48 protein-coding genes and 4 pseudogenes (1 of these 52 only partly in view) are annotated in these 50,734 nt (G+C 71.8%); 26 read left to right on the top strand and 26 right to left on the bottom strand.

The features are described 5' to 3' along the window. A partial coding sequence (locus H305_RS0132935) for a cytochrome c oxidase subunit I (protein ID WP_028804207.1) occupies positions 1 to 632 on the bottom strand: 632 nt, incomplete at its 3' end. A 105-nt stretch (positions 633 to 737) separates the two neighbouring features. Here H305_RS0132935 and H305_RS47705 point away from each other — a divergent pair. Both H305_RS47705 and H305_RS0132925 read left to right on the top strand, forming a co-directional pair. After that, entirely contained in the window at positions 738 to 1,304 is a 567-nt protein-coding gene (locus H305_RS47705; protein ID WP_051371201.1) for an RNA polymerase sigma factor, read from the top strand. Beyond that, entirely contained in the window at positions 1,297 to 2,316 is a 1,020-nt protein-coding gene (locus H305_RS0132925) for a CU044_5270 family protein (RefSeq protein WP_028804206.1), read from the top strand. Before H305_RS47705 ends, H305_RS0132925 begins: the two co-directional genes overlap by 8 nt. A gap of 584 nt (positions 2,317 to 2,900) precedes the next feature. On the opposite strand, the gene H305_RS0132920 is transcribed toward H305_RS0132925, so the two are convergent. Next, complete coding sequence (locus H305_RS0132920; protein WP_028804205.1) at positions 2,901 to 3,266, bottom strand: nuclear transport factor 2 family protein; 366 nt, start codon at positions 3,264 to 3,266, stop codon at positions 2,901 to 2,903. A gap of 171 nt (positions 3,267 to 3,437) precedes the next feature. Between H305_RS0132920 and H305_RS0132915 the strand changes: the two genes are divergently transcribed. Further along, a complete protein-coding gene (locus tag H305_RS0132915) occupies positions 3,438 to 3,734 on the top strand; it encodes a hypothetical protein (RefSeq protein ID WP_028804204.1) in 297 nt (98 codons plus the stop codon). Positions 3,735 to 3,904: 170 nt separating this feature from the next. On the opposite strand, the gene H305_RS0132910 is transcribed toward H305_RS0132915, so the two are convergent. Further along, positions 3,905 to 5,659 (bottom strand): ABC transporter ATP-binding protein, encoded by a 1,755-nt coding sequence (locus H305_RS0132910; protein WP_028804203.1) that lies wholly within the window; start codon positions 5,657 to 5,659, stop codon positions 3,905 to 3,907. 94 nt (positions 5,660 to 5,753) lie between these two features. Continuing rightward, positions 5,754 to 6,320, bottom strand: coding sequence for a rhodanese-like domain-containing protein (locus tag H305_RS0132905; RefSeq protein WP_028804202.1), 567 nt, complete (start codon positions 6,318 to 6,320; stop codon positions 5,754 to 5,756). 83 nt (positions 6,321 to 6,403) lie between these two features. Between H305_RS0132905 and H305_RS0132900 the strand changes: the two genes are divergently transcribed. After that, a complete protein-coding gene (locus H305_RS0132900) occupies positions 6,404 to 6,691 on the top strand; it encodes a metal-sensitive transcriptional regulator (protein ID WP_028804201.1) in 288 nt (95 codons plus the stop codon). Here H305_RS0132900 and H305_RS56480 read toward each other — a convergent pair. Then, positions 6,657 to 7,018 (bottom strand): annotated as a pseudogene (locus H305_RS56480) (TSUP family transporter); the annotation flags it as partial. The gene H305_RS0132900 and the pseudogene H305_RS56480 sit on opposite strands and share 35 nt — an antisense overlap. A gap of 15 nt (positions 7,019 to 7,033) precedes the next feature. Beyond that, positions 7,034 to 7,483, bottom strand: a complete 450-nt coding sequence (locus tag H305_RS0132890) for a rhodanese-like domain-containing protein (RefSeq protein WP_234021342.1) — start codon at positions 7,481 to 7,483, stop codon at positions 7,034 to 7,036. 123 nt (positions 7,484 to 7,606) lie between these two features. Between H305_RS0132890 and H305_RS0132885 the strand changes: the two genes are divergently transcribed. The 3 genes from H305_RS0132885 to H305_RS0132875 all read left to right on the top strand — a co-directional run bounded on the left by H305_RS0132885 (position 7,607) and on the right by H305_RS0132875 (position 10,413). Next, the gene (locus H305_RS0132885) at positions 7,607 to 8,692 is read left to right on the top strand and encodes an S-(hydroxymethyl)mycothiol dehydrogenase (protein ID WP_028804198.1); all 1,086 of its coding nucleotides are present in this window, start codon (positions 7,607 to 7,609) and stop codon (positions 8,690 to 8,692) included. Further along, positions 8,692 to 9,321 carry an MBL fold metallo-hydrolase gene (locus H305_RS0132880; protein ID WP_028804197.1) on the top strand — a complete coding sequence of 210 codons (630 nt, stop codon included), beginning with the start codon at positions 8,692 to 8,694 and terminating at the stop codon, positions 9,319 to 9,321. The genes H305_RS0132885 and H305_RS0132880 overlap by 1 nt, the downstream gene beginning before the upstream one ends. A gap of 165 nt (positions 9,322 to 9,486) precedes the next feature. Next, a complete protein-coding gene (locus H305_RS0132875; RefSeq protein ID WP_028804196.1) occupies positions 9,487 to 10,413 on the top strand; it encodes an SDR family oxidoreductase in 927 nt (308 codons plus the stop codon). Between the two features lie 66 nt (positions 10,414 to 10,479). Here H305_RS0132875 and H305_RS0132870 read toward each other — a convergent pair whose 3' ends face one another. Next, complete coding sequence (locus H305_RS0132870; protein WP_028804195.1) at positions 10,480 to 11,019, bottom strand: hypothetical protein; 540 nt, start codon at positions 11,017 to 11,019, stop codon at positions 10,480 to 10,482. Positions 11,020 to 11,069: 50 nt separating this feature from the next. On the opposite strand from H305_RS0132870, the gene H305_RS0132865 reads away from it, so the two are divergent. Continuing rightward, the gene (locus H305_RS0132865) at positions 11,070 to 11,870 is read left to right on the top strand and encodes an SDR family NAD(P)-dependent oxidoreductase (protein ID WP_028804194.1); all 801 of its coding nucleotides are present in this window, start codon (positions 11,070 to 11,072) and stop codon (positions 11,868 to 11,870) included. A 14-nt stretch (positions 11,871 to 11,884) separates the two neighbouring features. On the opposite strand, the gene H305_RS0132860 is transcribed toward H305_RS0132865, so the two are convergent. Then, positions 11,885 to 13,294 (bottom strand): pyridoxal phosphate-dependent decarboxylase family protein, encoded by a 1,410-nt coding sequence (locus tag H305_RS0132860; RefSeq protein ID WP_028804193.1) that lies wholly within the window; start codon positions 13,292 to 13,294, stop codon positions 11,885 to 11,887. Between the two features lie 465 nt (positions 13,295 to 13,759). Between H305_RS0132860 and H305_RS0132855 the strand changes: the two genes are divergently transcribed. After that, the gene (locus H305_RS0132855; RefSeq protein ID WP_028804192.1) at positions 13,760 to 14,455 is read left to right on the top strand and encodes a L,D-transpeptidase family protein; all 696 of its coding nucleotides are present in this window, start codon (positions 13,760 to 13,762) and stop codon (positions 14,453 to 14,455) included. Positions 14,456 to 14,526: 71 nt separating this feature from the next. Beyond that, positions 14,527 to 14,715, top strand: a complete 189-nt coding sequence (locus H305_RS0132850; protein ID WP_028804191.1) for a hypothetical protein — start codon at positions 14,527 to 14,529, stop codon at positions 14,713 to 14,715. A gap of 58 nt (positions 14,716 to 14,773) precedes the next feature. On the opposite strand, the gene H305_RS0132845 is transcribed toward H305_RS0132850, so the two are convergent. Then, a complete protein-coding gene (locus tag H305_RS0132845; RefSeq protein ID WP_028804190.1) occupies positions 14,774 to 16,168 on the bottom strand; it encodes a S1 family peptidase in 1,395 nt (464 codons plus the stop codon). Between the two features lie 206 nt (positions 16,169 to 16,374). Here H305_RS0132845 and H305_RS0132840 point away from each other — a divergent pair, with 206 nt between their 5' ends. Further along, a complete protein-coding gene (locus tag H305_RS0132840) occupies positions 16,375 to 17,133 on the top strand; it encodes a type 1 glutamine amidotransferase domain-containing protein (protein ID WP_028804189.1) in 759 nt (252 codons plus the stop codon). Here H305_RS0132840 and H305_RS0132835 read toward each other — a convergent pair. Next, entirely contained in the window at positions 17,130 to 18,476 is a 1,347-nt protein-coding gene (locus H305_RS0132835; protein WP_028804188.1) for an NAD(P)/FAD-dependent oxidoreductase, read from the bottom strand. The two genes, H305_RS0132840 and H305_RS0132835, sit on opposite strands and share 4 nt — an antisense overlap. 371 nt (positions 18,477 to 18,847) lie before the next feature. Here H305_RS0132835 and H305_RS0132830 point away from each other — a divergent pair, with 371 nt between their 5' ends. The 3 genes and pseudogenes from H305_RS0132830 to H305_RS55190 all read left to right on the top strand — a co-directional run. Further along, positions 18,848 to 19,489, top strand: coding sequence for an HAD family acid phosphatase (locus tag H305_RS0132830; protein WP_028804187.1), 642 nt, complete (start codon positions 18,848 to 18,850; stop codon positions 19,487 to 19,489). Positions 19,490 to 19,575: 86 nt separating this feature from the next. After that, entirely contained in the window at positions 19,576 to 19,962 is a 387-nt protein-coding gene (locus tag H305_RS0132825; RefSeq protein WP_028804186.1) for a PPOX class F420-dependent oxidoreductase, read from the top strand. Positions 19,963 to 20,090: 128 nt separating this feature from the next. Beyond that, positions 20,091 to 20,225 (top strand): annotated as a pseudogene (locus tag H305_RS55190) (pectate lyase); the annotation flags it as partial. 53 nt (positions 20,226 to 20,278) lie between these two features. Here H305_RS55190 and H305_RS0132815 read toward each other — a convergent pair. Continuing rightward, positions 20,279 to 20,644 carry a Zn-ribbon domain-containing OB-fold protein gene (locus H305_RS0132815; protein ID WP_028804184.1) on the bottom strand — a complete coding sequence of 122 codons (366 nt, stop codon included), beginning with the start codon at positions 20,642 to 20,644 and terminating at the stop codon, positions 20,279 to 20,281. 190 nt (positions 20,645 to 20,834) lie between these two features. Beyond that, the gene (locus tag H305_RS0132810; RefSeq protein WP_199791490.1) at positions 20,835 to 21,518 is read right to left on the bottom strand and encodes a TetR family transcriptional regulator; all 684 of its coding nucleotides are present in this window, start codon (positions 21,516 to 21,518) and stop codon (positions 20,835 to 20,837) included. A gap of 403 nt (positions 21,519 to 21,921) precedes the next feature. Between H305_RS0132810 and H305_RS0132805 the strand changes: the two genes are divergently transcribed. Further along, complete coding sequence (locus H305_RS0132805) at positions 21,922 to 22,827, top strand: hypothetical protein (protein WP_028804182.1); 906 nt, start codon at positions 21,922 to 21,924, stop codon at positions 22,825 to 22,827. Positions 22,828 to 23,030: 203 nt separating this feature from the next. Here the strand turns inward: H305_RS0132805 and H305_RS0132800 are convergent, their stop codons facing one another. Together H305_RS0132800 and H305_RS0132795 are read right to left on the bottom strand one after the other, a co-directional pair. After that, complete coding sequence (locus H305_RS0132800; protein ID WP_028804181.1) at positions 23,031 to 23,711, bottom strand: DUF6445 family protein; 681 nt, start codon at positions 23,709 to 23,711, stop codon at positions 23,031 to 23,033. Positions 23,712 to 23,804: 93 nt separating this feature from the next. Further along, the gene (locus H305_RS0132795) at positions 23,805 to 26,267 is read right to left on the bottom strand and encodes a SpoIIE family protein phosphatase (RefSeq protein ID WP_028804180.1); all 2,463 of its coding nucleotides are present in this window, start codon (positions 26,265 to 26,267) and stop codon (positions 23,805 to 23,807) included. A gap of 205 nt (positions 26,268 to 26,472) precedes the next feature. On the opposite strand from H305_RS0132795, the gene H305_RS0132790 reads away from it, so the two are divergent. From H305_RS0132790 to H305_RS51335, 6 genes and pseudogenes are all read left to right on the top strand, one after another. Further along, positions 26,473 to 27,564, top strand: a complete 1,092-nt coding sequence (locus H305_RS0132790) for a substrate-binding domain-containing protein (protein WP_028804179.1) — start codon at positions 26,473 to 26,475, stop codon at positions 27,562 to 27,564. 115 nt (positions 27,565 to 27,679) lie between these two features. After that, entirely contained in the window at positions 27,680 to 28,987 is a 1,308-nt protein-coding gene (locus H305_RS0132785; protein ID WP_028804178.1) for an ABC transporter substrate-binding protein, read from the top strand. 80 nt (positions 28,988 to 29,067) lie between these two features. Next, positions 29,068 to 30,030, top strand: coding sequence for a carbohydrate ABC transporter permease (locus H305_RS0132780; RefSeq protein WP_234021315.1), 963 nt, complete (start codon positions 29,068 to 29,070; stop codon positions 30,028 to 30,030). After that, positions 30,027 to 30,950: a carbohydrate ABC transporter permease gene (locus H305_RS0132775; RefSeq protein WP_028804176.1), complete on the top strand. Its 924-nt coding sequence runs from the start codon at positions 30,027 to 30,029 to the stop codon at positions 30,948 to 30,950. Before H305_RS0132780 ends, H305_RS0132775 begins: the two co-directional genes overlap by 4 nt. A gap of 2 nt (positions 30,951 to 30,952) precedes the next feature. Continuing rightward, positions 30,953 to 32,008 (top strand): hydroxyacid dehydrogenase, encoded by a 1,056-nt coding sequence (locus H305_RS0132770; RefSeq protein ID WP_107440147.1) that lies wholly within the window; start codon positions 30,953 to 30,955, stop codon positions 32,006 to 32,008. 43 nt (positions 32,009 to 32,051) lie between these two features. Continuing rightward, positions 32,052 to 32,450 (top strand): annotated as a pseudogene (locus tag H305_RS51335) (alkaline phosphatase family protein); the annotation flags it as partial. On the opposite strand, the pseudogene H305_RS47700 reads toward H305_RS51335, so the two are convergent. Then, positions 32,401 to 33,567, bottom strand: a pseudogene (locus tag H305_RS47700) (lyase); the annotation flags it as partial. The pseudogenes H305_RS51335 and H305_RS47700 overlap by 50 nt on opposite strands. A gap of 162 nt (positions 33,568 to 33,729) precedes the next feature. On the opposite strand from H305_RS47700, the gene H305_RS0132760 reads away from it, so the two are divergent. Continuing rightward, positions 33,730 to 34,440, top strand: coding sequence for a peptidoglycan-binding domain-containing protein (locus tag H305_RS0132760; RefSeq protein WP_028804174.1), 711 nt, complete (start codon positions 33,730 to 33,732; stop codon positions 34,438 to 34,440). Here the strand turns inward: H305_RS0132760 and H305_RS0132755 are convergent. The 4 genes from H305_RS0132755 to H305_RS0132740 all read right to left on the bottom strand — a co-directional run bounded on the left by H305_RS0132755 (position 34,437) and on the right by H305_RS0132740 (position 37,644). Next, a complete protein-coding gene (locus H305_RS0132755) occupies positions 34,437 to 35,135 on the bottom strand; it encodes an alpha/beta fold hydrolase (protein ID WP_028804173.1) in 699 nt (232 codons plus the stop codon). The two genes, H305_RS0132760 and H305_RS0132755, sit on opposite strands and share 4 nt — an antisense overlap. A gap of 34 nt (positions 35,136 to 35,169) precedes the next feature. Then, complete coding sequence (locus H305_RS0132750) at positions 35,170 to 36,021, bottom strand: alpha/beta fold hydrolase (protein ID WP_028804172.1); 852 nt, start codon at positions 36,019 to 36,021, stop codon at positions 35,170 to 35,172. Positions 36,022 to 36,106: 85 nt separating this feature from the next. Continuing rightward, the gene (locus H305_RS0132745) at positions 36,107 to 36,607 is read right to left on the bottom strand and encodes a methylated-DNA--[protein]-cysteine S-methyltransferase (protein ID WP_028804171.1); all 501 of its coding nucleotides are present in this window, start codon (positions 36,605 to 36,607) and stop codon (positions 36,107 to 36,109) included. 353 nt (positions 36,608 to 36,960) lie between these two features. After that, positions 36,961 to 37,644: a nucleoside/nucleotide kinase family protein gene (locus tag H305_RS0132740; protein ID WP_028804170.1), complete on the bottom strand. Its 684-nt coding sequence runs from the start codon at positions 37,642 to 37,644 to the stop codon at positions 36,961 to 36,963. Between the two features lie 241 nt (positions 37,645 to 37,885). Between H305_RS0132740 and H305_RS0132735 the strand changes: the two genes are divergently transcribed. Continuing rightward, positions 37,886 to 38,626 carry an HAD family hydrolase gene (locus H305_RS0132735; protein ID WP_028804169.1) on the top strand — a complete coding sequence of 247 codons (741 nt, stop codon included), beginning with the start codon at positions 37,886 to 37,888 and terminating at the stop codon, positions 38,624 to 38,626. After that, positions 38,623 to 40,968 carry a glycoside hydrolase family 65 protein gene (locus H305_RS0132730; RefSeq protein WP_028804168.1) on the top strand — a complete coding sequence of 782 codons (2,346 nt, stop codon included), beginning with the start codon at positions 38,623 to 38,625 and terminating at the stop codon, positions 40,966 to 40,968. The genes H305_RS0132735 and H305_RS0132730 overlap by 4 nt, the downstream gene beginning before the upstream one ends. Positions 40,969 to 40,984: 16 nt before the next feature. Here H305_RS0132730 and H305_RS0132725 read toward each other — a convergent pair whose 3' ends face one another. From H305_RS0132725 to H305_RS0132705, 5 genes are all read right to left on the bottom strand, one after another. Further along, positions 40,985 to 42,232: a serine hydrolase domain-containing protein gene (locus H305_RS0132725; RefSeq protein ID WP_028804167.1), complete on the bottom strand. Its 1,248-nt coding sequence runs from the start codon at positions 42,230 to 42,232 to the stop codon at positions 40,985 to 40,987. A 230-nt stretch (positions 42,233 to 42,462) separates the two neighbouring features. Continuing rightward, positions 42,463 to 43,863, bottom strand: a complete 1,401-nt coding sequence (locus H305_RS0132720; protein ID WP_028804166.1) for a CAP domain-containing protein — start codon at positions 43,861 to 43,863, stop codon at positions 42,463 to 42,465. 71 nt (positions 43,864 to 43,934) lie between these two features. Then, positions 43,935 to 44,249, bottom strand: coding sequence for a DUF1232 domain-containing protein (locus H305_RS0132715; RefSeq protein WP_028804165.1), 315 nt, complete (start codon positions 44,247 to 44,249; stop codon positions 43,935 to 43,937). A gap of 105 nt (positions 44,250 to 44,354) precedes the next feature. Further along, positions 44,355 to 44,735 (bottom strand): hypothetical protein, encoded by a 381-nt coding sequence (locus tag H305_RS0132710; RefSeq protein ID WP_028804164.1) that lies wholly within the window; start codon positions 44,733 to 44,735, stop codon positions 44,355 to 44,357. A 513-nt stretch (positions 44,736 to 45,248) separates the two neighbouring features. After that, a complete protein-coding gene (locus H305_RS0132705; protein WP_028804163.1) occupies positions 45,249 to 46,172 on the bottom strand; it encodes a MurR/RpiR family transcriptional regulator in 924 nt (307 codons plus the stop codon). 202 nt (positions 46,173 to 46,374) lie between these two features. Between H305_RS0132705 and H305_RS0132700 the strand changes: the two genes are divergently transcribed. Continuing rightward, positions 46,375 to 46,773: a hypothetical protein gene (locus H305_RS0132700; RefSeq protein ID WP_028804162.1), complete on the top strand. Its 399-nt coding sequence runs from the start codon at positions 46,375 to 46,377 to the stop codon at positions 46,771 to 46,773. Further along, positions 46,770 to 47,603, top strand: a complete 834-nt coding sequence (locus H305_RS0132695) for a DUF1206 domain-containing protein (protein ID WP_028804161.1) — start codon at positions 46,770 to 46,772, stop codon at positions 47,601 to 47,603. Before H305_RS0132700 ends, H305_RS0132695 begins: the two co-directional genes overlap by 4 nt. Positions 47,604 to 47,845: 242 nt before the next feature. Here the strand turns inward: H305_RS0132695 and H305_RS0132690 are convergent, their stop codons facing one another. Further along, positions 47,846 to 49,138: a ThuA domain-containing protein gene (locus H305_RS0132690; RefSeq protein ID WP_028804160.1), complete on the bottom strand. Its 1,293-nt coding sequence runs from the start codon at positions 49,136 to 49,138 to the stop codon at positions 47,846 to 47,848. Positions 49,139 to 49,160: 22 nt separating this feature from the next. Beyond that, on the bottom strand, positions 49,161 to 50,734 hold the 3' portion of the coding sequence (locus H305_RS0132685) for an RICIN domain-containing protein (RefSeq protein WP_028804159.1). 577 nt of this gene lie beyond the right edge of the window; the window shows 1,574 of its 2,151 coding nt (coding positions 578-2,151); the start codon falls outside the window, past its right edge; its stop codon occupies positions 49,161 to 49,163.

Genomic DNA, 50,734 nt, shown 5'->3' with positions numbered 1-50,734 from the left:
AGCAGCACGTTCCACACGAAGATCGGCATGCGGAACATCGTCATGCCCGGAGCGCGCATGCAGATGATCGTGGTGATGAAGTTGACCGCGCCGAGGATGGTGCCGAAGCCGGAGAAGGCCAGACCCATGATCCACATGTCGGCGCCGACGCCCGGCGAGCGGACCGCGTCCGACAGCGGGGAGTAGGCGAACCAGCCGAAGTCCGCGGCACCCTGCGGGGTGAGGAAACCGCCCACCGCGATCAGCGACCCGAAGAGGTACAGCCAGTACGCGAACATGTTCAGCCGCGGGAACGCCACGTCGGGCGCGCCGATCTGCAGCGGCATGATCCAGTTGGTGAAGCCGGCGAACAGCGGCGTCGCGAACATCAGCAGCATGATCGTGCCGTGCATCGTGAACGCCTGGTTGAACTGCTCGTTCGACATGATCTGCAGACCGGGCCGGGCCAGCTCCGCACGCATCAGCAGCGCCATGACGCCGGCGACGCAGAACAGCGCGAACGACGTCACCAGATACAGCGTGCCGATCGTCTTGTGGTCCGTGGACGTCAGCCACTTCACCGCGGCCCGTCCCGGACGCCGTGCGCGCGGGCCCGCGGATGCGGGCGGCGCCGTCACCGTGTTGATCTCCATGCCCCGCCTGTGTCCGGCCCTCGCCGCACCGTCACAATGGAGCGACGCGACGAGCGTCACACCGAAGGGTGTGACGCTCGCCCACCTGCCGGACACAGACGGATCATGAGCAACGACGAGACCTTCGCCGCTGCCTATCGCGAGCACTACTGGGCGGTCAGCCGCTACGTGGCGAGGCGACTGGACGGCCGTGGCAGTGATGTCGAGGAGGTGGTGGCGGAGGTCTTCACCGTCGCCTGGCGGCGCCGGTCCGACCTGCCGCCGACTCCTCTTCCCTGGTTGTACGGGGTGGCGCGCCGCTGCCTGGCCAACGCGGTACGCGGATACGGACGCCGCCGCAGGCTGCTCGACCGGCTCGGCAACGACGAGAGCGCGCACGGCACACAGGTGGTGGCCGGCCCCGGCTCCGACACGCCGGGCGACTGGGTACACGAGGCCCTGGCCCGGCTCTCCCCGGCCGACCAGGAAGTACTGCGCCTGACGGCCTGGGAGGAACTCGCCGTCGACGAGGTCGCCGTCGTCCTCGGCTGCGGCGGCCGCGCCGCCGCGATGCGCCTGCACCGCGCCCGCCGCCGGCTCAGAGCCGAGATCGACCGTCTGCAGATCACCCCCGTGGCCACCGGCACCGCAACGCCCCGCCGCGACACCTCGAAGGAGCCCGGCCATGGCTGACGAACTCGAACTCCTGCGCCGCGCCAACCCGGTCCCGTCGGCCGGCCCCCGCTTCGGCGACCGCCCGCTCGACGAGCACGCCGAACGCCGGCTCGACCTGCTCCTGCGCGGCGACGAACGCGGGCTCGACCGCCTCCCGCACGGCGAGGAACGCCGGCCGCGCCCCCGGCACCTGCGCCGCTGGACCTGGGGCCTCGGATCCGTGGCGGCGGCCTGCGTGGCCGTCCTCACCCTCATGTTCTCGGGCACGGCCACCGCGCCCGCCGTGGCCGCACCGCGCCCGCTGGTCGTCGAGGCCGGCTCCGCTCCCGTGCCGCTCGACCGGATCGCCGGCCGCGCGGCGGCCGCCGGTGACACCCTCCGGCTGATCGAGGGCACCCATCTCCAGGCATGGAGCCTCGCCATGACGTCCGGCCCCGGCGCCCGGCCGCCCGTCACCCTGCCCGAGGAACGCCTCGTCCGCTGGAAGGCCGACGGCAGCCACACGGAACTCGTCGTGGCCACCGACCCGCGCCGCCCGGGAAAGCCGGTCGTCACGGACGCCGACCCCGTGCCCCGCACCGTCGAGGACGGGCACGTCCTCAGCAGGCGGACCTATCCGCCGAGTTGGAGCGACGCCCCGCCCGTCGCCCGGCCGCCGCACGACGCCGTACGGCTGCGCGCCTACCTGGAGGAGATCGACCGCACCGGCCCCCTGGACACCCCGGGACTCCTCGACGCCGTCGCCGGGCTGCTGGACAACTGGACGCTCGGCACCCGGGAGAACGCCGCGGTGGTCCGGATCCTCGCCGACGCGGAGGGCCTGCGCCCGGCCGGTGCGGTCACCGACCGGCTGGGTCGCGGGGGACAGGCGTACGTGTACGACGACCGGGCGCACTCCGTCCGGCGGATGCTGGTGCTCGACCCGTCCACCGGCGCCGTCCTCGGCCTGGAGGAGACCGTCACCCGGGACGACCCCGAGTTCGGGGTGAAGTCCGGGGACGTGCTCTCCTACCGCGCGTGGATGCGCTGACCGTGCCGCTCAGACACCCGATCGGCGTTCGGCCGCCGCCGGTCCGCGCGGGTGGCCGGCGAGGGACCGCGGGGATACCCGGGATGCCCGGATACCCGGGATACCCGGGATGCCCGGATACCCGGGATACCTCGAATTCGGGACATCCGGGACATTCGGAAGCCCGGGCGCCCGGGCACCCGGGATACCAGGACATTCGGGATGTCCGGGGCGCCCGGGATGTCCGGGTCATCCAGGTCACCCGGGACGCCCGGGACACGGATGCTCTCCGGCGCGGACAGGCCGAGGGAGGTTCGGCCCGCTCGAGCGGCGGTCTCGTCACCCGTACCCGCGAGGCGGGCGGCCGGCACCGGGTACGGGTGCGGCTCACCGGAACCGGAGGGGCAGCCTTCGAACGGCACGCGGTGCCGGAGGACGAGCGCGGGACCGGGCCGCGCGCAGCACTGAGCCGAGCAGCCGCAGACCAGCCGCGGAGACGGGTCGTGGCAGCCGAGCGGGGCGCGGGCGCGACCGGCCCATCCCCACACGCGCCGAGAAGGTCCAGGTCAGACGCGACGTGATCTGGACCTTCGGCCAGTGCCTTTCTACTCGTCCCATGCCTGGAGCAGCGTCTGGTCGACGATCTTGCCGTCACGCAGCGACATCATCGACGTGCTCAGCACCTTCACGCCGTCCGCGTACTCGCAGGACTCGGAGAAGGCGACGTGGTCGCCCTGGACCACGCACTGCTCCAGTTTGTGGGTCATGTCCCGGCTGTAGACGTCGTCGAGCATCTCGGCGATCTCGCCGCGACCGTGTTTCACCATCGGGTGGCTGGGCTGCGTGTTGCGGTCGACGATGCGCAGTTCCGCGTCGTCCGCGTAGAGCGACAGCAGATCCGTCGCACTGTGTCCTTCAATGGCTCGGCGCAGCGCTTCGGTGTCGAAGGCGGGGCCTAGCGAGGTGCCCATGATGACCTCCTTGAAGGCCGCGGCCCGTCGAGGAGCGGGTCGCGAAGGGCCTCATCTCCGAGACTCCTCCGCCGCACGGTCCTCGGCAAGCGCAGCCGCTCCGATGAGCCTCTCGGGTGAGCGGAGCGTGACGGCCGTGTCCGCGGGGGGACCGGCGCCGTTGCAGAAAGCATGATCTCAACACGACGTATGGTCGCCGCCATTGGTCTCGCCGTCGGAGTCGCCGGACTCGCCGCGCCGATGGCGAGCGCGGCGGGCTCCGAGACAGCGGACGCGGGGAAGCTGAACCCCGTCGCCGAACTCGACTCCCTCGCCCTGAGCACCGTCCCCGCCGAGCAGCGGGCCGCCATGCCGCTGCCGTCCCGCCAGCTCGCGGGCCTCAACCGGCTGAACGACCTGAACCAGCTGCACCAGCTGACCGACCTCGCCGCGCCCGTCATGGGTGTCGTTCCGGCCGTCGGGGGCTAGTCCGGCGGAGGGCCTGCCCTTGCGAGCACCGAGGGCCTTGTCCGTACGTGCATCGAGGGTCGGCCCGTACGTGCATCGAGGGCCGGTTCGGTGGGCGAAGGCCACTTCGCCCATCGAACCGGCCCTCTTTCCATTGCCAGGGCCGCCGCCCGGTGCCAGGGCCCGCCGCCCTACCCGGCGGTGGCGAGGAACTGCGTGGCGGCGAGTTCGGCGTACAGCGGGTCCGCGGCCACCAGTTCGCGATGCGTTCCCACGGCGCGGACACGGCCCGCGTCCATCACGACGATGCGGTCGGCCATCGTGACGGTGGACAGCCGGTGCGCGACCACGAGGACCGTCGTGGTCCGGGCCACGTCGGAAACCGTGTCGCGCAGCGCCGCCTCGTTGACCGCGTCGAGCTGGGACGTGGCCTCGTCGAGGAGCAGCAGTCGCGGACGGCGCAGCAGCGCGCGGGCGATGGCGACCCGTTGGCGCTCGCCGCCGGACAGCTTGGTGCCGCGGTGGCCGACCAGCGTGTCCATACCGCGGGGCAGCCGGGCGACCAGCCCGTCGAGACGTGTCGTCTTGAGCACGCGGACGATTTCGGGCTCGTCGGCCTGCGGATTGCCGAGCAGCAGGTTGTCGCGCAGCGAGCCCGACAGCACCGGGGCGTCCTGCTCCACGTAGCCGATGGCGGACCGCAGCCGCGGCAGGTCCCATTGGTCCAGCTCCCGGCCGTCCAAGGTGATGACCCCGGTCTCGGGGTCGTAGAACCGCTCGATCAGCGAGAACACGGTCGTCTTCCCCGCTCCGGACGGCCCCACGAACGCGGTCATGCCGCGCGCCGGGACGGCGAACGTCACACCGTGGTGGACGTACGCTAGGTCGTCGGCGTACCGGAAGCGGACGTCGTCGAAGGCGAGTGACGCGGGCTCGGCGCCGGGGGAGGGCAGCGGCGCGGGCAGCGCCACGGGTTCGGCGGGCAGCCGCATCGCCTCCTGGATCCGGGCGAGCGCGGCGGCACCGGTCTGGTACTGGGTGACGGCGCCGACCACCTGCTGGATCGGCGACATCAGATAGAACACGTACAGCAGGAACGCCACCAGGGTGCCCACGTCCACGGCTCCCGTCGCGACGCGGGCCCCGCCCACCGCCAGCACCGTGATGAAGGCGATCTGCATCGCCAGTCCGGCCGTGTTGCCCGCGGCGGCCGACCACTTGGCGGCCCGGACGCTCTGCCGCCACGACTCCTCGGCCGCCGCGTGGACGACCGCCTCCTCGTGGTGCTCGGCACCGGACGCCTTCACGGTGCGCAGCGCGCCGAGAATCCGCTCCAGCGCGGCGCCCATCAGCCCGACGGCGTCCTGGGCCTGCTTGCTGGCCCGGTGGATGCGCGGCACGATCACCCCGAGCACCGTGCCCGCGCACAGGATCACGGCGAGGGTGACCCCGAGCAGCACCACGTCGACCAGGCCCATCATGACCACCGTCGCGACGAGGGTGAGCCCGCCCGTGCCGATGCCGACCAGGGAGTCGGTCGTCACCTCGCGCAGCAGGGTCGTGTCGGAGGTGATGCGGGCCATCAGATCGCCCGGCTCGCTGCGGTCCACGGCAGGTATGCGCAGCCGCAGCAGATACGAGGACAGGGTGCGCCGTGCGCCCAGCACCACCGACTCCGCGGTGCGCCGCAGGACGTACGAACCCGTCGCCCCCACCACCGCGTTGGTGACCACCAGCGCCGCCATCCCGAGCAGCGCCCGCCCGATGGGCCGGTCGTGCGACAGGTCGTCGATGAGACCCCGCGCCACCAGCGGCAGCACCAGCCCTGTGGCGCCGGTCGCGAGCGCCAGCAGCGCGCCGGCCAGCAGGGCCCATCGATGCGGTCGTACGTAGCCGAGCAGCAGGCGCCACGTGGGCACGTCGGGCTGGGCGTCGGTGAGGCTCACGGCGCTCCTTGGCGTGAGTCGGTGCGGAGCACTCAGGCTACGTCCGAGCCCGCCGGGACCGGGAGCAGGTCAACTCCCTTACGGCAGACCGCGGTCAGCGTGCCCCCAGGGCGGCGAGGGTCGCTTCGAGATCGGCGGGCCGGGGCCGGTTGTGCGGCAGCCTCGCCAGCACGGCCGCCATGCCGCAGGTGTCGGTCAGGGCGGAGAAGACCAGGCCGCCGGCGATGCCCGCCGCGAGCAACTGCCAGGCGGGGTGCAGCAGTCCGAGGCCGAGCCCGGCCGGCACCACACTGCCCGCGGTGAACCGGACCTGGCGCTCCATGGACCAGGTGGTGCGGGACCCGGTCGCGGGACGGTCCAGCTCGTGGCCGCGCGCGGTCCAGGCGCTGGTCCCGCCGGTGAGGGTCGCGGCCGTCACACCGTGTTCGGCGAGGGTCCTTCGGGCGCTGTCGGAGCGCGCGCCGGAGGCGCAGACGACCAGCAGGCCGGACGTGATCTCCTTGAGGGCGGGCAGGGCGCGGTGCAGCCGGTCGAGTGGGACGTTCAGGGCGCCGGGCAGATGCCCGGAGGCGTACTCGCCGGGCGTGCGGACGTCGAGGACGGTGAGCTCGGACAGGGGGGTGCGGGCCTGATCGGCGTCGAGGGTCGGGGGAATTTTCATGTCGAGTGTCATCCTTGCTCTTCTAGGGTGCCCCGGCGGACGGAGTACGATACCCCTAGGGGTATCGGTGGAGGAGTGTTGTCGTGGACTTGGATCTCGCGGGTGCCGAGCTGAAGTCGGTGCTGAACCGACTGCGTCGTGCACAGGGGCAGATTTCCGGTGTGATCAAGATGATCGAGGAGGGGCGCGACTGCGAGGACGTGGTCACCCAGCTCGCCGCGGCCTCCCGGGCTCTCGACCGGGCCGGATTCGCGATCATCGCCACCGGTCTCCAGCAGTGCCTGACCGATGTCGAGGACGGCGCGAAGAACGGCGAGGACAGGGACGCGATGCGTGGCCGGCTGGAGAAGCTCTTCCTCTCACTGGCGTGAGGCGGTCCGCCGCCCGGCGTGCGGCCCCTGCGTTACCCGCGGGCCCCGCGGCGACGCCGGCGGTGGACGGCAGCTGTCCGGCGACGGCTCCGCCCGCCGCGGCGGGCAGCAGCCCCGCCGCCGCGAACAGCGCGCCGCCCCGCCAGTGGACCGTGCCCTGCCGGGCGTGGGCGGCGAGCGCGGTCGCCGACGTCACCGTGACGATGACCAGGCCCGCGGTGGTGGCCGCGGAGGGCGTGAAGCCCAGCGGATAGATCAGGGCAGGGACGGCGAGGACACCGCCTCCGCGGCCCCGAGTGCCGGCCCGATCACGCCACCGGCGGCCAGGGAGGATCAGCCCGCTCACCCCGTCGGGCCGCCGTTCCCGTGCTCCCGGACCGAGGGCAGGCCTTCCCGCGTCCAGGCGCACATGCCCCCGACGACATCGACCGCGTCGAGGCCGCGGGCCGTGAGCAGCGCGACGGCGTCACGGGAACGCACCCCACAGCGGCACACCACGACGAGGGGACGGTGCCGCGCGGCCACGGGCAGGTCGCCTCCGGCGGTGAGCGCGGACAGCGGGAAGCTGACCGAGCCCGGCGCGTGCCCCTGCGCCCACTCGTCCGGTTCGCGCACGTCCAGCAGGACGGCCTCGGCCCCAGGACCGGTGCGCTCGTCGGCCTTCGCCGGGGTGATCCGTGCCATGGGCAGACCGGCCGGGCCCGCGGCGGCGAAGGAGTCGTCCACGGCGACCACGTCACGGTCGGCGGCGTCGAGGACGGATGCGGCGATGGCGGCCCATGCCTCCGGCACAGTGCACCGTAGGCGCCGGCCCGGCCCCGGTACGAGGCGGCCGTGCGTCACCTGGCCTTCTACCGGTCGGTCACCCCGTAGGGTCGGTTGACGGAACGTCGACCTACGGAAGGGCTCAATCACATGGCGCAGGAAGTGCGGGGCGTGATCGCACCGGGCAAGAACGAGCCGGTGCGCGTCGAGACCGTCGTCGTACCGGACCCCGGACCCGGCGAGGCCGTGGTGAAGATCCAGGCCTGCGGGGTGTGCCACACCGATCTCCACTACAAGCAGGGCGGCATCAACGACGACTTCCCGTTCCTGCTCGGTCACGAGGCGGCCGGGATCGTGGAGTCGGTGGGCGACGGGGTCACGGACGTCGCGCCCGGCGACTTCGTCATCCTCAACTGGCGTGCGGTGTGCGGGCAGTGCCGGGCGTGTCTGCGCGGCCGGCCCTGGTACTGCTTCGACACGCACAACGCGAAGCAGCGGATGACGCTCACGGACGGCACCGAACTCTCGCCCGCCCTGGGCATCGGCGCCTTCGCGGAGAAGACCCTGGTCGCCGCAGGGCAGTGCACGAAGGTCAGCTCCGCGGTGTCCCCGGCGGTCGCCGGCCTGCTCGGCTGCGGCGTGATGGCCGGGATCGGCGCGGCCATCAACACCGGGAACGTCGGCCGCGGCGACAGTGTCGCGGTCATCGGCTGCGGAGGTGTCGGCGACGCGGCGATCGCCGGGTCCCGCCTCGCCGGCGCCGCGAAGATCATCGCCGTGGACATCGACGACCGGAAGCTGACGACCGCCCGCGAGATCGGCGCCACGCACACCGTCAACTCCCGCGAGACCGACCCAGTCGAGGCGATCCGCGAACTCACCGGCGGCTTCGGCGCCGACGTCGTCATCGAGGCCGTCGGCCGCCCGGAGACCTACCAGCAGGCCTTCTACGCCCGCGACCTCGCGGGCACCGTCGTCCTCGTCGGAGTGCCCACCCCGGACATGAAGCTGGACCTGCCGCTGATCGACGTCTTCGGACGCGGCGGCGCCCTCAAGTCGTCCTGGTACGGCGACTGCCTGCCCTCACGCGACTTCCCCATGCTGATCGACCTGCACCTGCAAGGGCGCCTGGACCTCGGCGCGTTCGTGAGCGAGACGATCGCGCTGGACGAGGTGGAAGCGGCGTTCGAGCGGATGCACCACGGCGACGTGCTGCGCTCGGTGGTGGTGCTGTGATGACCACCCGCATCGAACACCTCGTCACCTCGGGCACCTTCTCCCTCGACGGCGGCACCTGGGACGTCGACAACAACGTGTGGATCGTGGCCGACGACCACGAGGCGGTCGTCATCGACGCCGCCCACGACGCCGACGCCATCGCCGAGGCCGTCGGCGACCGGCGGCTCACCGCGATCGTGTGCACCCACGCCCACAACGACCACATCGACGCCGCCCCCGCCCTCGCCGACCGCACCGGCGCCACCATCTGGCTGCACCCGGACGACCTGCCGCTGTGGAGGCTGACCCATCCCGACCGCCTCCCCGACGCCTGGCTCCAGGACGGCCAGGTGATCGAGGCGGCCGGCGCCGATCTGACGGTCCTGCACACCCCGGGCCACGCTCCGGGCGCGGTCTGCCTGTACGACCCGGGTCTGGGCACCGTCTTCACCGGCGACACCCTCTTCCAGGGAGGACCGGGCGCCACCGGCCGCTCCTACTCCCACTTCCCGACCATCGTCGAGTCCATCCGCGAACGGCTCCTGTGTCTCCCGGCCGACACCGTGGTGCGTACCGGGCACGGCGACTCCACCACGATCGGGGCGGAGGCCCCGCACCTGAAGGAATGGATCGCTCGCGGCCACTGACGCCGGTGTCCGGACCGAGGCCGGTGACCCGCCGCTGACGCCTCCACACGGGGATCGGCCAAAGGGCCCGGCGAATCCAGACAGAAGATGTCCGGCTTCCGGGAGACGCTCGGAGCAGCACCGGCGCGAAAGGCGGCGCCGGAACCACGCGTACGGAGGCCGGACATGTCAAAGCCGCTGCGGGACACGCTGCGAGGCAGGGTCGCCCTGGTCGCCGGGGCGACCCGGGGCGCGGGACGGGGGATCGCGGTGCAGCTGGGCGCGGCCGGCGCGACCGTCTACGTGACCGGGCGCAGCACCCGGGAGCGGCGCTCGGAGTACGACCGCCCGGAGACCCTGGAGGACACCGCGGACCTGGTGACGGCGGCGGGCGGTCGGGGCATCGCCGTCCCCACCGACCACCTCGTGCCCTCCGAGGTCCAGACCCTGGTCGCCCGCATCGCGGACGAGCAGGCCCGCCTCGACGTCCTCGTCAACGACATCTGGGGCGGCGAGCACCTTTTCCAGTGGGACACCCCGGTCTGGGAGCACGACCTCGACAAGGGCCTGCGGCTGCTGCGCCTGGCCGTCGAGACGCACGCCGTCACCAGCCACTTCGCGATGCCCCTGCTGCTGCGCCGCCCCGGCGGCCTCGTCGTCGAGATGACCGACGGCACCGCCGAGTACAACCGGGACAGGTACCGGGTGTCCTTCTTCTACGACCTCGCCAAGTCCTCCGTGCTGCGCATGGCGTTCGCCCTCGGGCAGGAGCTGGGGCCGCGCGGTGCCACCGCGGTGGCACTCACGCCCGGGTGGCTGCGCTCGGAGATCATGCTCGACACCTTCGGTGTGACCGAGGAGAACTGGCGCGACGCGCTGGAGCGCGTCCCGCACTTCGGCATCTCCGAGACACCGTCCTACGTGGGCCGCGCGGTCGCCGCCCTGGCCGCCGACCCGGACGTGGCGCGCTGGAACGGTGCGTCCCTCTCCAGCGGGCAACTGGCCCAGGTGTACGCCTTCACCGACCGCGACGGCAGCCGCCCCGACGCGTGGCGCTACCTCGTCGAGGTCCAGGACGAGGACAAGCCGGCCGACACCACGGGCTATCGGTGATCCGGGCCCTCCCGCCCGGCGGCGAGTCGTCCGGGCGGGTGAGCCGAAGCCACCCGTGCGGCGGGGTCAGGGGCGCCCGTGGAGCGGCGGGACCTGCCACCCGGCCGGACGGCCCGTCGTGAGTGCCAGGTCGGCGCGGACCGCCACGTAGTACGCCTCGCGCACGGTGCGCTGGCGTTCGAGCAGGGCCTGCCAGGCGTCCCGATCACGTGTCCCTTCGTTCAGGAACCGCTCCATCCCCATCACCACGACGGCCCATGCCCGGGCCTTCTCCACCACCTCCGGGCTGCCCAGGAGCAGCAGCGCCTCACCGGCCGGGTCGCCGGCCTGCGCGGCCTCGGCCAGCAGGGGAGCCGCTTCGCCGGGCGACAGCGGATGAGGATGCGGATCGTTGCCGAGATGGGCCGCGACCCGGTACGTCAGGGTGACCGACTTCTTCAGGCAGCGCGCGTAGTCCGCGTACACCGTCAGCCGCCGCTCCTCCCACCGCGCCGTCTGCTCGCGGAGGAAGCGGGCCCGGTCTCCCCGGACGATCGCCAGGTACGAACCGAGCGCGCCGATCACCACGCCGATCAGCGCCGGGAGTTGTTGTATGAAGGCGGACATGCGCGCACGGTATCTGTCGTCGTGACGATCATGGCAGTACCTTCCCTGCCATGACTGCGACGATGCGATTCGAGGGACACGGAGTTCTGATCACGGGCGCGGCGCGCGGCATCGGGGCCGCCACCGCCCGCCGCTTCGTCGAGGAGGGCGCCCGGGTGCTCGTCACCGACGTGGACGTCGCCGAGGCGGAGAAGACCGCTGCCGCACTGCGCGAACGGGGCGGTGAGGCCGAGGCGTACCGCTGCGACGTGGGGGAGCGGGCATCGGTCGAGGCGGCCGTCGCGCACGCCGTGGACGCCTTCGGCTCGCTCGACGTCCTCGTCAACAACGCCTACCGCTGCACCCCCGACGCCCCGCTCTTCGAGGACGAGACGGACGACGTCTGGGCCCGCGACCTCGACATCACCCTGTCCGGCGCCTACCGCTGCTCCCGGGCGGCACTCCCGCACCTCGTGGCCTCCGGCCGGGGCGCCATCGTCACCATCGGCTCCGTCAACGGCATCCAGGACTTCGGCAACCACGCCTACAGCGCCGCCAAGGCGGGCCTCATGTCGCTGACCCGCACGCTCGCCGGGCATGCCGCGCCGAGGGGCGTACGTGTCAACCTGGTGGCACCGGGCACCGTGCACACCACGGCCTGGGAGGGCCGGGAGGACCACCTCGCCGCGCTGGCACGGCTGTATCCGCTGGAGCGGGTCGGCAGGCCGGAGGACATCGCCGCCGCCGTCGCGTTCCTCGCCTCCCGCGACGCGGCCTGGATCACCGGCATCACGCTGCCCGTGGACGGAGGCCTGCTGGCGGTCAACACCGGCTTCCGGCATGCCCTCACCCTGCTCGACGGCACCCCCTAGGCCCGGCCCGGGCGTCAGGCGCCCCGCGGCCCGAGGTCCGCGCCGTGGCGGCGCAGGGCGGCGAGCACCCGGTCGACGTCTCCGGCGGTGGTGCGCCAGTTGCTGAACGCCGCGCGCAGCGCGGGCGTTCCGCCGTACGACGTCGGAGTCACGAAGGCCTCGCCGGAGGCGGCGACCGCCTTCGCAAGCGCGCCGACCCGCTCCTCGGAGGGATCGCCGGCCGGCGTGAAGCAGACGACGTTGAGCCGGACCGGAGCCAGGAGCCGCAGCTGGGGGATCTGCGCGATCCCCTCGCCCAGCCGCCCGGCGAGCGCGACGTTGCGTTCGACGATCTCGCGATGACCCTCGCGTCCGTACGCCGTGAGCGAGAACCAGGCGGGCAGGGCGCGCAGCCGACGGGAGTTCTCCGGTGTGAGGTGCAGGAAGTCCGGGTCGTCGGTGGGCGGTCCGAGGTACGGCGACGCGTTGTGGAAGACCCGGACCTGGAGGTCCTGCCGGCGCGTGAACTGGACGGCCGCGTCGTAGGGGACGTTCAGCCACTTGTGCAGGTCGACGCAGACGGAGTCGGCCGCGTCGAGCCCGTCGACCAGGGAGGCGTACGACGGCGACAGGGCGGCGAAACCGCCGAACGCCGCGTCCACGTGCAGCCAGAAGTCGTACCGCTCCCTGAGCGCGGCGATCGCCCGCAGGTCGTCGAAGTCGACGGTGTTGACGGTCCCCGCGTTCGCCACCACGACGGCGGGGCGCCCGCCGAGCGCGTCGAGAGCGTCGGCGAGCCGGTCGACGTCGACGGCCTCGCGGTTGCCGGGCAGCACCGGCACGGTACGCAGCCGGTCCCGTCCGACGCCCAGCACGGAGAGCGCCTTGCCGATGCTGGAGTGCGGGCTGCCCGACAGCACCTCGACCGGACCGAGTGCGCCGACACCCTCGCGCGAGACGGACACCCCGAGACGTTCGCCGAGCCATTCCCGCGCGATGGCCAGCCCGACCGTGTTGGAGGCCGTCGCCCCGCTCACAAAGGCTCCGGTGTGGTCCTCGCCCAGCCCGAACAGCTCGCGCAGCCAGCTCAGCGTCTCGCGTTCCAGCGCGGTCGCCGACGAGTCACCGCCGCCCGACACGTTCTGGTCGTAGGCGGCCGTCAGCCAGTCCCCGGTCAGGGCGGCGGGAGTGGCGCCGCCGGTCACGAAGCCGAGGTAACGAGGGCCCGCTGAAGCGGAGAAGCCCACGGACCAGCGGTCCGCGAACCGGGTCAGGGCCCCATCGGCACCCACTCCCGCCTCGGGAAGCGGCGCACGTGCGGGTGCGGCGTCGGGGCGGGCGACAGGACGTTCGGCGAGCCCGCCCACTTCCCGCGCGGCGAAGTCGCGGGCCAACTGGAGAAGATCGGGAAGCCGCTGGAGATCGTCGGCGAGAGTGCGGTGCATGCCGGCAGCGTAGGCATGACCCGGGCGGCGGGTCCTGGTCCACTCGGGGAAAACTGGACCGATCGACACGAGGTTCGAGGCGACGCTCGGCAGCCGGCGTGACAGGCGGGGCCCGCTCGGGTCGCTGTCCGCGGCCGTCCGCGAGGCGGTGATCGACGGCCGGCTGCCCGCAGATGCCCGACTGCCCTCCGAGCGGCGGCCGGCCCACACGCCGGACGTCAGCCGGGGCACCGTCGTCGCCGCCCTCACCCTGCTGGGGGGCGACGGCCGTCCGCACACCCGTCGTCGCCGCAGCCCCTGGAGACGTGTGACGTTCCGCACGTGCACACCGCCCCCGGCGCGCGGGGGCGGCGACGAGGAATGTCACCGTTTGGTCCCAGTCCGGCCGGCCGCACAACGTATGCCCCGCGACGACGGTCTAGCAGGCGGACGACACGAGAGAGAACAGGAAAGGGAAGGCCCGCCATGGGGGACATACGCAGACGGGGCGCCGTCGCGCTCGGGATCACCGGACTGGTCGCGCCGCTGACGCTGGCGCTGGGCGCCGCGCCCGCGCAGGCCGCGAGCTGCACCACGCAGACCGGCCCGTACCAGAAGCAGGTGGAGAAGTTCCTCGGGCGGCCCGTCGACGGCCGGCAGTCGACCACCGACTGCAAGGCCATCCAGGCCTTCCAGAACAAGCACGGCATCACCCCGAACATCGGCTACGCAGGTCCGGTCACCTGGGGCGTGATGGACCTCATGAACAAGCAGAAGGCCGTGGGGAGCAACCCCAACAAGGACGGCAAGTGCCCGGTCAACAAGGGGCGCATCGCCTGTGTGAACCTGACGCTCCAGCTCAGCTGGATCCAGGACGGCGACCGACTCGTCTACGGGCCGGTGCCGGTGCGCACCGGCCGCGACGGGTACGAGACCCGCACCGGCCTGAAGAAGATCTACTGGCGGGACATCGACCACGTCTCCAGCATCTACAACGTGCCGATGCCGTACAGCCAGTTCTTCGACGGCGGGCAGGCCTTCCACTCGGTCGGCCTGAGCATGTGGAACCCGCCGGGCTCGCACGGTTGCGTCAACATGACCACGACCACGGCCAAGAAGTACTGGTCGCTGCTGAAGAACGGCGACGACGTGTTCGTGTACGGCCGCAAGCCCGGCACCTGAGTGATGAGCTTCACGGTCCGTAATGTCGTTCGCTGTACCTTTACTCACAACGTCTTCACGTCGAGGACCGTATGCTTCACACCATGTCCACCACTCCTGATGCCGACACTCGGCGCTCCGCCGCCGAGGTCAACGAGGAGATCCGGGCCCTGTGGTTCCGGGCGGGCGGGACGTTGAGCATGGAGGAGCGGCGGGAGTACCAGCGGCTCGTCCTCGAATGGGCGCAAGCCGCCCCGCCGTCGCCCACCCGGGCGGCCTGACGGTTCGCGTCCCGGCACGGGGCTCCCCGAAGTCAGCGGGGAGCCACCGCCTCAAGCCTCATCCCCAACTCTGCGCGTACTGCCGCCGATAGGCCTTGCGGTCCTGTTCCGTGCGGATGAACCGCGTCGCCACCAGCGCGACGAGACTGCCCGCGATGACCAGCAGCCCCGGCCCCACGTTCTTCGGGTCGGTCAGACGCGACACCAGCGTCTCGGCGTTCTCGGCGGCACCGCCCACCGGCTCCACGGCGCCCGGTGCGGCCGACCCCGGCGAGGCCCCCGCGCCCTGCGCGCCGGAAGCCGCGGTCGAGCCCGCCGGCGAAGGAGACGCGGGGGCGCCCGACGACGCCTGGGGCTGTCCCGCGAGCCGCACCCCCAGCGCCGTCAGCGCCTTGGTGACCGGCTGGAAGAACGTCGTACCGCCGGTCCGGCAGTCCCCGTTGCCGCCCGAGGTCACACCGAGCGCGATGCCCTCGGAGAACAACGGGCCTCCGCTGTCGCCCGGCTCGGCGCACACCGTCGTCTCGACCAGCCCGGTGACCGTGCCCTCGGGGTAGTTGACGGTCGCGTTGAGCGCGGTCACCTTCCCGTCGTGCAGCCCGCTGGTGCTGCCGCTGCGGAACACCCGCTGCCCGACCGCCGGATCGGCGGTACCCGTGATGCGAACGCCGTTGCCCCCGCCGATGGCGACGACGTTGGCCCCCGCCGAGGTCTGTTGTCCGTCGTCGTACTGCACGAGCGAGAAGTCGCTCCCGGGGAACGCGGTGGTGACGGTACGTCCGAGCTGTTGCCGGCCCGAGTTGTCGGCGAACCAGACGGACCCGGCCGGTCCGCAGTGCCCCGCCGTCAGGATGAACTCGCTGCGCCCGTTGGTCACGTTGAAACCGGCCGAACAGCGTCCGCCGGTCGAGAACATGGGCTGCGCGCCGTTGAGCCGGGTCGTGAACGCGCCCTGGGTGCGCTGCATGCGGACGGCGTCCCCGATCCTGTCGGCCACCTTGGTCATGCGTGACCAGTCGGAGGAGGAGACCGTGGTGTCGGCCCGCACCACCACCTCGTTCGTCGTGTAGTCCACGGCCCACGCCGTGCCCACCACTCGCGGCGCCGAACTCAGCGCCCGGGTGGCCGACTTGAGGTCCTGCATGCTGTGCCGTACGAGCTTCGCGCGGGCGCCCGCCTCCGTGACCTCGGCGGCGGCCCCCGGGTCGGTCACCGCGACGACGGGCCGGCCGTCGGAGCCGATCCAGTTGCCCGCGGTGCGCGAGGTGCCGAGCCGTGCCACCAGTGCGGTGCCCGTGTCCACGGCCGCCTGGGCCCGGCTTCCCGCGGCACGCGACGTGTCGGAGGGTTCGCTCGCCATCGCTTGCGTCACCATCAGCCCCCCGCAGAGCAGCCCGCCGACGGCCGCGAGTCGCGCCCCCCGTCGGACGATCCGTCGTCGTGCGTGCCTCATCCATGGGCTCCCGAAGCCGAACGGCACGGCGTCATCGCCGCCGAGGGCCCCGGTCGAGAGCCCTCCCCTCATACGTGCGGCCACGCCCGCGTGTTCACCAGGACGCGCGCCCCGGGCCGGACACCGCCCTGGCCCGCCCTCACCACCCCGGCCCCTCGCACCGCCACCGCCCTTCGCGACCGGTGCCGCGCTGCCATGATGGACCCGTGCGCGTGCTGATACCGGTCCCCGACCAAGACTTCGACGTCACCGAAGTCGCCGTGCCCTGGCGCCTGTTGACCGAGGCGGGACACGAGGTCGTCCTCGCGACGGAGCACGCGGGCACCCGTCCCGCGGCCGACCCGCGACTGCTCACCGGCGTGCTTTTCGGGCAGCTCGGCGCCGAACCGGAACCCCGGACGTACTACCGGCAGCTCACCGAGGCGCCCGAGTTCCGCCGCACCGTCTCCTGGGCGGACCTGGACGTGGCGGAGTACGACGGTCTGATCCTGCCCGGCGGACACGCGCCCGGCATGCGCCAGTACCTGGGCTCGGCCGTACTCCAGCGGCGGATCGCCGACTTCTGGGCGCTGCGGCGCCCCGTCGGCGCGATCTGCCACGGCGTCCTCGTGCTCGCCCGCGCCCAGGATCCCGCCACCGGACGCAGCGTCCTGGCCGGCCGCCGCACGACCTGTCTGCCCAAGTACATGGAACGGACTGCCTACTTCACCACCGCCTGGCGGCTCGGCCGCTACTACCGCACCTACCCCGCCTACGTGGAGGACGAGGTCAGGTCGGCGCTCACCGACCCCGGCACCCAGTTCGAGCGCGGCCCGCGCACGCTGACACGGCGCGGTACCGCCGGCGACGACACGCACGCCTTCGTCGTCCGGGACGGCCACTACCTCTCGGCCCGCTGGCCGGGGGACGCCTACCTCTTCGGCCGGCAGTTCCTCGCCCTCCTCCAGGACACGGACGGGCGCTAGCCGCGGACGCGGGCGGTCACTTCCGTCCGCGTCAGATACATGTCCGTGTGCTCGAAGTCCCGCAGGGTGCCCTCACGGTCGTCGAGGAACCCGGTGCGCACGAAGTCGTCGCCCGCGATCGCGTTGAGCAGCCAGTTCACCCCGGTCCGGAACCGGGCGGTGCCGGTGCGCAGGGCGTACAGGTGGTACCCGCGGGCGACGACCTGCGCGGGCACGCCCTTCAGGTCGATGCCGAGCGGCTTGGACACCGCGTCGTGCCCGCCGAGGTCGACGACGAGTCCGAGGTCCTTGTGCCGGTACGGCGTCGTCGGCTGTCCGCGCAGCAGCGCCGTGACGTTCTTCGCCGCGTGCCGGCCCTGCCGTGCCGCGTGCTGGGCGGTCGGCACGCAGTAGGTACCGTCGCCCTTGGCGAGGTCGGGCACTGCCGCCGCGTCGCCCAGCGCGAGCACCCCCTCCAGCCCCGGCACCTCGAAGTCGGGTCCGGCGAGGATCCGGCCGTGCACGGTCTCCGCGCCCAGCGAGTCGACCAGGGGGCTCGCCGCGACACCGGCCGTCCACACCAGTGTGCGCGAGGGCAGCACCCGGCCGTCGGTCAGGGTGACCTTGTCCTCGGTGACGGAGGCGACGGACGTCTCCAGCGAGATGTGCACCCCGCGTTCGTTCAGCATCCGCAGGGCGCTTGCGCCCAGCCGGTCGCCGAGCTCGGGCAGCAGATGGGGGGCGACGTCGACCAGGTGCCACCGGATGAGACCCGGGTCGAGACGCGGGTGGTAGCGCTTGGCCGCGGCGGTGGTGAGGCGTTGCAGACAGGCCGCGGTCTCGGTGCCCGCGTAACCGCCCCCGACCACCACGAACTGAAGCCGCGCCGTCCGCTCCGCCTCGTCCGAGGTGGCCGCCGCCAGGTCGAGTTGGCCGATGACGTGGTCGCGCAGGCACACGGCCTGGGCGAGTGTCTTCATCCCGCGCGCCTCCTCCAGCAGGCCCGGGATGTCGAAGGTGCGCGTCACACTGCCGGGGGTGAGGAGCAGGTAGTCGTACGACACGTCGACCAGCTCGCCGGTGATCTTGCGGACGACGCACACCGTGGCCTCGGGGTCGACGCCGATCACGGTGCCCGGCAGGAGCGCGGTGCGGCGCAGGATCCGGCGCAGCGAGGGCGCGACGGACTGCGGGGTGACGACACCGGCGGCGACATGCGGGAGCAGGGGCAGATAGAGCTGGTAGTCGGTCGGGCTGACGAGCGTGATCCGGGCCTCGCCGGGAGCGAGCGACCGCTCCAGTCCCCGCGCGGCCTCGACACCGGCGAAACCCCCGCCGACGACGACGATGTTCGGTGCGTTCATCCGAGCGCCTCTCTCCCTGTGGGGTCACCGCGAGCCCAGGCTCACACGGGGCGGCGGCACCTGCCACCTCGCACCGCACGGGACCGGTGGGGCAGCCGGGACGACCAGCGGGGGCGGGGGGAGACGATCCGTGGGGGTGAGTCGGCGGTCCTCCTGGGGAGGAAGAGACGCACGCGATTCTCTACCGATCAGTAACTGACACTTCCCCCTTCGTACATCCTCAGGCACGATCATCACTGCCGCGGCGACGGGGCAATGACTCCGCCGCCGTGGCACCAGCGGCGGGCGACAGCGGTCCCCCGCCGTTCCGACATGAGCAGCTGCGAGGGTCCCGGTACCCCCGCAGCTCCGACACGAGTCAGGGGACGGGCATGGCAGGACGTGGCGTGGGGCGCAGGACGGTCGCGGTCTCGGCGGTCGTGGCACTGGGCATCGGCGGAACCGTCACCGCGGCCGGAACCGCCACCGCGGCGCCGGCCCGGACGACGGCGAGCACGGCGGCGGCCACGACAGCATCGGTCGACTACGCCACCTGGCAGCGGGACGTCCGCTCCGTCATGGACCAGGCCGTGCCGTACGTCGAACAGCGCACCGCGCACGCCGACGGGCAGAAGCTCGCGATCGTCTTCGACATCGACAACACCACGCTGGAGACCGACTTCCACCCCTGGTACCAGTTGCCCACCCCGGCGGTCGCGCCCTCGCTGGAACTGGCCCGCTACGCGCGCTCACGGGGTGTCGACATCTTCTTCGTCACCGCGCGCCCCGGCATCATCGCGAGCGAGACGAAGTGGAACCTGAAGGCCGTCGGCTACCCCGTCTCCGGCCTGTACGTCCGCGATCTGCCGGACCTCTTCGACGAGGTCAGCGCCTACAAGACCGGCAAGCGGGCGCAGATCGAGGCCCTCGGATACACGATCATCGCCAACGTCGGCAACAACACCACCGACCTCGTCGGCGGGCACGCCGAGCGCACGTTCAAGCTCCCCGACTACGACGGTCAGTTGTCCTGACCTCGCGGCCGGAGGGACGGCCGCCGGGGCCGGGCGGTTCGCGCGCGGGGCGGGCTGCCCGGGGGCGGCGGCATAGACTGCCGCCCATGGACGAGGCCTCGCTGGACAAGCTCGGTTCGGGCAAGTACCTGCTGATCACCAGCTACCGCAAGAACGGGACCGGTGTCGCGACGCCCGTATGGGTGGTGCGCGACGGCACGGCACTCGGTGCGTGGACCGCCGCGGACTCCTGGAAGGTGAAGCGGATCCGCAACCGGGGCGACGTCCTGGTCGGCCCCTGCGACGCGCGCGGCAGGCCGACCGGTGACCAGGTGCCGGCCACGGCCGAGATCGTCGACGCCGAGGCGACCGCCCGTTACCGGCAGCTCATCGCCCGCAAGTACGGTGTCCTCGGCCGTCTCACCCTCTTCGGCAGCAGGCTGCGCCGCGGCGAGACCGGCACGATCGGCATTCGCATCACACCGGCGTCCTGACCTTCACAGGCGCGGGGGGTCCGGCACTCGCCGGACCCCCCGCGCCTGCTGCCGTTCACACGAAGCCCCCGCCACCTCCACGGCGAGCGTCGCCCCGACCGAGACTGGCAGGGGCATGGAATACATGAGACTTCGGCGAGCTGGTGCGTAGTTGCGGCAACTGCTCGACGCAGTACAAGCGCACCATCGTGGTCAGCGACGTGGATGTCACGTCGCCCGGCAAGTCGATCGTCGGCATCAACACCAACTACGCCGGCGGGGCCCATCGCACTCTCGGACCGGTCCGGCCGGCAAGGACGGCCGGACCGACCGGCCCTCAGCCCCAGCCGCCGTAGGGGCCGTCCACGAGCTGGAAGACCGGCTGCCTGCGTACCGGGTCCTGGGCGGTGGAGAGTTGCACGCGGTCGCCGCTGTGGATGGCGGCGGGCGACCCCATGACCCGTCCCCGGACGGTGAACCCCTCCGTCATCTCGATGAGGGAGACGTTGCGGGCGGCGGGGGTGTTGCGGTGGATCACGGTGGAATGACGCACGATGCCCGATCCCGTGCTCGACTCCGTCCGCAGGTCGCTGCCCTGGCAGACCGGGCAGAGGAGGCGTTGGTACATCGCCGTGCCGCACCAATGGCAGCGCTGGAAGAGGAGGACGTCCCCGGGCTGCTCGTCGCGGGCGGTCCCGAGCACGTCCGTCGCGGGAACGGGCCCCGGATGAAGGGCGATTCCTGGCTGGTACACGATGTCATCTCCCTGCGCTCGGCCGGAATCTGAGGTGCCCGGATCACCGTGCACGACCACAGAGTATGGCACTGAGTGTCACAGGTAAAGGCACTCAGTACCCTCAATGTGGCCGGACCGGAGTCCGGCCCCGCGACGGTCAGTCCCGTCCGAGCGTGGACTCGATCTCCTGGACCACACGCCACAACGGGGCGTCGCGCCGGGAGACCACGACCACCACGTCGTCGTACTCCTCCGTCCTCGGGCCGCCCCGAGGGGACTCCTGCGGGTCGCCGAACGTCGCTCGTACGTACCCGAGGGCGTGGTCGACCGCCGCGGTCGCGTCGCCCTGTCCGTCCGAACGCAGCCAGGACCGCAGGCCGTTGTTGTGCGCGGCGACCACGGCCGCGGCGATGACCTCGGCCCGCAGGGTGCCGTCGCGCCGGGCGGCCAGGCGCCCGCGCAGGTACTCGGCCAGGGCCCGCTCGTAACGCCGGACGACCGACAGCTCGTACGCGCGCAGGCCCGGGACCTCTTTGGTGAGGCGGTAGCGCTGGACGGAGAACGTCGGATTCTCGGCGTACATGCGCAGGACCAGCCGGGCCGCGTCGCACACCCGCTGCACCGGGTCGTCGTCCGCGTCGGCGGTGTCGTCGAGGAACGCCCTCATGTCCGCCAGGCAGCGTTCGTGGTCCGGGAAGACCACGTCCTCCTTGGAGGGGAAGTAGCGGAAGAACGAGCGGCGGCCGACGCCGGCGAGTGTCACGATGTCGTCGATCGTGGTCTGTTCGTAGCCGCGCTCCAGGAAGAGCTGGAAGGCCGCCGCGACCAGGGCGTCCCGCATGGGCGGCTTCGCGGGCGTCGCGTCGGAGGGCTCACGGCGCCGGGGTCCGTCGTTCATGAACGGAAACTAACACCGAACCGGGCGATGTGGCACTCAGTGCACTCCATCGAGGGAACTGAGTTCCATGGTGCGGAGCTGCGGCCAGAGGTGCCCTGAGAGCCTTCGAAATCGGGGCGGACCCGGTGATTCCTCATGTGGCTGAAATGCGATCACGCATGAAGTGCTTGTCCGTTCAACGAGGTTGACAGCCTCCCCCCGGTGATCGAATATGTGGTCGCGCCGTGGCCCATGTGACCGATGAGCCCGGTGTTTCTTCGACCACTCACCCCCGGCGCGGCCCCCGGCTGTCTCGTGCTGCCCGCTGCCGCCGACCGGGGCACCGCACCATCGAGACGGGATCCGCATGTCCACAGCGAGACGTGTCACCCTGCGCCGCCTGCTGGGAACGGGCGCGGCGGCGCTTGCCCTCTCCGCGGCCACCACCACCGCCTGGGCGACCGGCGAGCCGGGCGGGGACGGCTGGGACAAGACCGCGGGCGGTTACGCCCCGGGTCAGGGCGCCGGCACGGCGACCGCGAGCGACCGCTGCCAGTTCTCCCTGGACGGGACGAACTTCTACGACTCGGTCCGCGTCGACGACGAGAGCCTCAGGCCCACCGACGACGGCAAGGTCCACATCAAGGTCCGCACGGCCGACGGCGCCGGCACCTGCACCGCCTCGCTCGCCGCCTACCGGACCCACGGCGCCACCTTCAAGACCTCCGGTGCGCAGGTCTTCCACGACTTCGACTCCGTGACGGTGGAGCCGGGTGCCACCGACTCCCTCGACATCTCGGTGCCCGACGCCGGCTGCTTCGCGCAGATCGACCTCTACCGGGGCGCCGTCAAGTTCGACGGCAAGCACGACGCCGAGGACGGCTTCGAGCACGGTGACCTGCCCGCGGGACCGGACCACGCGGTCATCAAGGACAAGCTGATCACGGCGTGGAACGGCGGCAAGAAGGACTGCACGGCGCAGCCGACCACCCCCGGGACGCCGGCCACCCCCTCGCCGTCGGCACCCGCGACATCGGCCGGCCCCAAGACGCCCTCGGCGCCCGAGACGTCCTCGACCCCCACCGCCCCCGAGTCCGCCACTCCGCCGGCCGCCACCCCGAACGGCGGTGCGTCGCCGAAGCAGGGCGACCTCGCCGAGACCGGCGGCGGCAACACCCTGACGATCGCGGCCGGGGCCGCGGCCGTCCTCGCGGCCGGTGCCGCGATCACCGTCGCCACCCGGCGTCGCCGTTCCACGGGCGCCCGCTCATGACGCTCGTCGTCAGCGCCCCTCGATGACGGGGCGCCGGCGTCCGGTCCGCGGTGACCGGTCATCAACTCCCCCGAGATGACCGGTCACCGCCCCGTCGAGACCGGCCGTCGGCGTCCTGTCCACGAGCCCCGGCACCCGTCATCCGTACCGAGGTGCCGGGGCTCGTCCCCGTCTTCGCACGGGATCCGTGAGGTCCCGGCGGCTCACGCCATCCAGAAGAAGACCGCGGTCATCCGCTTGTCCTCCACCGTGCTGCCGCAGTAGTCCGTGGCGCTGTGCATCAGGTTGGCGTGGTACAGGAGCAGCCGGTTGTACCGGTGCGGTACGCGGACGTCCTCCACGAAGGAGTCCGGCGGGACGAAGCGCGTGCCCAGGGCCTCGACCAGGTTGTCGTGCGGCGCGGCGACCGTGTTCCCGCCCAGCCGGCCGCCGGGCAGGTTCTGCCGGAAGAAGCTGGTCCCGCAGTCCTTGGCCACGTTCGGATTGAGATAGAGGACGGCGGCGTAACGGCACAGCGCACGGGAGTCCGTGTGCGGACGCGGCTCGCCCTCGTGCTTGCCGACCACCTGGATGCAGTTGTGGTTGAGGGTGGCCCCCGTCGGCGTCGACTGCTGCCACAGTTCCCGCGCGCCGGTCGCCTTCCTCACCAGGCCTTCTATGCACGCCAGTTCGCCGGGTTCGAGTCCGGGCATGGTGCGCAGGCCGGGCCAGCTCTCCGAGGTGTACGGATGACCTTCGACCCAGTCGTCCCTCGCGACGCACCGGGCCCGGACCGCGTCCACGTCGGGCAGCACGTCGTCGAAGACCCAGTAGTCCCGGTCGCGGGTGGGTCTGCGATAGGGCAGAACCGGGAGCGCCGGCGTCCTCGGCGGGTGTGGGGGCATGCGTCCGACGATATAGACGAGTGATTCAGCGATCTCCAGAGAATTGGTCAACGTTCCACCAACACGGCCTGCGCGCACAGCCGTCGGGCGGTGCTACACCAGCGGGGCCCGGAGGGGCTGCTCGGCCCAGATGATCTTTCCCTCGTCCGTGTAGCGGGTGCCCCAGCGCTGGGTGAACTGGGAGATCAGGAACAGCCCTCGGCCGCCCTCGTCGGTCGTCTTCGGGTGGCGCAGGTGCGGAGCGGTGGCGCCACCGTCGGACACCTCGCAGATCAGGGCCTGTTCGGAGATGAGCCGCAGCCTGAGGGGGCCGGCCGCGTGCCGGATCGCGTTGGTGACGAGTTCGCTCACGACGAGTTCGGTGGTGAAGGTCAGTTCGTCCAGACCCCAGGCGTTCAGCTGCCGGGCGGCCGCCTTGCGGGCGTCGGCCACGACCGCCGGGTCGACGGGCAGCTCCCAGGTCGCGACCTGACCGGCACCCAGCCGCCGGGTACGGGCCATCAGCAGTGCCACGTCGTCGTACGGCCGCGTCGGCACCAGGTCGTCCACGATGGTGCGGCACAGGTCGTCCAGTTGCTGTCCGCGCGCCTCCAGGGCGCGGCGCAGCCGTTCCCGGCCGGTCTCCTGGTCCCGGGCCGCGCCGGGGGTGGCGAGGAGCCCGTCGGTGTGCAGCGCGAGCACTGTTCCCTCCGCGAGCTCCAACTCGACTGACTCGAAGGGCAGTCCGCCCACGCCGAGCGCGGAACCGCGGGGAAGTTCGACGAACGACACATGTCCTTCGGGCGAGATGAGCGCGGGCGCCGGATGACCCGCGCCCGCCATGGCGCACTCGCCGCTCACCGGGTCGTACACCACGTAGAGGCAACTGGCGCCCAGCGCCTGCATTCCGCTGGTCCGGGTGTCGGCACCCGTGCCCTCCTCCCGTGCGGTACGGCTGACGAGATCGTCGAGATGGGCGAGCACCTCCTCGGGGGTCAGGTCGAGATCCGCGAGCGTCTGCACGGCGGCCCGCAACCGCCCCATGGCCGCGGCCCCGTCGATGCCGTGGCCCGCGACCTCTCCCACGACGAGGGCGACGCGAGCCCCGGACAGGGGGATCACGTCGAACCAGTCACCGGCCAGGCCGGTCAGCTCGTCGGCGGGCCGGTAGCAGGCGGCGACCTGCACGGCGTCCAGTTCGGGGAAGCGGTGCGGGAGCAGATTGCGCTGGAGCACGAGGGCCGCGTCCCGCTCGCGGCTGTAGCGGCGGGCGTTGTCGATGCAGAGGGCCGCCCGGGCGACGAACTCCTCGGCGAGGCTCAGGTCGTCCTCGTCGAACGGGTCCTCGCGGGTGCGCCTGAAGAACGTGGTGATGCCGAGGGTGATGCCGCGGGCGCGGACGGGCACGATCATCACGCTGTGCAGCCCGAGGTCGAGGAAGGACGCGGGGCGGTCGCCGGGCGAGCGGGCCGTCCACACGGTGGCCATCGGGTCGAGGCGCTCCTCGGACCAGGAGAGGCCGTCCGCCAGGCACCGGACCGGGGGAGACCCGGCGAGGTATGCGGCCGGCTCGCCGACTCGCACCATGGTCTCGGGCACTCCGGCCCGGACCGACTGCTGCCCGGCCCGGCGCAGCGGCACCGCGTCCGCGTCGTCCCGCGGACCGGGTGCGGGCTCCGCTCCCTTGAGGACCGATTCCAGCAGGTCGACCGTGACGAAGTCGGCGAGCCCCGGGACCGCGACGTCGGCCAGTTCCTGCGCGGTCTGCACGACGTCCAGGCTGCGTCCGATGCACTCGCCGGCCCGGTCCAGCAGGGCGAGCCGCCGACGGGCGCGGTAGCTCGCCGACACGTCGACGACGGTGTAGTAGACCCCGATGGGGCGACCGAGATCGTCCTCCAGCCGGATGAACGACATCGAGTGGGCCGACTGGCGGTGCGGCGCGGAGCGGACCCGGCCCACGTGCTCGTACCCGACCACCTGCTCGCCCGTCGTCAGCGCCCGGAGCATCTGTGCCTCCAGCCGCTCGGCGTCCAGACCGGGCTGCACCTCGGCGAGCCGCCGGCCGAGCCGCTGCTGGGCAGGACCGCCGCCGAACTGCTCCAGCGCCGTGTTCGACCACACGTACCGCAGGTCCGTGTCCACGATCGCGATGCCCACCGGTGAGTGCGCGGCCATCCTCTCCAGCACCTGCCGGCTCATGTCCCAGCCGGGCCCGTCGCCCAGATCCGCGAGCAGCGCGACCCACCGCGCAGGGCCGTCGCCGTGCTCCGCGGGAACGACCCGCACCATCAGCCGGAGGGCCCGCCCGTCGCGGTGCCGTGCGGACAGCAGCCCCGACCAGCCGCGGTCCGCGTCGCACTGTCCGGTGAGGTCCCGGACCCGCGCCGCGTCCTCGGGGACGAGCAGCTCGGCCGCGTGGCGGCCCAGCACCTCCGCGGCGGGGTACCCCAGCAGCCGTTCCGCGTCGGCGGTCCAGCTGGTCACCGACATCCGGGCGTCGAGGAGCAGTGGCGCGGCGTCCGCCATGTCGAAGCGCCGCCGCACCGACACGTCCCGTTCCTCGCTCGCACCCACTACGACCCTCTCCGCTTCCCGAAGGTGGTCTTACCCCGTCATGCCCATTCTTCACGCCGCATGACCGGTCCGCGGTTTCGCCGGATCCGCCTGACCGTATCGATCGCAATCGATCGATACGACTGTGGGCGTAGAGTTGGCGCAGGGGATCACGCTCCGCGTCCGCCCTCAGTTCGTCCGTCCGGCCTTGCCCCAGGGGGAGCCCATGCGACTGCACGTCGACCAGCGCCATGAGCGGGTGCTCGAACTCGTCCGGGAGCGCGGCAGCCTCCGGGTGTCCGACCTCGCGGCCGAACTCGGCGTGTCCGCGGTGACCTTGCGCCGCGACGTGGAGACGCTGGCCGCCCAGGGGCGGGTGCACCGGCTGCACGGCGCGGTCGTCTGGCCGGGCGACACCGCGGCCGCGCCCCGGCCCGGGCACGAGCGGGCCGAGGGCGCCGTGATCGGGATGATCGTGCCGACCACCGGTTCCATCTTCGCGGACGTCGTCCGCGGTGCCCGTGAGGCCGTCGGCGCCCAGGGCGGCCGGCTGGTCCTGGGGATGACCGGTTACGTGGACTCCGAGGACGCCGTGCAGGCGGAGCACCTGATCGCGGGCGGTGCGCAGGGGCTCCTCGTCGCGCCCAGCTGGTTCGGCGGCGTGCCGCTCGGCGGTCAGGAGAAGTGGCTACTGGACTGCGCGGTGCCGGCCGTCCTGGTCGAGCGCTCCGCGCCGGCCGGGAACCCGGCGGCCGGTCTGGACCGGGTGCGCACCGACCGGGCGCACGGGGCCGCCGTGGCCGTGGGCCATTTCGCCGCCCTCGGGCACCGCCGCGTCACCGCGGTGCTCCAGGAAGGGCCGCACGCCGCGCAGATCTCCTCCGGTTACCTGGCGGCCGTGCAGTCGCTCGGGCTCGACGTCGACTCCGGCGCGCCGTCGGTCCGCGAGCACGGGGACTACGAGGCGAGCATCGACTATCTGGTGCAGGCCGTGGAGAAGCGCGGGGTGACGGCCGCGCTCGTGCACAGCGACGAGGACGCGATCGTGCTGGTGCCCAAGCTTCAGGCGCGCGGCATCAGGGTGCCGGAGGACCTCGCGCTGATCGCGTACGACGACGAGGTCGCCGCCCTCGCGGACGTGCCCCTGACGGCTGTCGCCCCGCCCAAACGCTCGGTGGGGGAGCTGGCCGCGAAGCTGCTGCTCCAGCGGCTCGCGGAGCGCGCGGACGGGCGGAGCGCCGCGCCCCGCCAGCACCTGGAACTCCTTCCTGAGCTCAGGGTGCGGTCCTCCTGTGGCGGCGAGGCACTCACCTTCTGAACAGAGAGCGATCGTATTGATTGATTTGGTCGAATGCTCTTGACTCTGATCGTGTGCGCACAAAAGATGTCCTGCATCCGCCTCTGCCCGTACGAGGTCTCGTAGGAGCCGTGCCATGTCGCGCACTTCACGTTCGTTCCGCACAGCCGCCATCGCCGTCGTCGCCGCCCTGGGCATGCTCGCCACCGCGTGCGGCGGCGACGGCGGCTCGACCGACTCCGCACCGGACGGCAAGCCGGTCACCATCAAGTACTGGACCTGGACGCTCGGGGCCAAGTCGACGGTGGAGGCGTTCAACCGGACGCACGAGGACATCAAGGTCGAGTTCACCGAGATCCCCAGCTCGACCGAGGGCTACAGCAAGCTCGCCAATGCCGTGAAGGCCGGCAACGCCCCCGACGTGGCCACCATCGAGTACCAGATGGTCCCGGAGTTCGCGAGCCAGGGAAACCTGATCGATCTGACCGACTACGCCGGTAAAACGGTCAAGTCGAAGTTCCCCGCGTCCGTCCAGAGCCTGGTGACCTTCGGCGGCAGGACATGGACGGTCCCCTACGACGTCGCGCCGCAGCTGTACTACTACCGAAGCGACCTGTTCAAGAAGTACGGCATCGAAGTACCCAAGACCTGGGACGAGTTCAGGACCGCCGCCGCCGAGGTGAAGAAGGCCGACAAGAACGTCCGGCTGGCCTCCATGCCGAAGTCCGACCCGGCGCTCCTCGCCGCCCTGTCCTGGCAGGCGGGCGGCAAGTGGTTCACCACCGAGGGCGACGCGTGGAAGCCCGGCGTCGACGACGCGCCCAGCAAGAAGGTCGCCGCCTACTGGGACGGGCTGATCAAGGACGACCTGGTGCAGTCCTTCACCGCCTACAGCCCCGAGGAGACCAAGGCCCGCGCGTCCGGCCGGACCCTCTCCTTCCTCGGCGCCTCCTGGTCCGCCGGAGGCATGAAGACCGCCATGCCCGACCTCAAGGGCAAGTGGGCCGTCGCCCCCCTGCCGAACTGGGGCACCGCGGCGAGCGGCACCTACGGAGGCACCTCCTACGGCGTCCTCAAGGGCAGCAGGCATGCCGAGGCCGCGGCCGAGTTCATCGAGTGGCTCACCACGAACCGCGCCGGAGTCGAAGCCCGGCTCGCCGACCTGGAGTCCCCCAGCAGCGCGCTGCCGGCCGACCCGCGGATGCGTGGCGTCGCGGCGGCGAAGTTCGACACCGCGTACCTCGGAGGCCAGGACCTCTACAAGCTCGCCTCCCAGCAGGTCGACACGATCGTCCCCGGCTGGACGTGGGGACCGAACCAGCTGGACGTCTACACCGCCGTCCAGGACGCCACGGCCGAGTCCGGTTTCGGCGGCGGTGTCACGGCCGGCCAGCGCAAGGCCGAGTCGGGCATCACGGAGCGCGGACTGAAGCTCGCCCGGTGACCCTCCGGGTCCGGCCGCCCGGCGGCCGGACCCCGCACCCGCCGCCCCCCTCGCAGCGTCCAGCCCGCCAAGGAGCCACCGTGGCAGCACCTCCCGCCCCGGCCGTGAAGACCCGGCCCCGACCCGCGACGAAGCCGCCCGTCACCTCCGCCCTGCGGCGCAGTCAGCGCCGCGCCGCGGCCCTTTTCGTCGTCCCGTTCTTCGTCCTGTTCGCCGCGGTCATGGTGGCACCCATCGGCTACGCCGTCTGGATGAGCCTCTTCCAGGAACACTCCTCGGGACTCGGCTTCGGCGGCACCCGGCGGGTGTTCTCCGGAATCGGCAACTACACCAAGGCCCTCTCCGACGCCGGGTTCCGGGACTCCTTCGTACACATCGCGCTCTACTGCGCCCTGTACATCCCGGTCATGATCGGCGGCTCCCTGCTGCTGGCCCTGCTCGTCGACTCCGCGATGGCCCGCGCCAAGCGGTTCTTCCAGCTCGCACTGTTCCTGCCGCACGCGATCCCCGGCCTGATCGCCTCGATCGTCTGGATCTACCTCTACACCCCGGGCCTGAGCCCCGTGCTCGACCGGATCGGCGCGCTCGGCGGCTCGTGGGACTTCTACAGCAACGACCATGTGCTGTCGTCCATGGTCAACCTCTGCGCCTGGCAGTGGATCGGCTACAACATGGTCATCTTCTACGCGGCGCTCCAGGCCGTTCCGCGCGAAGTGATCGAAGCAGCCGTCGTCGACGGCGCGGGAGCCCTGCGCACCGCCCTGCGGATCAAAGTGCCGCTGATCGCCTCCGCACTCGTCATGACCGTGCTGTTCACCTGCGTGGGCGCCATCCAGATCTTCACCGAGCCCAAGCTGCTCAACCAGCGCGGAGCGCCCTCCGTCGACACCGAATGGTCGCCGACCCTGTTCATCTGGAAGGCCGGCTTCGTCCAGCACGACTACGGGCTCGCCGCCGCCGCGTCCCTGCTGCTCGCCCTGCTGGGCGTCGTCCTGTCCTACCTCGTCACCCGGCTCGGCAACCGGTGGAAGGCGGCCTCATGAGCATCCTCACCCGTCCTTCGAGCCCGCCGCGGACACCGGCCGCGCCGGGCGGTACACGGGCCGCCGCCCGCCCCCGCGCACGGACCGACGCGCTGCTCGCCAAGGCCGTCGTCAACGGCCTGCTGATCGTCGCCGCGTTCTACACCCTGATGCCCGTCACCTGGCTGGTCATCGCCGCCACCAAGAACGACCGCGACCTGTTCGGCACGTCCGGCTTCTCCTTCGGCGACTTCAGCCTCCCCGCCAACCTCCACCATGTGTTCACCTTCAACGACGGCATCTACCTGCGCTGGTTCGGCAACAGCATCCTGTACTCGGTCGTCGGCTCGGCGGCCTCCTCCCTCCTGTGCGTCGCCACCGGATACGCCTTCGACAAGTACGACTTCAAGGGCAAGGAGAAGCTGTTCGGCGCGGTGCTCGGCGGAGTCCTCGTCCCCACCACGGTGATCCAGCTGCCCATGTACCTGCTCGCCACCGAGGCCGGGGTGGTCAACACCTACTGGGCCCTGCTGCTGCCCGCACTCGTCAACCCCTTCGGCGTCTACCTGGCCCGCGTCTTCTCCGAGGGATACGTGCCGGACGAGGTCCTGGAGGCCGCCCGCGTCGACGGCGCCGGCGAGCTGCGCACCTTCACCGGGATCGCCCTGCCGATGCTCGCCCCCGGCTTCATGACCATCTTCCTGTTCTCGTTCACCGCCAGCTGGAACAACTTCTTCGGTGCCCTCGTGATGCTGAACGACGAGAAGCTCTATCCCGTCAACCTCGGCCTGTTCATGTGGAACAGCGTCACCCAGCAACAGCCCGAGTACTACTCGCTCGTGATCACCGGCTCGCTCGTCGCCGTCGTCCCGCTGATCGCCGCCTTCGTCTGCCTCCAGCGCTTCTGGCGCTCGGGGCTGACCGCGGGCGCGGTGAAGTGACCATGCCCGTACCGGAAGGCACCCTCCTGAACAGCTCGCCACCACCGGCCGGGGCCCGCCGCCCGCGTACCGCCCTCGCCATGGGTCACGAGATCCACGGCTCCCTGCTCGCGGACGGCGCACTCGACCGCCTGAGCGCGGTCGCCCGGGTGGACGGCTCCGGCCCGATCACCGACTTCGCCACGGCCGACGCCACCGAACTCGCCTCCGCCGAGGTGCTGTTCACCCACTGGGGAGCTCCGCGGCTGACCGAGGACGTACTGCGCCGCATGCCGCGGCTGCGCGCCGTCGTCCACGCCGCCGGATCCGTCAAGCACCACGTCACCGGGTACGTCTGGAACCGCGGCATCAGCGTCTCCTCCGCCGCCGCGGCCAACGCCCTGCCCGTCGCGGAGTTCACCCTCGCCGCGATCCTCTTCGCCAACAAGCGGGTCCTCGGCATCGCCCACGACTACGCGCGTACCCGCCGACAGCCCGAGCTGCTGCCGTACTTCACCGGACACGGCAACTACCACCGCACCGTCGGCATCGTCGGAGCCTCGCGCATCGGCCGCCGGGTCGTCGAACTGCTGCGCCCCTTCGACCTGCACGTCCTCCTCCACGACCCGTACGTGGACGAGCCCGAGGCCCGCGCCCTCGGCGTCGAAGCGGTCGGCCTCGACGAACTCGTCCGGCGCAGCCACGTGGTGTCGATCCACGCGCCCCAACTGGCCGAGACGCGGCACATGTTCGACGCGCGCCGGCTCGCGCTCCTCGCGGACGGCGCGACGCTCGTCAACACGGCACGCGGCTCGCTCGTCGACACCGACGCGCTGACCGAGCTACTGGTCTCCGGACGCATCCACGCCGTGCTCGACGTGACCGAGCCGGAGGTGCTGCCCGCCTCCTCACCGCTCTACACACTGCCCAACGTCCTGCTCACCCCGCACATCGCGGGCTCTTTGGGCAACGAACTCGGCCGCATGACGCACTGGGCCATCGACGAAGTGCGCCGCTACGCCCAGGGACTGCCCTTCGTCCACGGCGTCGGCCCCGACGAGCTGACCCGCTCGGCGTGACACCGCCGTGCACGACAGCCCCCGCCCCATGAGAGGAGCGCCCATGCCGGACGCCGTCCACCGCGTCCTGGTCGTCGGCATCGACGGAGTACGCATCGACACCCTGCGCCGCCTGCCCACCCCGCACCTGGACGCGCTCGCGGCGGACGGCTTCCTCGCCGCGGTCGAGGTCGACGACCGCACCCCCACCATGTCGGGCCCGTGCTGGGCGACGATCGTCACCGGGGTGGGCGTCGAAAAGCACGGGGTGTGGAGCAACGACTTCGGCGGCCATCGCCTCGACGTCTTCCCGGACTTCGCGACCCGCCTCGCCGTCCAGAAGGGCCGTCGTACCTTCGTCGCCGCGGGCTGGCGGCCGCTCATGCAGGTACGGGACGGCGGGCCCCTGTTCAGCCCTTCACCAGACCGCGCCAGCGCGCGTTCTCCGTGCTGCTCGCCCCCTGTCCGAGCAGCACGATCGAGGCGAGGATCGGATGGCCGCGCAGATGGTCGTCCTGCTGGATGCGTTTGGCGTCCGAGGCGGACAGGCCCCGGCTGACGGCCCGCCCGGACACGCCGTCCATGACCAGGCCGTTGTAGAGGAAGGGTGCCCAGGCCTTCTCCACGGAGTCGAAGACGATCTGCCGGCCCGCGTCGGTGACCTCCCAGGCCGAGCCGGCGAGCAGGGCGAAGAGCAGGCCGAGCCCGCCGAGCAGCACCGAGCCGTACGAGCCCGTGTACGGGACGGTGGTGTGCTGGATGAACGAGCCGTCGGTGTACAGGCCGTCGCCCGTGGTGACGTACGGGAAGACGGGGGTGAGTGCGTCCCGGGCCAGCGCCACCTTGGCGGCGTTCGCGCCCACGACGCCGCGCAGCGCCAGCACCCGGCACAGGTCGACCCGGTTGGCGCCGGTGCTCGTCCCGCTGTACGCGGCGACCGCCGAGTCCGGCACGAAGTGGTCGACCGCGGCCAGGTAGTCCGCGATCCGTGCCGCGGGCAGGGCGTCGTACATGAGGACGCAGACGTCGAGCAGGGCCTGCGGGGCGCCGATCTGCCAGCTGTACCAGTTGCCGTAGCGGGTCTGGTCCGCGTTGTAGACCTCGGAGTGGAGGTGGTCGAGGCCGGTGAGGATGTCGTCGCGCAGCCCGGTGTCGCCGGTCAGCCCGGTGCCCTGCAGGCAGTACGCCTGCGCGAGGGTGTTGAGCCGGCTGTAGCTGGTGTTCATGTTTCCGGAGTAGCCGTACGACTCCTGGTCGGTGTCGGGCTCCGGGTCGGCGTACACGATGTCCGGCCAGAGCGAGCCGGCGGCGGGGGCCATGGTGGACCGCCATCGGGAGGCCGTCGTGCCCAGATCGGCGAGGCGGGTCCGGAACGGTTCGGCGGTCGGACTGAACCCCTCACCCAGGATCAGGGTGCGCCACTTCGCGCGCAGGGCCGCGAACGCGTCCGCGGCCTCGGCGGTGTCGGTGATCCCGGCTGAGGTGAGAGGGGAGGCGCCGGCGGTGGTGTGCACCCCGAGCGCGAGGGCGGTGCCGCTGCCCGCGGCCAGGAAGCCACGGCGTGACCAACGAGTCGTCATGACGGCGGTTTCTAGCACGCCGACGTTCAAACGCTCAATAATCCTTACCGAATTGAGCGTATCGATCGTTCGGTGCGTGGAGGTGCGCACTGAACATCCGGGCCCTAGGACCCGTATTCCCGCACGGAGACGGCGGAGGACCGTGCGCGGAAGGGGAGCAGTGTGTCGACACCGCCCGGACCCGGGCAGCCCGTGCGGCGCCCGGCCCTCGAACCGACGCGCATCCAGCGCCGACGCCGCTCGGAGGCGCTCGCCGAACTGCTGAGGGAGGTGCGCGGGGAGGAGCCCGCAGCCGACCCCGACGAACACCTGGAGCCGGTCGCGGTCGTCGCCGGGACGAGACTGCTCCCGCCCGCCGAGGGCGACGAGACCCAGGAGCTGCCGCCGGTCCCGGCCGGCGCGGACCGTGCCTCCGGCGCGGATCCCGCCCGGCCGGCGCCCGGAGGCGGGCGGCGGCGCGGACTCGCCCACGGTGCGGGACCGCGGCACGCCGCCATCGCGGTCGCCGTGGCGGCGGCACTCGCCGGCTTCGCCCTCGCCCTGCTGCTGCCGGGCGGCGTCCCGGACGACAGGGCACAACCCGCCACCCCGCCCGCCGCACGGACGCCCGCCGAGGATCCGGCGCGGACCGGTGACCCCGACGGCGCGGGGACCCTCCGGCAAGGGGACCGCGGGCCCGACGTGACGGAGCTCCAGGAACGGCTCCGGCGCGTGCCGAACGTGTACGACGGCTCAGGCACGCACGGCAGCTACGACGCGGCCCTCACCGAGGCCGTCGCCCGCTTCCAGCTCTGGTACGGCATCCGGGGCGACGAGACCGGCGTCTACGGTGACGACACGCGCGCCGCCCTCGAATCCCGCACGCCGCGCTAGCGTGCCGCGGCCCTGAGCAGGACCCGCGCCATCTCGTGCGGCTGGGAGAACATCGGCCAGTGGCCCGTCTCCATCTCGACCAGGTCCCACCGCGCGCTCTTCAGCAGCTCGGCCACGTCGTCATTGGGGTCCTCGCCGTCCATCAGGCACTTGACGTACGTCGTCGGCAGCTCGCCGAGCGGACGGTCCAGCACCGCCGCGTCGGTCAGTGTGATGCCCGGCTGCGGCGTCGACCCACCGGCGATCCGTGATATCTGCTCGTCCGTGAGTCCCTGCCCGTCGTAGTCCGCGGCCGTCAGCGGCGGCCAGAAGCCCTGGTTCTCCTCGATCACCTCCTCCAGCCGTTCCGGCCCCTGCCACCACGTGGACACGAACGACTCGCCGTCCGTCGGGACATTGGCGTCGACGAACACCACGCGGGACAGCCGGTCGCCTATCCGCGCGGCGGCCTGGCCGACCGGGATGCCCGAGTAGCTGTGCCCGACCAGGACGACGTCGCGCAGATCGAGTCGCTCGATCTCGCCCACGATGTCCCGGACGTGGGTCTGCGGTCCGACCGGCGTGCCCTGCCTGTCCGCGAGGCCGGAGAGCGTGAGCGGATGAGCGCCGTGGCCGGCCGCTCGCAGCTCCGGCACCACCTCGTCCCACGCCCAGGAGCCGAGCCACGCACCTGCCACCAGTACGAATTCCGTCATGCTCGCAACGTAGCGCAGAGATCCGACAACTTCCCTAGCCGGCGTGGGATGTAGCCGTGAACTCCCGGACGGCCCGCGCGAGGGCCTCCGGCCGGTCCAGCGGGACGAGCGTGCGGCTGTCGTCGATCTCGACGAGCCGCCCGCGGGGCAGCAGCTCGGCGAGGCGCCGGCCGTGCGCGGGCGGCATCACACGGTCCCCGCGCGCCCAGACCACGAGCGTGGGCCGGTCGAAGTCCGGCAGCCGGTCGGCCGCGCGCAGCAGGAGCCCGGTGTCGGCCCCGATCGAGCGCAATACCCGCACCGTGTCCCGGCGGATCCCGGGCTGGCGCAGGACCGGTCCGATCCAGCGAGCGGTGGCCGCGTCCCCGCGCAGGGTCAGCCGGCCGAAGGAGAGCGGCAGCCGCCGCAGGGGCCGCAGCCGCATCTGCTGCATGAACAGCCCGAAGACCCGGGGCGGGAGTCTGCCGGAGAGGACCAGCGTCCGGCCCGTCAGCCCCGGCGGGAAGTTGTCGAACGCGTCGCAGGAGACGAGGACGGCCCGGCCCACCCGGTCCGTCCCGTCACACATCAGCAGCTGGACAAGTGCCCCGCCGGTGTCGTTGCCGACCAGGACGACGTCCCGCAGGCCGAGGCGGTCGAGGAACTCCGCGACCAGCCGGGCCACCCCGGGCAGCGACAGATCGGCGTCGGCCCGCATCGCCCTGCGGTGCGCGCCCAGAGGCAGGGTCGGCACCACACAGCGGTGGTCGGAGGACAGATCCGCGACCGGGCCCTCCCACAGCGAGGCGTCCATCAGCAGCCCGTGCAGCAGTACGAGCACCGGACCGCCGCCCCCGGTGTCCTGGTACTCGATCGTCCCGGGTGACAGTTCGATCTGCCGTTCCATCCTTGCCTCCTGTCAGCGTCTGCATCCAAGAGGGCCCTCGCGACGCGGGTGTGACATCACGCCGCGGCGGAGTACGGACGGCAGTTCAGGACGACTCGTCCTCCAGGTCCAGGAGCGTGCGCTTGCGTTCCAGGCCGGCGGCGTAGCCGGTGAGGGCGCCCGTCGCGCCGATCACCCGGTGGCAGGGCCTCACGACCAGCAGCGGATTGGCTCCGATCGCCGTGCCCACGGCCCGTACCGCCGCTCTCGATGCGCCGATCCGGGAGGCGATCTCGCCGTAGCTGAGCGTGGTCCCGTACGGGATGGTCTCCAGGGCCTGCCACACCCGCCGCTGGAAGTCGCTGCCGCTCATGACGTACTCGATGTCGAAGCGGGTCAGCCGGCCGTCGAAGTAGGAGCGCAGCTGGAAGGCGATCTCGGTGAACGCCTCCGCGTCCTCGGTCCAGCCGTCCTGGACGACGGCGCCGTTCTTCTGGCCGGGCATCGAGAGCGAGGCCAGTGCCGTGCCGCCGTTCGCGGTGGCCGACTCCTCGCCCACGAGCAGCAGCTCGCCCAGCGGGCTGTCGAGGGTCGTGTAGACCGTCATCGGAAGTGTCCCTTCGTGAGTGCCGCAGGCGCTACCGGCGTCGCTTCACCAGCAATTCTGCCGCCTGCCGTGCGTACGGTCCGGCGGGATTCGGACACGTACCTGGAGCGGGCGCGAACCGCGCGCCGCGGGGACGGTGTGGTCCTTCGGCCCCGCGTGCCCGCGCACGGACGCGGAACCGACCGCACACGCGGGGAACGTCTTTTCGTCCGCGGCTCAGGCCTCAGGCCTCAGGCGGAGGATGCCGTCACTGCTCGGGTCGCCGCGCGGGCGGAGGACGCGACCACCGCCCGGCTCGCCGCTCCGCCGCACGACCCGGCACCGCCCGGCCGGGACGCGCGGGACTCCGTGGATCAGCGCTCCGACGGGCGATGTGCGCCGGGAACCCGCACCGGAGCCGCGTCCGCGGTGATCTCCGGCCCGACGATCAGGTCGGCCCGGTCCCGGGTGGCGGCCACCAGGTCGGCGTTGCGCTGGTCCGTGCCCAGCACCCACGCCACCGCAGTGTCGTGGTCCTTGCCGAACTCCTCGTGCCGGGCGACCAGCCGCCGTACCCGCGCGGCCTCGTCCAGCTCGCAGAACCAGACCTCGTCCAGCTGCGACCTCGCGCGCGCCCAGGCGTCGTCGCGCAGCAGCAGATAATTGCCCTCGGTCACGATCAGCCGCGCGGTCCGCGGCACGGGCACGGCACCCGCGAGCGGCTGCTCCAGGGTCCGCTCGAAGCCGGGCGCGTAGACCAGGTCGTCCTCGTCCTCGCGCAGCCTGCGCAGCACCGCCGCGTAGCCCGCCGCGTCGAAGGTGTCCGGGGCGCCCTTGCGGTCGCGGCGTCCCAGGCGGTCCAGTTCGACGTCCGCGAGATGGAAACCGTCCATCGGCACGTGCGCGACCCAGTCGGGCCCGTCACCGTTCAGCCGCCCGACCAGACGCTCGGCGAGGGTCGTCTTGCCCGCCCCGGGGCTTCCGGCGAGGCCGAGCAGGGCGCGCCGCCCGGGACGGACGAGTGCGGCCGCGCGATCGAGCAGGTCGTCGAAGGTCATGCGGCGGATCCGGCGGCCCGGTCGGTCAGGGGCATGAGGGAGGCGCGTTCCATGGCCCCAGTATCCGTGTCCGGCCGCGGATGAGAAGCGGTGGAGGACCAAGGACGGGCAGGACGGCGCACCCGGGCAGGGCGGCACGCGGCCGGGCCGACCTGGTGTCCGGCGGGCACGACCCGACGAACTGCCAGCAGTGTGGCGCCCGCCACCCGTTGGCCGGACGGTCTCGGGGCACACTGCCCTCATGACAGAGCTCGGTCTTCCGAAAGAAATCGTGGCCTGCCTCTTCGACCTCGACGGCGTCATCACCAAGACCGCCGTCGTCCACGCCGCCGCCTGGAAGCGGACGTTCGACGCGTTCCTGCGGCAGCGTGACGGCGAGGACTTCCGCCCGTTCGACGTCTCCCACGACTACGCCGAGTACGTCGACGGACTCCCGCGCGCCGACGGCGTCCGCACCTTCCTCGCCTCCCGCGGCATCCACCTGCCCGAGGGAGCCCCGGACGACCCACCGGACCGGGCCACCGTGCAGGGCCTCGGCAACCGCAAGAACGACCTGCTGCTGGAGATGATCCGCACCGGCGGCGTCGAGGCGTACGACGGCACCCTGCGCTACATCGAGGCGGTGCGCGCGCACGGACTGCGGACCGCGGTCGTCTCCTCCAGCGCCAACTGCCGTGACATCCTGCGCTCGATCGGCGCCGAGGACCTGTTCGACGTGCGGATCGACGGGGTCGTCGCCGCGGAGCGCGGTCTGCCCGGCAAGCCGCAGCCCGACACCTTCCTGGCCGCCGCGCGCGACCTGGGCGTCGATGCCGCGGAGGCCGCCGTCTTCGAGGACGCGCTGGCCGGCATGGACGCGGGCCGCTCGGGCCACTTCGGGTACGTCGTCGGCGTCGACCGCGTCGGACAGGGCGCCGCCCTGCGCGCGCACGGCGCGGACACGGTCGTACAGGATCTGTCGGAACTCGGGGAGCAGGCATGATCACCCACAGTTCCTACGGCGTCGACCCCTGGACCCTGCGCGAGAACGAGCTCCACCTGGATCTGCTGCCGCAGAGCGAGTCCGTGTTCGCCCTCTCGAACGGCCACGTCGGCTGGCGCGGCAACCTCGACGAGGGCGAACCGCACGGCCTGCCGGGCTCGTACCTCAACGGCGTCCACGAGGTGCACCCGTTGCCCTACGCGGAGGCGGGATACGGCTATCCGGAGTCCGGGCAGACGGTCATCAACGTCACCAACGGCAAGGTCATCCGACTCCTCGTCGACGACGAACCGTTCGACCTGCGCTACGGCCGGCTGCGCTCCCACGAACGCGTCCTCGACCTGCGCACCGGGCAGCTCACCCGGACCTGCGAGTGGACCTCACCGGCAGGCTCCACGGTCAGGGTGCGGTCCACCCGGCTCGTCTCCTTCACCCAGCGGGCGATCGCCGCCGTCGCCTACGAGGTGGAGGCCGTCGACGGCCGGGTCCGCGTCGTCGTCCAGTCGGAGCTGGTGGCGAACGAGCAGTTGCCGGGACGGGGCGGCGACCCGCGCGCCGCGATCGCCCTGGAGTCGCCGCTGGTGGCGGAGGAGCACTTCGCGGCGGGACGGCGGCTGCGGCTCGTGCACCGCACGAGCGAGAGCGGACTGCGGGTCGCCGCGGCAGCCGACCACGCGGTCGTGGGACCCGACGGGACCGTCACGAGCAGCGAGAGCAGCGACGACGTCGCCCGGCTCACCGTCACCTCCGTGCTGAGCCCGGGACAGCGGCTGCGCCTCGAGAAGTTCGTCTCCTACGGCTGGTCCGCCACCCGGTCGCTGCCGGCGGTGCGCGACCAGGTCGACGCGGCGCTCGCGGCCGCCGAGCACGGCGGCTGGCAGGCGCTCGTCGACGAACAGCACGCCTACCTGGACGACTTCTGGGAGCGCGCCGACGTCGAGGTGGAGGGCGACGAGGAGATCCAGCAGGCGGTGCGCTTCGCCCTCTTCCACGTACTCCAGGCGGGCGCCCGCGCCGAACAGCGCGCGATACCCGCGAAGGGGCTCACCGGCTCCGGGTACGACGGCCACGCCTTCTGGGACACCGAGACCTTCGTACTCCCGCTGCTCACCTACACCTCTCCGGGAGCCGTCGCCGAGGCGCTCCGCTGGCGCCAGAACACCCTGCCCGCCGCGCGTGAACGGGCGGCCCAACTGGGCCTGAAGGGAGCCGCCTTCCCATGGCGGACCATCGCCGGCTCGGAGGGCTCGGCCTACTGGCCGGCCGGAACCGCCGCATTCCACGTGAACGCCGACATCGCCGACGCCGTGGTCCGGTACACCACCGTCACCGGTGACGAAGGGTTCGAACGGGACACCGGGGTGGAGCTGCTGGTCGAGACGGCACGGCTGTGGCGCTCGCTGGGACACCACGACTACCAGGGCAAGTTCCACATCGACGGGGTGACCGGGCCCGACGAGTACAGCGCGGTCGCGGACGACAACACCTACACCAACCTCATGGCCCGTGCGAACCTCCTGGCCGCCGCGGACGTGGTCGACCGCCACCCGGCGCGGGCGGCCGAACTCGGCGTGGACGAGGAGGAGAGCGCTGCCTGGCGCGACGCCGCAGACGCCATGCACGTCCCCTACAACCACGAACTCCGCGTCCACGAACAGCACGCCGGGTTCACCCGCTACCAGCGGTGGGACTTCGCGGCCACCCGGCCCGACCAGTACCCGCTGATGCTGCACTTCCCGTACTTCGACATCTACCGCAAGCAGGTGGTCAAACAGGCCGACCTCGTTCTCGCGATGTACAAGTGCAGCCCCTACTTCGACGAGGAGCACAAGGCACGCAACTTCGCGTACTACGAGCCCCTCACCGTCCGCGACTCCTCCCTGTCCGCCTGCTGCCAGGCCGTGATCGCGGCCGAGGCCGGTCATCCGGGCCTCGCCTACGACTACTTGGTGGAGGCGGCCCTGATGGACCTGGAGGATCTGGAGCACAACACCCGTGACGGCCTGCACATCGCCTCGCTCGCCGGCACCTGGACGGCCCTGGTCGCCGGGTTCGGCGGCCTGCGCCACCACGGGAACACCCTGGAGTTCGCCCCCCGGCTGCCGGAGAGGTTCAGCCGCCTCGCGTTCTCCCTGGAACTCCTCGGCCGTCGCCTGCGCGTGGAGATAGAGCCGGACGCCGCCACATACACGCTCGCGACCGGCGAACCGCTGGAGATCCGTCACCACCGTGAGCCGTATACCGTCGACGGCGACAAGCCCCACCGCCTCGCCATACCGGCGCCGAGACTGCGCCCCGCCCCCGACCAGCCGCCGCACCGGCGGCCCAACCGTCAAGGGTGAGGCGCGGTCCGCGCGGTCAGTAGCGGGTGACGGCCGGCGCGACGTCCTCGTGCCGCTCCACCGGAGCGGCACGGCGCAGCGTCGTCCCGGCCGCGGGCTTGCCGCAGAACGCCGATTCGAGCGTGCCGGCCATGGTGTTCAGCACGGCCGAGTTGTTGGAGGTGTTCGCCAGCGCGCTGACGCTGCGCTTGCCGTCCTTGGAGGTGAACGCGTACGTGTAGTAGCCCTGCACGGTGCCCGTGTGCCCGTACACGGAGACCCCGCACGACAGGTCGCGGCGGCGCAGCCCGAGTCCGTACCCCGTGGTGCTGTTGACCTCTGTCCACTTCCGCATCTGCGTCAGCGAGCCGGACGACATGAGCTTCCCGCGCAGCAGCGCGGACAGGAACGTGTCCAGGTCGTGCGTGGTGGAGATGATCGCTCCCGCGCTCTGCGCCCAGGACGCCGTCTGATCGGTGGAGTCGACCAGGGCCGCACCGGCCTCGTCGGGGGTGAGATAACCGTGGGCGTGGGAACCGGGGATCGTCGTGCCCGGGTGGACGTACAGGGTGTCCGTGAGGTCGAGCGGCGCGAAGATTCGCTTCTGGTACTCCGTGCCCACGGCGTGTCCGGTGAGCTTCTCGATCAGCATGCCCGCGACGACGAAGTTGGTGTTCGAGTACGAATAGGCCGCGCCGGGCGCGTTGGTGCGCGGCTTCTGGAGGGACAGCCTCACCAGGTCCCGGTAGCTGAACACCTTGTTGCGGACGGCCTCGAAGCCCGGGACGGTCCGGGCGAACATGTCGTCGGTGTAGTCGTACAGACCGCTGCGGTGGCTCAGCACATGGCGGACCGTGATGCGGTCGTCGGGGAGCAGGCCCGGCAGGTAGGTGTTGACCGGCTTGTCCAGCTTCAGCTTTCCCTCGTCGACCAGTTGGAGCAGCACGACCGCGGAGAAGGTCTTGGTGACGCTGCCGACGCGGAAGCGGTCGTTCGTGCTGATGGCCCGTCCGGTGGTCCGGTTCGCGATGCCCTCGGCGATCCGGTGCACCGTGCCGTTGTCGTCGATCCGTGCCATCGCACCCGGTGCTCCCTGGCTGATCGCCGTGCGCAGCACCTTGCGCAGCCCTGCGTCGTCGGGAGCGTGCGACGCGTGTGCCGCGGCGGCCCGTCCGGCCGCGTGGCCGTCCGTCGGCGTCGGTGTCGCGGCCTGCGCCGGGGCTGCCAGGAGCGACACCAGGACCGCGCCCAGCGCCGTACCCGTGCCCACCGTTGCTGAGACCATCTGCTTCTTCTCCCGAGTTCTCTCGCCGGTGCGGAAGCCCGGCCCGAACCGCGCGCCGCGGATGCGGACGTCGGCTCCATCTCTACGCGCTGTGAGGGCGAGTGGTTGCATTGCCCGGGGGTGAACCGGCGACGGTGAACCCGAATTGGTGAATCGCGGCCCGGTGACGGCCCGGCCGTCCCGCGGGCCGGCGCGGAACGGCTGTGTCCGCTACGTGCCGGGTCCTGCGGTCAGCCGCCGAACAGTTGAGTCCAGTACGTGCCCGCCGGGCCGCCGCCCGCGAAGCCGATGCCCATGTGGGTGAAGTCGGGCTTGAGGATGTTCGCGCGATGGCCGGGGCTGTTCATCCAGCCGCGGACGACCTCGGCGGGGGAGCGCTGTCCGCAGGCGATGTTCTCGCCGATGGTGCGGCGGGAGGACCCCGCGGCCGCGGCCCGGTCCCAGGGCTGTCCGCCCTCGGGAGTGGTGTGGGAGTAGAACGCGCGGGCCGCCATGTCGGCGCTGTGCGCCTGGGCCGCCGTGGTGAGCGGGGCGTCGCCGGACAGCGGGCGCAGTCCTGCCGCGGCCCGTTCCGCGTTGGTGAGCGTGATGACCTCATGCGCGGTGCGCTCCAGGCCGGCGGGGCTGAAGGGCAGTGCCCACAAGGCCGTCCAGTACGGTCCGCCGGGTCGTTCCGCGGCGACGCAGGCAAGGCCCGCCTGGCTGTAGGCGGGGTCGCACAGGGTGCGCCGGGACCGTTCGGAGGACAGGCAGTACTCCACGAACTCGGCCGGGGTGCGCGGGCCGGAGACCAGATGTTCACCGATGGTGAGGTAGGGATATCCGGCGGCTGTGACGCGCTGGTAGACAAAGAGGCCGTCCGGGCCGTCGGCACCGAGCCGTCCGAGCGCGGCCATGGCACCGGCATGGGCGTGGGCAGCCGCCGTCAGCCGACTGTCGAGGGACACGGGCGGGGAACCGGCCGCGGCGCGGGCCGCGTTCACCGGGCGGAGAAAGCCATGCGGGTCGGGCGCCGGCCCCGCGGACACCCCCTGGGCCCGGGCCGCTCCGGGCGCCGCACCGCGGACCGCGGTGCCCGGTGCCGTGGAGCGGGAGGTGTGGGGTGCAGCTTTGGAGGGTGTGCCGGCCGCGGGCGCGCCGGGTGCCGTGCCGTCGTCGGTGACATCGATCCCGAAGTCCCGTGCGATGCCCGCCAGCCCGTCGGCGTAGCCCTGGCCCAGGGCGCGCAGCTTCCAACCTGTGCCGCGTCGGTAGAGCTCCGCGAGCAGCAGCACGGTCTCCCGCTCGGGGCGGGGTGGAGTGAACCGGGCGAGCGGACGGCCGCCGGCGGCGGTGATGTGCAGGGTGGGCACGGGCAGCCGGCCCAGAGGTGTCGCGGGATCGGCGGGGCTGACCACCACGGTGACACGGCTCGCCCCGGGCCTCAGCGCGGCGGGATCCACGGTGAGCCGCTCGCCCGCGAGGCGGGCGCCGGGCGCGGCGGGCTGGTTGTAGAAGACGAAGTCGCCGTCACCGCACACCTGTCCGCTGTCGTCGGTGACGAGGGCGGACACGTCGAAGGGACCGGGCACCCTGAGGGTCAGGGTGCCGTCCGGCAGGGGCATGTTGCCCCCGGGAACCAGCTCGCTCATGTGCCGCCCCGTCGACGTCGTGGTCCGTGGCGGCGCCGGGCGCGGGCTTCGCGCCGCGGGCCGTCGGACCGTCAACGGCCCGCCGGTGTGCGGGGGTTCCCGTCCCGGTCGGCGGGCCGGTCCGCAGGGGCGGCGCGCAGGGAGCGCAGTGCGAGCAGCAGGACCCCGATGTCGTCCAGGTAGACGGGGTCGGGCAGCAGGTCGGTGGGGAGCACCAGATAGGCGACGGCGCCCCAGAAGACCCATCGCGACCCGGCCGGAAGGCCGGCTCGTAGCAGCCGCCGGCGGGTGCGGACGAGCCTGAGCAGCAGGGCGATCGCAACGCCGAGAGCGGCGGCGCCCAGGACCGCGACGACGAGCACCACTTTCCAGGTCGTGGAATCCATCGGTCCGTCCAGGGCTCTGGTAGGGCGGCCGGCCTCATGGCGCGACCTTTGCCCACTACGTGTTCCCGCCCGGGCCGTACGTACCGCCCTTGTTCACCGACGGGTTCAGCTCCGCGGCGGACTGTCCACGAGGGCCTGGGTCACCGCGCGGATGCTGCGCGCGATGTGCTGGAGCTGCATGACCTCGGCGGCGTACAGCTTGATGGTGTGCTCGATGACGCCCTCGTGCAGGCCGAGGGCGGGCAGTTCCGCGCGGGCGGTCTGCAGGGCCGTCCGGGCCACCCGGATCTCGTGCTGCACCTGGAGCTGCGCGTGACGGGCCAGCAGGACGGGGTGCTTGAGCAGGACCGGGTAGCTGGCGTAGCGGGCGGGCACCAGCTCGCGCAGCCACTTCACCGCCGAGCGTTCCCAGTCGAAGCTGCCGGGGGTCTTGACCTGGCACGGCCAGTCCGAGGTGATCGGGGAGTACGTCAGGGCCATGTTCATCGCTTCCGGGTCACGTCGGCGGTAAGGGGTCGCGGGTTCTGGGGCGGCCCCGGTCTAGGGGATGGCCGGGGCCGCCACCACGGGCGCTCGCGCAAGGCGGGGCCCGTTTGTACACCCGGGGCCCGATGCGGGTAGGAGCGGACGGCCCCGGGTGGTCCTGGTGCGTGAGCCGGGGTCCTCCCGGTCACGATCCGCGAGAAGTATTTATATATACCGCCGGATACGCAAGAACATGAAAACATTCATGCTCGCTTTGGGGTGAATCATCCCTTGATGCCGTGGCGACGCGCGTTGCGCGGGCGAGCGGTTTGCGTGTTTCGTCGGAGATACCGGCCCGTCGGTACGACCCGCCGTCCGCGAAACGGGGCGCGGCGGGTCGGCTTCGGCGCTGCCGGTCTCGGTCTCGGCCGGTCCCGGCGCAGACCGACCCCTCGCTGCCTGATCCGGCGCGGCCCGGCGCGGCCTGATCCGTCCGGTGTCTCCCGGCGACCGAGCCCGGCGGATCCCTTGGGCTCAGTCCCTCAGGAAGAACTGGTGCTGCTCGGCGACCTGCTCGTACTCCTCCAGGCGCGCCTGGGTCCGCTCCGGATCGGCGTCCGTCATGGCCTGGAGCAGCGCCGCCGACAGCACGACGGGCGCGGCGTACGAGTCGAAGACGAGCCGTGACCCGGTGCCGGTGGCGAAGGTGACGTCGGCCTCGTCGGCCAGCGGACCGAGCGCCAGGTCGGTGATCAGTGCGACCCGCAGTCCCGCGCTGTGCGCGACCCGGATGGCGGTGAGCGTCTCCTGCGCGTGCCGGGGCATCCCGAAGGCGAGCACCCAGGTGCCGCCCGCCTCACGCGACTGGAGGATCGCGTCGTAGGAGACGCTGCCGCCCCGGGTGACCAGCCGTACGTCGGGGTGGATACGGCGCGCGGCGTAGGCGAAGTACTCGGCCAGCGACACGGAGATGCGCAGGCCCAGCACCGTCAAGGGCGTCGACTCCGACAGCGCCCGGCCGAGGCGGATGATCTGGTCCGGGTCGGCGAAGTCGCGCCGCAGGTTCTCCAGGTTCTCGATCTCGGCGTCCACCGCCGCCTGGAGCTCGTTGCTGGTGACCTCCGCGGGCGTGCCCGGCGTGCTGCCGAGGGTGCTGAGCGCGATCGACTGGAGCTTCTCGCGGAGCGCCGGGTAACCGCTGAAGCCCACCGCCGCCGCGAACCGCGTCACCGAGGGCTGGCTGACCCCCACCCGCTCGGCCAGGTCGGTGATCGACAGGAACGCCGCCTCGGTGATGTTCTCGATCAGGTACTGGGCGATGCGCCGCTGGCCCGGCGAGAGCCGCGGCCCGTCGAACAGCTCCCTGAGCTGGGACGTGGGTGCCGCGCCCGCCTCCGGGGCGGTCTTTCCCGAGGTGATTGCTGACGCCTGTGCACGTGCCTGCTGCGGCGATGGCACCGGTGCGCCTCCTTCTTGTCCCACAAGAACTCAACATAGCTCACGAACCGTGCTGACCTGGGCGTGTATCGGCGCATGCGATGCGTGCGGTTTCTGTTTCACAGGCACTCGCGGGGTACCCGCCTGACCATCAGGACGTGCCGGTTCATCGCCGCGTGCGAGGTGCACGTCCGGCGCGTCGACGCGACGGGAGAGGGTTTTCATGAGCGTGCAACAGATGCCCGCGTCCATGGTCCACGTGATGCTCGGTGACTGCTCGGCAGCCGATGCCCGGAGCGTTCTCGCGGTCCTTTCCGACGCCTTCGAGGCCGACCGGGAGGCCGGGGACGAGCCCCGGGAGTCCGGTGCGGGCCGCCCGACGGTGTGGACGGCGGACTTCGACGCCTCCGGTGTTCCGTCAGGACACGGTATGCCTGCCGCGGAACTTTCGGGGCAACCGACGGTCGAGGCACAGGGCGGCCCCTGCGAGGTGCGGCACCTGCGCGAGGCCCTCGGTGACGCATTCACCGTGCATGAGTTGGGCGTGGAAGCCGGAGACCAGGAGGTACAGATGAAACTGCGGCTGGAATCGGGTGCTGCGCACGAGACGCGACCCGTGTGAACGCCGGGACGGTGGCCCGTGACGGCGGGCTCCGTGCCCGCCGCGCGGCGACGGGTTCGGTACGGGAGACGGCCGCGAGGGCGGGGCTGGTGGCGCGCGGGGTGATCTACGCCCTGGTCGGTGTCCTGGCCCTGCGGGTCGCGTTCGGCGACGGCGGACGGCAGGCGGACCGGGGCGGCGCGCTCGAGGAGATCGCCTCGAAGCCCTTCGGGGCCGCGCTGCTGTGGGCGCTGGGCATCGGCGTCGTCGGCATGGCGCTGTGGCGGCTGTCCGAGGCCGTCTTCGGCGCGGCCGGGCAGGACGGCGGCAAGGCGGGCAAGCGGCTCATCGCGGCCGCACGCTGCGTGTTCTACGCGTTCGTCGCCTACTCCGTGCTCCGGTTCGCCGCGGGCTCGGGCGGCGGCGGTTCGAGCGACGAGCAGTCCCGCGACGTGACGGCCCAGGTGCTCAAGATGCCGGGCGGCCAGTGGTTCGTGGCCGTCGCGGGCGCGGGGCTGGCCGTGGCGGGTGTGTGGATCGCCGCTCGGGCCGTCCTGCGCAAGTACCACAAGCATCTGAAGCTCGGCGAGATGTCGCGCCGGGTGCGCCGGGCGGTCGACGCGGCGGGAGTCGGCGGCGGGACGGCGCGCGGCGTGGTGTTCGCCGCGGCCGGGGCCTTCGCGGTGCGGGCCGCCGTCGACTACGACCCGGACAAGGCCAAGGGGCTGGACGACACGCTGCGGTCGTTCGCCGACGCCCCGATGGGGCCGGTGCTCCTGGCCTGCGTCGCTGCCGGCCTCGTCCTGTTCGGGGTGTTCTCCTGGGCGCTGGCCCGCTGGCGCAAGGTGTGACGGAACGACCGGCGGGCCGTCCACGTCGTTCCGCTTCCTGAATACGGTGCGGACGTATGAGCACCCGCCAGTTTGCGACAGTTTGATGAAGCGCCATGGACAGTGCGGGAAGTGGATCGGCACGTCGGCGCGTTCCTGCTCGCGGGAACCGGACGCGCCCGTCTCTCCCGTTGCTGACTCCGCCCGCACGGACAGGTGCCCCCGCGGCGCGCGGGCCGCGGGGGCACCTTCGGACAGCCCGGTCAGGGCTGCGCGGTGAGCGTGAAACTCTGTGCCGGCGAACCGTCGCAGGCGCGCTGGGTGAGCTGCACGCCGTCCGCTCCGGAGCCGGCCGCGCTCAGGCACTTGCCGCTGTGCCGGGCCGTGAAGTGGTAGCGTCCGCCGCTCTCCCGTACGGGCTGCCACTGCTGGTTCTGGCCGTTCGACCAACTCCACAGCTGGAGCGGTGCGTTGTCGGCGGTCGAGCGGTCGGTCACGTCGACGACCTGCTGCGGATTGCCCCGGATGGCGATCCGGGAGAAGCCGCCGTCCGTCGAGCGGAACTGGAACTGCTGCGCCTGGGTGCCGTTGCAGGTGTACTGCTGGATCGGTGTCCCGTTCGCCGTGGCGGCCGAACGGGCGTCCACACACGTGCCGTCGGCGGCACTGGTCAGTGTGTACCAGGACGTCTCCGAGATCGGGTCCGCCGGTGGCACCGTGCCGTCGGCCCCGCCCAGCCACTTCAGGCCGTCCAGCAGGAACCGGTTCTGTGTCGTGCTCGCGAAGGTGGACGACAGCGTGGTGTTCGTCGCGTAGTCCATGGCGTTGTGGCCGAAGTTCGCGTACAGCATGCGGTACTTCGTGTTGGTCCACAGGATCGGGTAGTAGCCGCTGTACCAGGTCTGGTTCGGGTCGGTGCCCAGCGGGAAGCTGCTGGGGTCGACGGAGGCGAGGATCTTGATGTCGGGGTTCTGCCGCAGGTCGTTCGACCAGCTGTACCACTCGCTGACCGACGAGGTGAACGTCGCGGGCAGGTTCCTGGTGGCGGCGTGCGTGCGGTCCTCGACCTTCAGGACGGCCGTGGTCGGGCCCCAGGTGTTGGACCTGAAGTTGCCGCTGCCGAGGAACTGGTTGTGGTACCAGGGCCAGCTCTGGGCGTCGGTGGTGAAGGCGGAGACGTGGAAGCCCATCCAGGCGCCGCCCCCGCGCATGTACCACTCGAAGCCGGCCCGCTGGGCAGCGGTCTGCGGCAGGTCGTCGAGGAACAGCACCACTTGGTACGCGTTCACGCCTCCGTCGGCGAGGAGGTTCCAGTTGTTGCTGGCCGTGTAGGTGAAGCCGTTCTGCGCGGCCTGCTGCGGGAACCACTCGTTGGCCTCGTGGACGAAGCTGATGTGCGCCGCGTCCCAGGTCCCGTTGTAGAGGGCGAGCACCTTGAACGGCGAAGCCGCGGTGCCCGCGTGGGCGGCGGGAGGCGCGGCGAGGCCGAGCATCGTCGCCATCAGGAGGAGGACCCGCAGGGCCGCGCGTGCCGGCCCGGATCTGCTGATGCGCATCGGACTGTCCTTTCCGTACGCGTCAGGGGTAGCTGACGAGGTTGGCGACATTGGTGGTGGAGTTCGACGGTCCGCCGCGGTCGTTGACGACGTGCCGGATGGTCCCGGTGCCGCCCAGGGACACGGTCACCATGGACTTGAAGCGGACGTTCGCGTTGTCGGGCGCCTCGATGGCGTGTTCGGCGGCGACGGAGGAGTTGACGTTGAAGTAGCAGTAGCTGCCGAAGCCGTACACCTGGTGGCTCGTCACCGAGTTCGCCACCTTGTAGGCGGCGTAGCCCTGCGTCGAACCGTTCATCCAGGCCGCCTGGTCGGGCGGGTCGTAGGGCATCTCGTTCTGGTAGAAGTACGTCCGCCCGCCGTTGCCGTTCCAGATGGTCTGGTGCTTCTGGTAGTGCTCGACGAACAGGCCGTACATGGTGACGTCGTCACCGTTGACGACGAGCCCCGTGTCCGCGGTGTTGCTGGTCCAGCCGACGCCGCTGCCGTGGTCGGCGCGCCACAGCCACAGGTGGTCGCCGATGACGTCGTCGCTGTTGACGGTCAGGCTCGTGGTGGCCCTGCCGACGCCCGCGCCGCCGATCCGGAAGAACACGTCGTGCAGCGAGCTGGGATCGGCACTGTGGTCGGCGGAGGAGCCGCTCGGTCCCATCTCCAGCAGCTGCGCCGAGTTGGTGGTCCCCGCGTCGATCAGCAGTCCCGCCAGCTGCACGCCGTCGACGTCGGCGACGGTCATCGCGGTGATGCCGTTGTCCGGGATGAGCGTGGCCAGGCCGAGGCCCAGCACGACGGTGTCGGCGCGGGTCACCCGCAGGGTCTGGTCGAGGTGGTAGACACCCGGCGTCACCAGCAGGTTCTTGCCCTGGGCGAGCGCGTCGTTCATCTGCGCGGCCGTCGCGCCCGGCTTCACGACGAAGAAGTCGGACAGGGGCAGGGACGTACCCGCCGGTGTGCCGCCGCTCCACGTGGTGCCGGAGGAGCCGGTGCGCACGGACGGCACGAACACCTTCCAGGCGCCGGCCGTGTCGACGTACAGGAACGGCTTCTCACGGGAGACCGGTGTCTGCGACACCGTGGTGTAGGGCGGGTTCGGGAAGCTGTTGGCGGGAGCGTTCCTCGCCCCGACGAAGACCATGTTCCAGTTGGAGCCGGTCCAGTTCGACCACTCGGTGTTCCGCGACAGCCACTGCTGCTGGGAACCTGAGTCGACCTGGCCGTCGATCTTCGTGTCGGCCATGTAACCGCCGCTGGACCAACCGCCGTCGTCCAGCGCGAGGTTGCCGCGCAGATGCATACGCCGGTAGGGCGCGGCCTGCGACACCGCCCAGCGGTCGGAGCCGTTCGTCGGGGTCACCGACAGGTTCTCCGCCGAACGCCAGAAGTTCTGGGTCGCGTTTCCCTGGAACCAGTCCGCCTCCGCGTGCACCGCCCCACGGACGGTGACGTCGTCCGGGGAGAGGCCGAGGCCCGCGACCTGGGTGTAGAAACCGACGTCGGCGTTGGCGTCGTAGGTGCCCGGTTTGAAGAGGAAGGCCTTGCGCGCGGTGCCGAACTGGTTGGTCTCCTGCTGGGCGAAGGCCGCGTTCAGGCTGCTCT

It is taken from the genome of Streptomyces sp. 142MFCol3.1 (assembly GCF_000424945.1).
GTDB classification, from domain to species: domain Bacteria; phylum Actinomycetota; class Actinomycetes; order Streptomycetales; family Streptomycetaceae; genus Streptomyces; species Streptomyces siamensis.
This window is presented reverse-complemented; position numbering and strand designations above follow the sequence as displayed.

What these genes read in the sequence shown, in the direction of transcription:
- H305_RS47705 (WP_051371201.1), top strand. Translation starts at nt 738, where the DNA reads ATGAGCAACGACGAGACCTTCGCCGCTGCCTATCGCGAGCACTACTGG.
- H305_RS0132925 (WP_028804206.1), top strand. Translation starts at nt 1,297, where the DNA reads ATGGCTGACGAACTCGAACTCCTGCGCCGCGCCAACCCGGTCCCGTCG.
- H305_RS0132920 (WP_028804205.1), bottom strand. Translation starts at nt 3,266, where the DNA reads ATGGGCACCTCGCTAGGCCCCGCCTTCGACACCGAAGCGCTGCGCCGA.
- H305_RS0132915 (WP_028804204.1), top strand. Translation starts at nt 3,438, where the DNA reads ATGATCTCAACACGACGTATGGTCGCCGCCATTGGTCTCGCCGTCGGA.
- H305_RS0132905 (WP_028804202.1), bottom strand. Translation starts at nt 6,320, where the DNA reads ATGAAAATTCCCCCGACCCTCGACGCCGATCAGGCCCGCACCCCCCTG.
- H305_RS0132885 (WP_028804198.1), top strand. Translation starts at nt 7,607, where the DNA reads ATGGCGCAGGAAGTGCGGGGCGTGATCGCACCGGGCAAGAACGAGCCG.
- H305_RS0132880 (WP_028804197.1), top strand. Translation starts at nt 8,692, where the DNA reads ATGACCACCCGCATCGAACACCTCGTCACCTCGGGCACCTTCTCCCTC.
- H305_RS0132875 (WP_028804196.1), top strand. Translation starts at nt 9,487, where the DNA reads ATGTCAAAGCCGCTGCGGGACACGCTGCGAGGCAGGGTCGCCCTGGTC.
- H305_RS0132870 (WP_028804195.1), bottom strand. Translation starts at nt 11,019, where the DNA reads ATGTCCGCCTTCATACAACAACTCCCGGCGCTGATCGGCGTGGTGATC.
- H305_RS0132865 (WP_028804194.1), top strand. Translation starts at nt 11,070, where the DNA reads ATGACTGCGACGATGCGATTCGAGGGACACGGAGTTCTGATCACGGGC.
- H305_RS0132860 (WP_028804193.1), bottom strand. Translation starts at nt 13,294, where the DNA reads ATGCACCGCACTCTCGCCGACGATCTCCAGCGGCTTCCCGATCTTCTC.
- H305_RS0132855 (WP_028804192.1), top strand. Translation starts at nt 13,760, where the DNA reads ATGGGGGACATACGCAGACGGGGCGCCGTCGCGCTCGGGATCACCGGA.
- H305_RS0132850 (WP_028804191.1), top strand. Translation starts at nt 14,527, where the DNA reads ATGCTTCACACCATGTCCACCACTCCTGATGCCGACACTCGGCGCTCC.
- H305_RS0132845 (WP_028804190.1), bottom strand. Translation starts at nt 16,168, where the DNA reads ATGAGGCACGCACGACGACGGATCGTCCGACGGGGGGCGCGACTCGCG.
- H305_RS0132835 (WP_028804188.1), bottom strand. Translation starts at nt 18,476, where the DNA reads ATGAACGCACCGAACATCGTCGTCGTCGGCGGGGGTTTCGCCGGTGTC.
- H305_RS0132830 (WP_028804187.1), top strand. Translation starts at nt 18,848, where the DNA reads ATGGCAGGACGTGGCGTGGGGCGCAGGACGGTCGCGGTCTCGGCGGTC.
- H305_RS0132825 (WP_028804186.1), top strand. Translation starts at nt 19,576, where the DNA reads ATGGACGAGGCCTCGCTGGACAAGCTCGGTTCGGGCAAGTACCTGCTG.
- H305_RS0132810 (WP_199791490.1), bottom strand. Translation starts at nt 21,518, where the DNA reads ATGCGGGACGCCCTGGTCGCGGCGGCCTTCCAGCTCTTCCTGGAGCGC.
- H305_RS0132805 (WP_028804182.1), top strand. Translation starts at nt 21,922, where the DNA reads ATGTCCACAGCGAGACGTGTCACCCTGCGCCGCCTGCTGGGAACGGGC.
- H305_RS0132800 (WP_028804181.1), bottom strand. Translation starts at nt 23,711, where the DNA reads ATGCCCCCACACCCGCCGAGGACGCCGGCGCTCCCGGTTCTGCCCTAT.
- H305_RS0132790 (WP_028804179.1), top strand. Translation starts at nt 26,473, where the DNA reads ATGCGACTGCACGTCGACCAGCGCCATGAGCGGGTGCTCGAACTCGTC.
- H305_RS0132785 (WP_028804178.1), top strand. Translation starts at nt 27,680, where the DNA reads ATGTCGCGCACTTCACGTTCGTTCCGCACAGCCGCCATCGCCGTCGTC.
- H305_RS0132775 (WP_028804176.1), top strand. Translation starts at nt 30,027, where the DNA reads ATGAGCATCCTCACCCGTCCTTCGAGCCCGCCGCGGACACCGGCCGCG.
- H305_RS0132770 (WP_107440147.1), top strand. Translation starts at nt 30,953, where the DNA reads ATGCCCGTACCGGAAGGCACCCTCCTGAACAGCTCGCCACCACCGGCC.
- H305_RS0132755 (WP_028804173.1), bottom strand. Translation starts at nt 35,135, where the DNA reads ATGACGGAATTCGTACTGGTGGCAGGTGCGTGGCTCGGCTCCTGGGCG.
- H305_RS0132750 (WP_028804172.1), bottom strand. Translation starts at nt 36,021, where the DNA reads ATGGAACGGCAGATCGAACTGTCACCCGGGACGATCGAGTACCAGGAC.
- H305_RS0132745 (WP_028804171.1), bottom strand. Translation starts at nt 36,607, where the DNA reads ATGACGGTCTACACGACCCTCGACAGCCCGCTGGGCGAGCTGCTGCTC.
- H305_RS0132740 (WP_028804170.1), bottom strand. Translation starts at nt 37,644, where the DNA reads ATGACCTTCGACGACCTGCTCGATCGCGCGGCCGCACTCGTCCGTCCC.
- H305_RS0132735 (WP_028804169.1), top strand. Translation starts at nt 37,886, where the DNA reads ATGACAGAGCTCGGTCTTCCGAAAGAAATCGTGGCCTGCCTCTTCGAC.
- H305_RS0132730 (WP_028804168.1), top strand. Translation starts at nt 38,623, where the DNA reads ATGATCACCCACAGTTCCTACGGCGTCGACCCCTGGACCCTGCGCGAG.
- H305_RS0132725 (WP_028804167.1), bottom strand. Translation starts at nt 42,232, where the DNA reads ATGGTCTCAGCAACGGTGGGCACGGGTACGGCGCTGGGCGCGGTCCTG.
- H305_RS0132720 (WP_028804166.1), bottom strand. Translation starts at nt 43,863, where the DNA reads ATGAGCGAGCTGGTTCCCGGGGGCAACATGCCCCTGCCGGACGGCACC.
- H305_RS0132715 (WP_028804165.1), bottom strand. Translation starts at nt 44,249, where the DNA reads ATGGATTCCACGACCTGGAAAGTGGTGCTCGTCGTCGCGGTCCTGGGC.
- H305_RS0132710 (WP_028804164.1), bottom strand. Translation starts at nt 44,735, where the DNA reads ATGAACATGGCCCTGACGTACTCCCCGATCACCTCGGACTGGCCGTGC.
- H305_RS0132700 (WP_028804162.1), top strand. Translation starts at nt 46,375, where the DNA reads ATGAGCGTGCAACAGATGCCCGCGTCCATGGTCCACGTGATGCTCGGT.
- H305_RS0132690 (WP_028804160.1), bottom strand. Translation starts at nt 49,138, where the DNA reads ATGCGCATCAGCAGATCCGGGCCGGCACGCGCGGCCCTGCGGGTCCTC.